Annotated in this window: 51 protein-coding genes; 26 read left to right on the top strand and 25 right to left on the bottom strand. The window is 70.8% G+C overall.

What is annotated here, in order from left to right; genetic code table 11:
• Positions 1 to 19 precede the first annotated feature (19 nt).
• From ACIBHX_RS10555 to ACIBHX_RS10570, 4 genes are read left to right on the top strand one after another with little or no spacing between them, the layout of a single operon-like run.
• Positions 20 to 1,069 carry an ABC transporter ATP-binding protein gene (locus tag ACIBHX_RS10555; RefSeq protein WP_397066240.1) on the top strand — a complete coding sequence of 350 codons (1,050 nt, stop codon included), beginning with the start codon at positions 20 to 22 and terminating at the stop codon, positions 1,067 to 1,069.
• On the top strand, positions 1,063 to 2,259 hold the full coding sequence (locus ACIBHX_RS10560; RefSeq protein WP_397066242.1) for an ABC transporter substrate-binding protein: 1,197 nt from the start codon (positions 1,063 to 1,065) through the stop codon (positions 2,257 to 2,259). The genes ACIBHX_RS10555 and ACIBHX_RS10560 overlap by 7 nt, the downstream gene beginning before the upstream one ends.
• A gap of 4 nt (positions 2,260 to 2,263) precedes the next feature.
• Positions 2,264 to 3,121, top strand: a complete 858-nt coding sequence (locus ACIBHX_RS10565) for an ABC transporter permease (RefSeq protein WP_397066244.1) — start codon at positions 2,264 to 2,266, stop codon at positions 3,119 to 3,121.
• The gene (locus tag ACIBHX_RS10570; protein WP_397066245.1) at positions 3,118 to 3,915 is read left to right on the top strand and encodes an ABC transporter permease; all 798 of its coding nucleotides are present in this window, start codon (positions 3,118 to 3,120) and stop codon (positions 3,913 to 3,915) included. Before ACIBHX_RS10565 ends, ACIBHX_RS10570 begins: the two co-directional genes overlap by 4 nt.
• A 52-nt stretch (positions 3,916 to 3,967) precedes the next feature.
• Here the strand turns inward: ACIBHX_RS10570 and ACIBHX_RS10575 are convergent, their stop codons facing one another.
• Positions 3,968 to 4,312, bottom strand: a complete 345-nt coding sequence (locus ACIBHX_RS10575) for an STAS domain-containing protein (protein WP_397066247.1) — start codon at positions 4,310 to 4,312, stop codon at positions 3,968 to 3,970.
• 133 nt (positions 4,313 to 4,445) lie between these two features.
• Here ACIBHX_RS10575 and ACIBHX_RS10580 point away from each other — a divergent pair, with 133 nt between their 5' ends.
• Together ACIBHX_RS10580 and ACIBHX_RS10585 are read left to right on the top strand one after the other, a co-directional pair.
• Positions 4,446 to 5,240, top strand: a complete 795-nt coding sequence (locus ACIBHX_RS10580; protein ID WP_397066249.1) for an MEDS domain-containing protein — start codon at positions 4,446 to 4,448, stop codon at positions 5,238 to 5,240.
• Entirely contained in the window at positions 5,233 to 5,619 is a 387-nt protein-coding gene (locus tag ACIBHX_RS10585) for an ATP-binding protein (protein WP_397066251.1), read from the top strand. The genes ACIBHX_RS10580 and ACIBHX_RS10585 overlap by 8 nt, the downstream gene beginning before the upstream one ends.
• A gap of 91 nt (positions 5,620 to 5,710) precedes the next feature.
• On the opposite strand, the gene ACIBHX_RS10590 is transcribed toward ACIBHX_RS10585, so the two are convergent.
• Together ACIBHX_RS10590 and ACIBHX_RS10595 are read right to left on the bottom strand one after the other, a co-directional pair.
• Positions 5,711 to 7,426, bottom strand: a complete 1,716-nt coding sequence (locus ACIBHX_RS10590; RefSeq protein WP_397067048.1) for an ABC transporter ATP-binding protein — start codon at positions 7,424 to 7,426, stop codon at positions 5,711 to 5,713.
• A 56-nt stretch (positions 7,427 to 7,482) separates the two neighbouring features.
• Positions 7,483 to 9,252, bottom strand: coding sequence for an ABC transporter ATP-binding protein (locus ACIBHX_RS10595; protein ID WP_397067050.1), 1,770 nt, complete (start codon positions 9,250 to 9,252; stop codon positions 7,483 to 7,485).
• Positions 9,253 to 9,369: 117 nt separating this feature from the next.
• On the opposite strand from ACIBHX_RS10595, the gene ACIBHX_RS10600 reads away from it, so the two are divergent.
• Positions 9,370 to 9,999, top strand: a complete 630-nt coding sequence (locus ACIBHX_RS10600; protein WP_397066253.1) for a TIGR03085 family metal-binding protein — start codon at positions 9,370 to 9,372, stop codon at positions 9,997 to 9,999.
• Here ACIBHX_RS10600 and ACIBHX_RS10605 read toward each other — a convergent pair.
• Complete coding sequence (locus tag ACIBHX_RS10605; RefSeq protein WP_397067052.1) at positions 9,973 to 10,605, bottom strand: MerR family transcriptional regulator; 633 nt, start codon at positions 10,603 to 10,605, stop codon at positions 9,973 to 9,975. The two genes, ACIBHX_RS10600 and ACIBHX_RS10605, sit on opposite strands and share 27 nt — an antisense overlap.
• A gap of 122 nt (positions 10,606 to 10,727) precedes the next feature.
• Between ACIBHX_RS10605 and ACIBHX_RS10610 the strand changes: the two genes are divergently transcribed.
• The 4 genes from ACIBHX_RS10610 (at position 10,728) to ACIBHX_RS10625 (ending at position 13,742) form a co-directional block, all read left to right on the top strand.
• Complete coding sequence (locus tag ACIBHX_RS10610; protein WP_397066255.1) at positions 10,728 to 11,609, top strand: hypothetical protein; 882 nt, start codon at positions 10,728 to 10,730, stop codon at positions 11,607 to 11,609.
• A complete protein-coding gene (locus ACIBHX_RS10615; protein ID WP_397066256.1) occupies positions 11,606 to 12,076 on the top strand; it encodes an ABA4-like family protein in 471 nt (156 codons plus the stop codon). Before ACIBHX_RS10610 ends, ACIBHX_RS10615 begins: the two co-directional genes overlap by 4 nt.
• Positions 12,077 to 12,180: 104 nt before the next feature.
• Complete coding sequence (locus tag ACIBHX_RS10620; protein ID WP_397066258.1) at positions 12,181 to 12,342, top strand: hypothetical protein; 162 nt, start codon at positions 12,181 to 12,183, stop codon at positions 12,340 to 12,342.
• Between the two features lie 38 nt (positions 12,343 to 12,380).
• The gene (locus ACIBHX_RS10625; RefSeq protein WP_397066260.1) at positions 12,381 to 13,742 is read left to right on the top strand and encodes a glutamine synthetase family protein; all 1,362 of its coding nucleotides are present in this window, start codon (positions 12,381 to 12,383) and stop codon (positions 13,740 to 13,742) included.
• Here ACIBHX_RS10625 and ACIBHX_RS10630 read toward each other — a convergent pair.
• The 10 genes from ACIBHX_RS10630 to hisD are packed head-to-tail and all read right to left on the bottom strand — an operon-like array spanning position 13,739 to position 20,114.
• Complete coding sequence (locus tag ACIBHX_RS10630) at positions 13,739 to 14,047, bottom strand: nuclear transport factor 2 family protein (RefSeq protein ID WP_397066262.1); 309 nt, start codon at positions 14,045 to 14,047, stop codon at positions 13,739 to 13,741. The two genes, ACIBHX_RS10625 and ACIBHX_RS10630, sit on opposite strands and share 4 nt — an antisense overlap.
• A gap of 8 nt (positions 14,048 to 14,055) precedes the next feature.
• Positions 14,056 to 14,820 (bottom strand): imidazole glycerol phosphate synthase subunit HisF, encoded by a 765-nt coding sequence (hisF, locus tag ACIBHX_RS10635; protein WP_397066263.1) that lies wholly within the window; start codon positions 14,818 to 14,820, stop codon positions 14,056 to 14,058.
• Positions 14,817 to 15,203, bottom strand: a complete 387-nt coding sequence (locus ACIBHX_RS10640) for a Rid family hydrolase (RefSeq protein ID WP_397066265.1) — start codon at positions 15,201 to 15,203, stop codon at positions 14,817 to 14,819. Before ACIBHX_RS10640 ends, hisF begins: the two co-directional genes overlap by 4 nt.
• 18 nt (positions 15,204 to 15,221) lie before the next feature.
• A complete protein-coding gene (gene priA, locus ACIBHX_RS10645) occupies positions 15,222 to 15,953 on the bottom strand; it encodes a bifunctional 1-(5-phosphoribosyl)-5-((5-phosphoribosylamino)methylideneamino)imidazole-4-carboxamide isomerase/phosphoribosylanthranilate isomerase PriA (protein WP_397066267.1) in 732 nt (243 codons plus the stop codon).
• The gene (locus ACIBHX_RS10650) at positions 15,953 to 16,282 is read right to left on the bottom strand and encodes a hypothetical protein (protein WP_397066269.1); all 330 of its coding nucleotides are present in this window, start codon (positions 16,280 to 16,282) and stop codon (positions 15,953 to 15,955) included. The genes priA and ACIBHX_RS10650 overlap by 1 nt, the downstream gene beginning before the upstream one ends.
• Positions 16,283 to 16,330: 48 nt before the next feature.
• Positions 16,331 to 16,963, bottom strand: coding sequence for an imidazole glycerol phosphate synthase subunit HisH (gene hisH / locus ACIBHX_RS10655; protein ID WP_397066271.1), 633 nt, complete (start codon positions 16,961 to 16,963; stop codon positions 16,331 to 16,333).
• A 7-nt stretch (positions 16,964 to 16,970) separates the two neighbouring features.
• Positions 16,971 to 17,126 carry a hypothetical protein gene (locus ACIBHX_RS10660; protein ID WP_397066273.1) on the bottom strand — a complete coding sequence of 52 codons (156 nt, stop codon included), beginning with the start codon at positions 17,124 to 17,126 and terminating at the stop codon, positions 16,971 to 16,973.
• Positions 17,123 to 17,716: an imidazoleglycerol-phosphate dehydratase HisB gene (hisB, locus tag ACIBHX_RS10665; RefSeq protein WP_397066275.1), complete on the bottom strand. Its 594-nt coding sequence runs from the start codon at positions 17,714 to 17,716 to the stop codon at positions 17,123 to 17,125. The genes ACIBHX_RS10660 and hisB overlap by 4 nt, the downstream gene beginning before the upstream one ends.
• Positions 17,704 to 18,783, bottom strand: coding sequence for a histidinol-phosphate transaminase (locus ACIBHX_RS10670; protein WP_397066276.1), 1,080 nt, complete (start codon positions 18,781 to 18,783; stop codon positions 17,704 to 17,706). Before ACIBHX_RS10670 ends, hisB begins: the two co-directional genes overlap by 13 nt.
• Positions 18,780 to 20,114: a histidinol dehydrogenase gene (gene hisD, locus ACIBHX_RS10675; RefSeq protein WP_397066278.1), complete on the bottom strand. Its 1,335-nt coding sequence runs from the start codon at positions 20,112 to 20,114 to the stop codon at positions 18,780 to 18,782. Before hisD ends, ACIBHX_RS10670 begins: the two co-directional genes overlap by 4 nt.
• A 66-nt stretch (positions 20,115 to 20,180) precedes the next feature.
• Between hisD and ACIBHX_RS10680 the strand changes: the two genes are divergently transcribed.
• Positions 20,181 to 21,023 (top strand): serine hydrolase, encoded by an 843-nt coding sequence (locus ACIBHX_RS10680; RefSeq protein WP_397066280.1) that lies wholly within the window; start codon positions 20,181 to 20,183, stop codon positions 21,021 to 21,023.
• 20 nt (positions 21,024 to 21,043) lie between these two features.
• Positions 21,044 to 21,940 carry an epimerase gene (locus tag ACIBHX_RS10685; RefSeq protein WP_397066282.1) on the top strand — a complete coding sequence of 299 codons (897 nt, stop codon included), beginning with the start codon at positions 21,044 to 21,046 and terminating at the stop codon, positions 21,938 to 21,940.
• On the opposite strand, the gene ACIBHX_RS10690 is transcribed toward ACIBHX_RS10685, so the two are convergent.
• Positions 21,941 to 24,370 (bottom strand): right-handed parallel beta-helix repeat-containing protein, encoded by a 2,430-nt coding sequence (locus ACIBHX_RS10690; RefSeq protein ID WP_397066284.1) that lies wholly within the window; start codon positions 24,368 to 24,370, stop codon positions 21,941 to 21,943.
• Between the two features lie 123 nt (positions 24,371 to 24,493).
• On the opposite strand from ACIBHX_RS10690, the gene ACIBHX_RS10695 reads away from it, so the two are divergent.
• Entirely contained in the window at positions 24,494 to 24,874 is a 381-nt protein-coding gene (locus ACIBHX_RS10695) for a DUF488 domain-containing protein (protein WP_397066286.1), read from the top strand.
• Here the strand turns inward: ACIBHX_RS10695 and ACIBHX_RS10700 are convergent.
• Positions 24,825 to 25,190, bottom strand: coding sequence for a PASTA domain-containing protein (locus tag ACIBHX_RS10700; protein ID WP_397066288.1), 366 nt, complete (start codon positions 25,188 to 25,190; stop codon positions 24,825 to 24,827). The two genes, ACIBHX_RS10695 and ACIBHX_RS10700, sit on opposite strands and share 50 nt — an antisense overlap.
• A gap of 78 nt (positions 25,191 to 25,268) precedes the next feature.
• Here ACIBHX_RS10700 and ACIBHX_RS10705 point away from each other — a divergent pair, with 78 nt between their 5' ends.
• On the top strand, positions 25,269 to 25,655 hold the full coding sequence (locus tag ACIBHX_RS10705) for a YchJ family protein (RefSeq protein WP_397066290.1): 387 nt from the start codon (positions 25,269 to 25,271) through the stop codon (positions 25,653 to 25,655).
• Between the two features lie 57 nt (positions 25,656 to 25,712).
• On the opposite strand, the gene ACIBHX_RS10710 is transcribed toward ACIBHX_RS10705, so the two are convergent.
• The gene (locus ACIBHX_RS10710; RefSeq protein ID WP_397066292.1) at positions 25,713 to 26,834 is read right to left on the bottom strand and encodes an MFS transporter; all 1,122 of its coding nucleotides are present in this window, start codon (positions 26,832 to 26,834) and stop codon (positions 25,713 to 25,715) included.
• Positions 26,835 to 26,889: 55 nt separating this feature from the next.
• Here ACIBHX_RS10710 and ACIBHX_RS10715 point away from each other — a divergent pair, with 55 nt between their 5' ends.
• The 6 genes from ACIBHX_RS10715 to ACIBHX_RS10740 all read left to right on the top strand — a co-directional run bounded on the left by ACIBHX_RS10715 (position 26,890) and on the right by ACIBHX_RS10740 (position 32,694).
• Positions 26,890 to 27,612: an AraC family transcriptional regulator gene (locus ACIBHX_RS10715; RefSeq protein ID WP_397066294.1), complete on the top strand. Its 723-nt coding sequence runs from the start codon at positions 26,890 to 26,892 to the stop codon at positions 27,610 to 27,612.
• A gap of 3 nt (positions 27,613 to 27,615) precedes the next feature.
• Positions 27,616 to 28,101 carry a Cys-tRNA(Pro) deacylase gene (ybaK, locus tag ACIBHX_RS10720; protein WP_397066295.1) on the top strand — a complete coding sequence of 162 codons (486 nt, stop codon included), beginning with the start codon at positions 27,616 to 27,618 and terminating at the stop codon, positions 28,099 to 28,101.
• A gap of 98 nt (positions 28,102 to 28,199) precedes the next feature.
• The gene (locus ACIBHX_RS10725; protein WP_397066297.1) at positions 28,200 to 29,435 is read left to right on the top strand and encodes an MFS transporter; all 1,236 of its coding nucleotides are present in this window, start codon (positions 28,200 to 28,202) and stop codon (positions 29,433 to 29,435) included.
• Positions 29,432 to 30,874: an amidohydrolase family protein gene (locus ACIBHX_RS10730; RefSeq protein ID WP_397066299.1), complete on the top strand. Its 1,443-nt coding sequence runs from the start codon at positions 29,432 to 29,434 to the stop codon at positions 30,872 to 30,874. The genes ACIBHX_RS10725 and ACIBHX_RS10730 overlap by 4 nt, the downstream gene beginning before the upstream one ends.
• A 147-nt stretch (positions 30,875 to 31,021) precedes the next feature.
• Complete coding sequence (locus ACIBHX_RS10735) at positions 31,022 to 31,327, top strand: TetR/AcrR family transcriptional regulator C-terminal domain-containing protein (RefSeq protein WP_397066301.1); 306 nt, start codon at positions 31,022 to 31,024, stop codon at positions 31,325 to 31,327.
• A complete protein-coding gene (locus ACIBHX_RS10740; protein WP_397066303.1) occupies positions 31,324 to 32,694 on the top strand; it encodes an amidase in 1,371 nt (456 codons plus the stop codon). Before ACIBHX_RS10735 ends, ACIBHX_RS10740 begins: the two co-directional genes overlap by 4 nt.
• A gap of 255 nt (positions 32,695 to 32,949) precedes the next feature.
• On the opposite strand, the gene ACIBHX_RS10745 is transcribed toward ACIBHX_RS10740, so the two are convergent.
• Positions 32,950 to 33,465: a hypothetical protein gene (locus ACIBHX_RS10745; protein WP_397066305.1), complete on the bottom strand. Its 516-nt coding sequence runs from the start codon at positions 33,463 to 33,465 to the stop codon at positions 32,950 to 32,952.
• A gap of 63 nt (positions 33,466 to 33,528) precedes the next feature.
• On the opposite strand from ACIBHX_RS10745, the gene murA reads away from it, so the two are divergent.
• The 3 genes from murA to ACIBHX_RS10760 all read left to right on the top strand — a co-directional run bounded on the left by murA (position 33,529) and on the right by ACIBHX_RS10760 (position 40,124).
• Complete coding sequence (murA, locus tag ACIBHX_RS10750) at positions 33,529 to 34,839, top strand: UDP-N-acetylglucosamine 1-carboxyvinyltransferase (protein ID WP_397066307.1); 1,311 nt, start codon at positions 33,529 to 33,531, stop codon at positions 34,837 to 34,839.
• A gap of 57 nt (positions 34,840 to 34,896) precedes the next feature.
• Positions 34,897 to 37,095 (top strand): transglycosylase domain-containing protein, encoded by a 2,199-nt coding sequence (locus ACIBHX_RS10755; RefSeq protein WP_397066309.1) that lies wholly within the window; start codon positions 34,897 to 34,899, stop codon positions 37,093 to 37,095.
• A 227-nt stretch (positions 37,096 to 37,322) separates the two neighbouring features.
• Positions 37,323 to 40,124: an ATP-binding protein gene (locus tag ACIBHX_RS10760; RefSeq protein WP_397067054.1), complete on the top strand. Its 2,802-nt coding sequence runs from the start codon at positions 37,323 to 37,325 to the stop codon at positions 40,122 to 40,124.
• Here the strand turns inward: ACIBHX_RS10760 and ACIBHX_RS10765 are convergent.
• The 7 genes from ACIBHX_RS10765 to dnaE all read right to left on the bottom strand — a co-directional run bounded on the left by ACIBHX_RS10765 (position 40,121) and on the right by dnaE (position 52,320).
• Positions 40,121 to 42,655 (bottom strand): M4 family metallopeptidase, encoded by a 2,535-nt coding sequence (locus ACIBHX_RS10765; protein WP_397066311.1) that lies wholly within the window; start codon positions 42,653 to 42,655, stop codon positions 40,121 to 40,123. The genes ACIBHX_RS10760 and ACIBHX_RS10765 overlap by 4 nt on opposite strands.
• 96 nt (positions 42,656 to 42,751) lie before the next feature.
• Positions 42,752 to 43,687, bottom strand: coding sequence for a hypothetical protein (locus ACIBHX_RS10770; RefSeq protein ID WP_397066312.1), 936 nt, complete (start codon positions 43,685 to 43,687; stop codon positions 42,752 to 42,754).
• The gene (locus tag ACIBHX_RS10775) at positions 43,684 to 44,856 is read right to left on the bottom strand and encodes an MFS transporter (RefSeq protein WP_397066314.1); all 1,173 of its coding nucleotides are present in this window, start codon (positions 44,854 to 44,856) and stop codon (positions 43,684 to 43,686) included. Before ACIBHX_RS10775 ends, ACIBHX_RS10770 begins: the two co-directional genes overlap by 4 nt.
• Positions 44,857 to 46,212: an alkaline phosphatase PhoX gene (locus tag ACIBHX_RS10780; protein WP_397066315.1), complete on the bottom strand. Its 1,356-nt coding sequence runs from the start codon at positions 46,210 to 46,212 to the stop codon at positions 44,857 to 44,859. It abuts the gene before it with no gap.
• A gap of 10 nt (positions 46,213 to 46,222) precedes the next feature.
• Complete coding sequence (locus ACIBHX_RS10785) at positions 46,223 to 47,545, bottom strand: discoidin domain-containing protein (protein ID WP_397066317.1); 1,323 nt, start codon at positions 47,543 to 47,545, stop codon at positions 46,223 to 46,225.
• 295 nt (positions 47,546 to 47,840) lie between these two features.
• On the bottom strand, positions 47,841 to 48,650 hold the full coding sequence (locus ACIBHX_RS10790) for an alpha/beta fold hydrolase (protein ID WP_397066318.1): 810 nt from the start codon (positions 48,648 to 48,650) through the stop codon (positions 47,841 to 47,843).
• Between the two features lie 142 nt (positions 48,651 to 48,792).
• Positions 48,793 to 52,320, bottom strand: a complete 3,528-nt coding sequence (dnaE, locus tag ACIBHX_RS10795) for a DNA polymerase III subunit alpha (RefSeq protein ID WP_397066320.1) — start codon at positions 52,318 to 52,320, stop codon at positions 48,793 to 48,795.
• A gap of 165 nt (positions 52,321 to 52,485) precedes the next feature.
• On the opposite strand from dnaE, the gene ACIBHX_RS10800 reads away from it, so the two are divergent.
• Together ACIBHX_RS10800 and ACIBHX_RS10805 are read left to right on the top strand one after the other, a co-directional pair.
• Positions 52,486 to 55,077 (top strand): ATP-binding protein, encoded by a 2,592-nt coding sequence (locus ACIBHX_RS10800; RefSeq protein WP_397066321.1) that lies wholly within the window; start codon positions 52,486 to 52,488, stop codon positions 55,075 to 55,077.
• Complete coding sequence (locus tag ACIBHX_RS10805) at positions 55,074 to 56,213, top strand: hypothetical protein (protein ID WP_397066323.1); 1,140 nt, start codon at positions 55,074 to 55,076, stop codon at positions 56,211 to 56,213. Before ACIBHX_RS10800 ends, ACIBHX_RS10805 begins: the two co-directional genes overlap by 4 nt.
• The last annotated feature ends 110 nt before the right edge of the window (positions 56,214 to 56,323 follow it).

A 56,323-nucleotide genomic window follows, 5' to 3' on the forward strand; every position in this document is an offset into this window, starting at 1 on the left:
AGGATCTATCGTTCCGTGCATGCGCGCCAAGCAAGCGGCCGTACAGCTCAGCGGCCTGCGCAAGTCCTTCGGCCCGGTCGAGGCCGTGGCCGGGGTCGACCTGGAAATCGCCGACGGCGAGTTCTTCGCGATGCTCGGCCCCTCGGGCTCCGGGAAGACGACCGTGTTGCGGCTGATCGCCGGGTTCGAGACGCCCTCCGCCGGCACGGTCAGCCTCGGCGGCGTGGACGTGACGGGCCTGGCACCCTTCCAGCGCGATGTGAACACGGTTTTCCAGGACTACGCGCTGTTCCCGCACATGAACGTGCTCGCCAACGTGGAGTACGGCCTGCGGGTCAAGGGCGTGGCCCGGCGGGAGCGCCGGGACCGGGCGCGCGAGGCGCTGGCCAGCGTCCGGCTGGAGGGGTTCGAAGCGCGCCGCCCCGCGCAGCTGTCGGGCGGGCAGCGCCAGCGGGTGGCGCTGGCCAGGGCGCTGGTCAACCGGCCCCGCGTGCTGCTGCTCGACGAGCCTTTGGGCGCGCTCGACCTGAAGCTGCGCGAGGAGATGCAGGTCGAGCTCAAGTCGATCCAGCGTGAGGTGGGTATCACCTTCATATTCGTCACCCACGACCAGGAGGAGGCGCTGACCATGAGCGACCGGGTCGCCGTGATGGAAGGTGGCCGGATCGCGCAGGTCGGCACCCCGGCGGAGATCTACGAACGGCCTGCCACGCCGTTCGTCGCGGGATTCGTCGGCACGTCGAACCTCATCTCCGGCGACGCGGCCAAGACCATACTGGGGAAAGAGGGCACGTTCAGCGTGCGCCCGGAGAAACTGCGACTGGCCGCCGACGGCGACGCCGTGTCGGCCGGGGAGCACAGCGCCGCCGGGACCGTGGCCGAGGTCGTGTACATGGGCCCGGCCACCAGGTTCGTGGTCGACCTGGACGCGGGCGGGCGCCTCGTCGCGCTCCAACAGAACCTGCAGGTCTCCTCGATGGACGTCACCGAACTGCGGGGGCAGCGAGTACGCCTGATCTGGGACCGGCGCCACGAGTTCGCCATAGCACCACAGGAGGGCCCATGTTGAGGAAAATCGCCTCGCTAGGCGCGATGCTCGCGCTGGCGACGGCATGCGGCTCAGGATCCGGCGGCGGTACGGCTCCCGCCCAGAGTCCGGGCGCCTTCACGCCGCCCAAACTGGAGGCGCTCAAGGCGCTCGGAAAGGGCGAAGGCCAGGTCAACCTGGTGGCCTGGGCCGGATACACCGAGGACGGCTCGAACGATCCCAAGGTCGACTGGGTGCACCCGTTCGAGCAGGCAACCGGGTGCAAGGTGAACGTCAAGACGGCAGGGACCTCCGACGAGATGCTCAACCTGATGAAGACCGGCGAGTACGACGCCGTGTCGGCCTCGGGTGACGCATCGCTGCGCCTGGTCGCCTCCGGCACGGTCGCGCCGGTCAACACCGCGCTCGTCCCGAACTACGCCGACGTCTTCCCCGGGCTGAAGAACCGCCCGTGGAACTCCGTCAACGGCGTCGCCTACGGCGTGCCGCACGGGCGCGGGGCCAACCTGCTGATGTGGCGTACCGACCAGGTCAAGCCGGATCCGGACTCGTGGGGCGTGGTGTTCGACCCGGCCTCGCCGTACAAGGGAAAGGTCACCGCGTACGACTCGCCCATCTACCTGGCGGACGCGGCGCTGTACCTGAAGGCGACCAAGCCGGAGCTGGGCATCAAGAACCCGTACGCGCTGGACGACAAGCAGTTCCAGGCGGCGGTGTCCCTGCTGAAGGACCAGCGGAAGATCATCGGCGAGTACTGGTCCGACTACACCAAGGAGGTCCAGGCGTTCAAGAGCGGCGACAGCGTGGTCGGCACCACCTGGCAGGTCATCGCGAACCTGGCCCAGGCCGACAAGGCCCCGGTCAAGGCCGAGTTGCCGCGCGAGGGGGCGACCGGCTGGTCGGACACCTGGATGGTGGCCGCCAAGGCCGCCCATCCGAACTGCGCCTACAAGTGGCTCGACTGGATCATCTCGCCCAAGGTGAACGCCCAGGTCGCGGAGTGGTTCGGCGAGGCTCCGGCCAATGCCAAGGCCTGCAAGGAGACCTCCGACCCGAACTTCTGCAAGACCTTCCACGCGACGGACGAGGGGTACTTCTCCAAGGTCTGGTACTGGACGACGCCCATCTCCAAGTGCCTGGACGGGCGCACGGACGTGGCCTGCAAGGACTACTCCGAGTGGACGCGCGCCTGGACCGAGATCAAGGGCTGACGCCGTGAGCGTCGCACAGGCTGAGCCGGTGCGGCGGCGCATCGCCGCGACGCTGCACCGGCGGGCCCGCCTGCGGCTCGCGCTGCTGCTGTCGGTGCCGATGCTGTGGCTCGGGCTGGCCTACCTGGGGGCGCTGGGTGCCCTGTTCCTGTCGGCGTTCTGGACGACGGACGTCTTCACGGGGAACGTGATCAAACAACTGACAGCTGACAACTTCCGAGAACTGTTAACTGTCGACGTCTATCGCACAGTCGCCATCCGTTCCGTGCTGGTCGCCGTCGCGGTGACGGTGATCGACCTCGTGGTGGCCTTCCCGATGGCCTTCGCGATGGCCAAGCTCGCCACGCCGCGGGCCCAGCGCTGGCTGGTGATCGCGGTGCTCACGCCGCTGTGGGCGTCGTACCTGGTCAAGGCGTACGCGTGGCGGGTGATGCTGTCGTCCGACGGCATCCTGGGCTGGGGGTACGGGATCGGCGCCACGATCCTGACGCTGTCGTACCTGTGGCTGCCGTACATGATCCTGCCGGTCTACGCCGGGCTCGAGCGGCTGCCCGACTCGCTGCTCGACGCGGCGGGCGACCTGGGGGCGCGGGGCTGGCGGACCTTCACCACGGTGATCTGGCCGCTGGCGTTCCCGGCGGTGGTGGCGGGCTCGGTGTTCACGTTCTCGCTGTCGCTCGGCGACTACATCGCCGTCAAGATCGTCGGAGGGGGGACCCAGCTCATCGGCAACGTCGTCTACGACAACGTGGGCGCGGCCAACAACCTGCCCTTCGCCGCCGCGGTGGCCACGGTCCCCGTCCTCATCATGCTCGTCTACCTGACCGCCATCCGGCGCACGGGCGCACTGGAGAACCTATGATCCTGTCGCGCGTGGCGCGCGCCGTGCTCTGGAGCGCCCTGGGTCTCGGGTTGGCCCTGGTGTACGTGCCGCTCGTCATCGTGGTGCTCAACTCCTTCAACGCCGACCGCACCTTCGCCTGGCCGCCCCAAGGCCTGACGATCCGCTGGTGGCAGGCCGCCTGGAATTCCAGCGGCGTGCGTGACGCCCTGGTGACGTCCATCCAGGCGGCGCTCGGCGCCACGGCCATCGCACTGGTCCTGGGCACCATGGTCGCCTTCGCCGTCCAGCGCTACCGCTTCTTCGGCAGGGACGCGGTGTCGCTGCTGATCGTGCTGCCCATCGCGCTGCCGGGCATCGTCACCGGCATCGCGCTCAACAACGCCTTCCGCACGATCCTGGAGCCCTTCGGCCTCTCGCTCGGCCTGTTCACGGTGATCATCGGGCATGCCACGTTCTGCGTCGTCACGGTCTTCAACAACGTGCTGGCCCGGCTGCGCCGCCTGGGCGGCTCGGCCGAGGAGGCCTCCGCGGACCTCGGCGCGGACACGTTCACCACGTTCCGCCTCGTGACGTTCCCGCTGCTGCGCTCGTCACTGCTCGCGGGCGCGCTGCTGGCGTTCGCGCTCTCGTTCGACGAGATCATCGTCACCACGTTCACGGCCGGAGCGGGCGTCCGGACGCTCCCCATCTGGATCTTCGAGAACCTCTTCCGCCCCAACCAGGCCCCCGTCGTCAACGTCGTCGCCGCCGCCCTCATCGTCGCCTCCGTCATCCCCGTCTACCTCGCCCAGCGCCTCTCCTCCTCCTTCTGACGGCTCTCCTCCCTCGTACGAGCGCCGTACGGCTGGCACGACAACGGCGAGCTCAGGTGAGGGCTTGGGAGAGGGTTTCGTAGATGGAGAAGAGGGGCGCCAGGTTGGTGCGGCGGAGCCGGCGGAGGACCTGGCCGTCGGGGGCGACGAGGACCAGGGCGTCGTCGTCGTCCATGACGTGGGCGCGCAGGCGGACCAGGGCGCCGAGACCCGTCGTGTCGATGAAGGTGAGGTCGCTGAGATCCACGACGAGGCGCCGACACTCCGGCGAACGGGCCGCGACCGCCTCGTCGAGACATCGGCGCATCGTGGTGACGTTGTCGGCGTCCACTTCGCCGGAAAGGCTGACGATCAGCTGCGTGCCGTGCCGGTGCCGCGTCATCTCCAGGACATCCACACTGAAGCTCCTCCCCGCCCGTGAACCTACACCTGTAGGCATTACATTACCGTGAGTTTTGCGGAGAACGCGGTGCGTAATGGCATCTGGCGGAGTACGTTCGGGGCACCTACCGAAGGGGGGTGGCCAGGTGATGCTCGATCTCGACCTCGGGGATCACGTCTGCCTGCCGTACGGTGACCAGCGCGAGCGCATCGACGCCACCCGCGACTTCGCCGGGAACGGCCTGCGCAGGCGGGCCAAGGTGATGATCATCACGCACACCGACACCCCCGAGGCGACCCGGGCGTGGCTGGGGTTCGCCGAGGCCGAGGCGGCGGGGCGGTTGGAGATCCTGGCCAGCGCCGACACCCACTTCGTCGACGGCCGGCTGGACCCCGGGCGGGTGCTCGGCGGGCTGGCCGCGGCCGGCGAGCGGGCGAGGAAGCACGGGCACGCCGGTCTCTACCTGCTGGTCGACGCCTCGTGGGGCTTACCGGACGCCGCCGGCCAGGTCAGGCTCGAGGCCGCGACGAACGCGCTGTTCGCGCAGGGCTGGCTGGCGGCCGTGTGCCAGTACGACCGGACGCTGTTCTGCGGGGCTGACCTGGACCGCGCCGCGTCCGCCCACCCGATCTCGCCCGACCAGGCGATGCTGCGCTTCACCGGCACCTGCCTGCCGGCGGGGCTGCGGATCTCCGGGGAGGTCGACCTCTCCAACCGGGCCGCGTTCGCCTCGATCCTGGCCACGCTGGAGGGCGAGGCCGCGCAGGTCGTCATCGACGCCACCGGACTGGACTACATGGACGCGGGCGCCGCCCGGCTGCTGGCGGCCACGGCCGTGGCCAGGGGCGAGCGCGGCACCGTGATCACCTGCCAGGAGGCGGTCGCCCGCCTGCTCCACCTGGTACGAGCGGACGAGGTCATCACCGTGCGCGATCATGACTAGCCCGGCCCTCTGCGCGACGTTCGGCCACGGCCGCATCACGCCGATGCGCCGGTCGGTCACCGAGTACGCCGCCCGGCACGGCCTGTCGGGGCGCCGCCTGGAGGACTTCGTGCTCGCGGTCAACGAGATCGCCACCAACGCGGTCCTGCACGGCGGCGGGTGCGGGCGGCTCAGGCTGTGGTCGCAGGGCGGCAGGCTCTGGTGCGAGGTCACCGACGACGGCCCCGGTCTGCCGCCCGGCTGGCTCGGCGCCTCCCGCCGTCCCTCGTGTCACCAGGACGGCGGGCGCGGGCTCTGGCTGGCCCGGCTCCTGTGCCGGCACCTCGTCATCGTCTCCAGCCCGCGCGGCACCCACATCACCTTCACCTCCCCCGACTAGCCCGTACGGCAAGCCGCGCGAGCCATGGATCAGCGTCGGCCGGGCAGGTCCTCTACCGGGGTCGACCCCCATACGCGGCTTCCTGGGAGGGTCAGGCGGAGTGGGCGGCGGAGATCCAGGAGGCGTAGAGGGTGGCGTAGACGCCGGGTTCCTGGACGAGGTCGGCGTGGGGGCCGCGTTGGACGAGCCGGCCGTCGTCGAAGACGAGGACCTCGTCGGCGTTCTCCGCGGTCGACAGGCGGTGGGCGATCGAGACCGCCGTGCGGCCACGGGTGACGCCTTCCAGGGCGCGTGCCAGGCGGACCTCCGTGGCGGGGTCGACTGCGGAGGTGGCCTCGTCCAGGAGGAGGAGGTCGGGGTCCGCGAGGTAGGCGCGGGCGAGGGCGACGAGCTGCCGCTCGCCGGCCGACAGTGACTCGCCGCGCTGCCCGACGGGCGTGTCCAGGCCGGCAGGCAGACCCTCGAGCCAGTCCGCGAGGCCGAGCTCGGTGAGCGCGAGCTCCACCTCGGCCCGGGTGGCGGACGGCTTGCCGTACCTGACGTTGTCGGCGAGCGTGCCGTCGAAGAGGAACCCGTCCTGCGGCACCATCACGATTCGTTCCCGCAGCGAGGAGAAGCGCACGTCGCGCAGGTCGTGCCCGTCGATCGTGACGCTCCCCGAGACCGGGTCCATGAGCCGGGTGAGCAGCTTGGCGAAGGTCGTCTTGCCGGAGCCCGTCTCCCCGACGATCGCGATGCGGGACCGCGGCGGGATGCGGAGGGTGACGCCGTGCAGGACGGGCTCGCCGCCGGGATAGGCGAAGTGGACGTCCTCGAAGCCGACCGAGATGGGGCCGCGCGGCAGCTCGACGCCGGCCGGGCCGGGGTCGGCCACGTCGGCGGGCGTTTCGATGACGCCGAGGATGCGCCGCCAGCCGGCGACCGCGTTCTGTGCCTCGTTGAGCACCTCGGTGGCGGTCTGCATGGGCGAGACGAACAGCGTGACCAGGAAGAGGAAGGCCACCAGCTCGCCCGCCGAGATGTCGCCCGACAGGCCGAGCCGCACGCCGAGCACCACGATGCCGGCGATGGCCAGCGCGGCGACCAGTTCGGTGATGGGGAAGACGAACCCGACGATCGTCTGCGCCCTGACCTGGGCGGTCCTGTTGGAGTCGACGGCCTGGTCGATGCGTTCGGAGGTGCGGCGCTCGGAGGCGTAGGCGCGGATGACGGCGGCGCCTACGACCGACTCGCTGACCGCGGCCAGCATGTCGCCGGTGCGCTCGCGGACGGCGGTGTAGGCGCGCGACAGCCACCGCTGGAAGCGCGGCAGCGCGATCGCCAGCGGGATGAAGCAGACCCAGACCAGCAGCGTGAGCTGCCAGGAGTAGACGAGCATGAGCACGCTGGCGACGAACAGCTGCCCGAACGCCACGATGATCATCAGCCCGCCCCACTGCATGAACGTGCTGATCTGGTCGATGTCGTTGGTGACGCGGGAGACCAGCGCGCCGCGGCGCTCGCTGTTCTGGGTGAGCACCGACAGGTCGTGCACGTGGCGGAAGCCGCGCACCCGCAGCGTCGCCAGCGACGACTCGGTCGCCCGGTAGAGCCGGACGTTCATCACGTAGCCGCACAGGGCGGTGATGACCACGGCGACCGCGCACAGCACCACGGCTCGCGTGATGTACGGAAGGTCGGGCACGCCGGACTTGAGCCCGGTGTCGATCGTCTGCTGCACCGCGACGGGGACGATGATCTTGCCGACGGTGGCGACCACCGCGAGCAGCAGCGTGCCGTAGAGCCCCTTGCGGAACTCGGGCGTCATCGACAGCCCGCGCCTGATCGTGGCCAGCGCGGAGCGCTCGGTGTTCTGGGCGATGCTCACGCCGTGACCTCCTCTTCGGCCTCGATCGCGGCCTGCTCGGCCTCTTCGCGTTCGTAGGCGGTGACCAGATTGCGGTAGCCCTCGCAGCGATCGAGCAGCTCCTCGTGGGTTCCCCGGTCGGCGACGCGGCCGCGCTCCAGGAAGACGACCTCGTCGGCGAGCGCGATCGTGGCCATCCGGTAGGCGACGACCACCACGCTGGCGGCCGAGTCCTGCAGCCCGTGCAGGATCCTGGCCTCGACCTGCGGGTCCACGCTGGAGGTCGCGTCGTCGAGAATCAGCAGCCGGGGCTTGCGGACCAGCGCGCGGGCCAGCGCCAGCCGCTGCCGCTGCCCGCCGGACAGGGTGGCGCCGCGCTCGCCCACCCGGGTGTCGAGCCCGTTGGCGAGCCGCCCGACGAATCCCCCGGCCTGGGCCAGCCGCAGCGCCGCCCACACCTCCTCGTCGGAGACCTGCAGGTCGAGCGCGACGTTGCCGCGCACGCTGTCGTCGAACAGGAACGTCTGCTGCAGCACCAGCGCCGCCGACCCGGCCACCTCACCGTAGGCGAGCTCGCGCAGGTCCATCCCGTCAAGCAGGACGGCCCCGGACAGCGGGTCGACGAGCCGCACGAGCAGCTGCACCAGCGTGGACTTGCCCGACCCGGTGGGCCCGACCAGGGCGACGGTACGGCCTGGCCGTACCTCGAACCCGACGTCGTGGAGCACCTCGGCCTCACCGTAGGCGTAGGAGACGCCGGAGACCTCCAGGGCGGCGGGTTCCGCGGAGGCCGCCGTGACGGAGCCGTACGACATCGAGCCCGAGGCGTCGAGCACGGCCTGCACCCGCGTCCAGCCGACCACGCTGCGCGGCAGCTCGGCCAGCACCCAGCCGAGCGCCCTGATCGGGAAGGCCAGCAGGGTGAACAGGTAGGCGACCTGGATCAGCTCGCCGGAGTCGATCGAGCGGGTCGACAGCCGCAGCCCGCCCACGGCCAGCACGATCAGCACGCCGAGCGTGGGCAGCGCCTCCAGCAGCGGGTCGAACAGCCCGCGCACGCGCCCGACGGCGATGTTGGCGTCGCGCAGCTCGTGCGCGCGCCGCTGGAAGCGCTCGGTCTCCTCGCCTTCGCGGCCGAGCGTCTTGACGACCAGCGCGCCGTCGAAGCTCTCGTGCGCGATCTCGCTGACCTCGGCGCGCAGTTGCTGCGCCCTGGTCGCCAGCGGGCTGAGCCTGCGCTGATAGATCAGGTTCAGTACGGCTATCGCCGGAAAGATCAGGAAGCCCACCAGCGCGAGCACGGGGTCGGTCAGCACCATCCCGATGGCGGCGGTGAACAGCATGACGATCACGCCCACGGCCATCGGCAACGGCGCGAGCGGCGCCCAGGCGGCCTCGGCGTCGGCGCTGGCGTTGGACAGCAATTGGCCCGTCGGGTGCTGGTGATGCCACGACAGGGGCAGGCGCAGGTACTGCTTGGTCACGTCACGGCGGGAGCGGGCCTGCATGCGGTACTGCAGCACGCCGGCGAAGATCCGCCGCCCTCCCACGCCGAACGCCTTCAGCAGCGCCGTGCCCATGATCAGCAGGACGGCTGTCCACAGCGCGCCCGTGCCCGTCTCCCCCTTGCCGAAGGCGGGCAGCACCACGTTCTGCGTGGCCCAGCCGAGTGCCCAGGCGGAGGCGACGGTCATGCCGCCGTAGAGTCCGCTGGCCAGCACGGCCACGGCGAACACCGCTTTCTCTGTGCGGATGGCCACCCCAAGGACGCCGAGTCCTTGACGCATCACGGCCGAGGTGACCTTGCTCGCCACGCGCGGGGATTCCCTTCAAGATTGGACATTTCTCACTAAGTGACTATCACGCCCGATCACCCGCTTATTCCCCTTCGCTAGGCTGATCTCGTGACGTACGCCCGTGAAGAGCGCTCCGCGCTGTGCGACCTGTTCGACCGGCTCGGCCCTGACGCGCCGACGCTCTGCACGGGCTGGAGCACCTATGACCTGGCCGCTCACCTGGTGCTACGCGAGCGCAGGCTGGACGCGGCGGCCGGTATCGCGCTCAAGCCGCTGGCCGGCTACACCGCCTCCGTCCAGCAGGGGCTGAAGGCCAAGCACCCCTACCCGGAGCTCGTCGGCATGGTCCGCTCCCCCGGCGGGCCGTACGGGGTGCTGCCCTTCCTCGACGACGCGGTCAACACGCTGGAGTACGTCGTCCACCACGAGGACGTGCGCCGCGCCCAGAGCGGCTGGCAGCCCCGCGAGCTGCCGGCCAGGCTCCAGGACCTGATCTGGAAGCGGGTCTCGGCGATGGGCAGGCTGACGCTGCGCCGCTCGCCGGTGGGCGTGGTGCTGCACCGGCGAGGCGGCGGCGTGGCGCTCGGCGGCCCGTCGGGCGGGCCCAAGGTGGAGGTCTCCGGCGAGCCCGCCGAGCTTCTCCTGTTCTGCTTCGGCCGCCAGGACCACGCCAAGGTGGACCTGTCGGGCGACGAGGAGCAGGTGGCGCGGCTACGGAGCGCGGTCCTCGGCATATAGCGGCGCCGCCACGCTGGCCTGGGCCATCCGGCGCAGCGCGGCGATGAGCGTGTCGCCCACAGCGGTGCCGATCACCACGATCTCCACGGCCCGCTCCCGGTCGGAGGGGTCGCCCAGCACCCGCATGTCCGTCTCGGCGATGCGCTCGGCCGCCTCGGCGTAACCGTCGAGGGCGTCGATCATGTCCTGCCGCCCGATCTCGTCCAGCGTGGCCAGCAGGCCGACGACCGTGCGGTAGGCGCTGCTGGGCACCGCGCCCTTCCAGCCGCGCCTGGCGACCATCTCCGCGACGGCCCGCTCGGCTTCGGTCACGTGCGGGCCGGGCCGTACGTCCCTGCGCTGGGTGACGGTGCTCTGGGCCTCGCCCATCAGGTGGTACAGGCTCATCTCGGGGTTGTCGAGATGGCCCACCAGTTCCCTGATGACCGCGATGGACAGGTCGCCGTACTCGGCCAGGGCGCGCACGAGCTTGAGCCTGCGCACGTGCCCGTCGTCGTAGTCGGCCTGGTTGCGGCCTGTCGGCCGGCCTGGAGCGACGAGCCCCTCCCGCATGTAGTACTTGATCGTCGGGATCGGGATGCCCGTCTCCTCGCTCAGCTCCGCCATCCGCACGTTTTCACTTCCTTCTCTTGCCGTACGTGGATAGCTTAGCTATAGATAGTAATAAGTAGCACTATCCATTATCCACCCAACCGGAGGCCGCCGTGCTGAGATGGCACCGCCCGCTCATGCTCTTCGCAGGAACCATGGCCGCCTGCGCCCTCGTCTTCCTCGTGCTGTTCTTCGCCGACGGCCGGCAGCTCGATGGCCTGCCGTTATGGGCCAAGCCGCTGAAGTTCTCGATCTCCTTGGCCCTCTACTCCTTCACCTGGGCCTGGCTGCTGTCACTGCGGCACAGGGCGCGCAGGACAAGCTGGTGGACGGGCACGGCGCTGGCCGCGGCCGGTCTCGGCGAGATCGCGATCATCGCCTTCCAGGCGGCCCGCGGCCACCGCAGCCACTTCAACCAGTCCACCGACTTCGACGGCAACCTGTGGAAGCTGATGGGCATCACCATCGGCGTGCTGATGATCGCCAACATCGTCGGCGCGATCCTCGTGGCGCTGGAGCGCCAGGCCGACCGGGTCTCCACCTGGACCGTCAGGATCGGCCTGCTCATCTCCACGATCGGCCTCGCCGCGGGGGCCCTCATGCTGGGCCCCAAGCCCGGACAGAACCTCGACATCGCGGTCGGCGCGCACACGGTCGGCCTGCCCGACGGCGGCCCGGGCCTGCCGCTGCTCGGGTGGAGCAGCGCCGGCGGCGACCTGCGCATCCCCCACTTCGTCGGCATGCACGCGCTGCAACTGCTCCCGCTGCTCGGCCTCGCCCTGGCCGCGTTGGGCCGGCGCGTCCCCGCGCTGGCCGACGAGACGGTACGGCTGCGCCTGGTCGGCGTCGCGGGCGGGCTGTACGCCGGGATCGTGGCGCTGACCCTGTGGCAGGCCGAGCGCGGCCAGCCGCTGATCCACCCGGACGCGGCCACCCTGGCCACGGCCGCTCTCCTCGTGGTCGCGGCACTGGTGGCCGCGGCCGTCTCCCTCGGAAAGAAGAAGGTCACTGTCCCGTGAGCACATCATCCTGGTTCAGCCTCAGTTTCTACCTGGCCGCGCCCTTCTGGGCGCTGATGATCCTGGCGCCCACCTGGAAGGTGACGCGCAGGATCGCCGGCTCGCCGCTGATCGTGCTGCCGGCGCTGGCGGTCAACCTGGTGCTGCTGGTGCCGCTGTTCGCCGACTTCTGGCCGGTGGTGAGCCGGCCGTCGCTGACAGGGCTGCAGCACCTGGTGGCGAGCCCGGAGGCGCTGACGGCGCTGTGGGCCCAGATCATCGCCTGGGACCTGTTCCTGGGCCGGTGGATCTACCTCGACAGCCGCGAGCGCGGCGTCCATCCCCTGCTCATGGCTCCGATCATGGTGCTGACCATCCTGCTGTCGCCGCTGGGGTTCCCGCTGTACCTCGCGATCCGGCTCGCCTATCGCCAGAATCCCGGCGTGGCAGGGGCTACAGCCAGACCTGTTGGCCGTACCATGGCTTAGGAAAGACGCCCCCCGGTTAAGATCAAGAACATCTTCATAGAAGATGCCAGTGATCGCCCAGATCCGGGTATATACGGCTGGGAACGGACTGCAGGAGGCCCCCCATGCAGGTCAAGAAGGTGATCACCTACGTTCTCGTGGCGTTCGTGGTCTTCTACCTGTTCACCCGGCCGGCCCAGGCCGCAGCCGCGGTCAACGGCGTGTTCAATGGAATAGTGCAAGGCGCCAACCAGTTGGCCGTCTTCTTTACGAATGTACTGACCTGATGCTTCCGTAGGCTGCCGGATCGTGTTACGCAGACAGAGTGAGAGATCGCCCTGGCGTCCCCAAGATCCATCAGCCTGACCCCAACGTCCGGCGCATCCTCGAGCGCGCCGAGCTCGAGGGCATCGAGCTGATCCGCTTTCTGTACGCCGACCACGGTGGCGTGATCCGTGGCAAGGCGGCATCCCGGTCGAGGCTGGCCGAGCGGCTCGGCACCGGGATCGGGCACACGGTGGCCATGATGGCGATGAACATGCTCGACCAGCTCCAGGATGTCGAGCACATGGGCCCCGTCGGCGAGGTGCGGATCGTGCCCGATCCGGCGACGTACGTCCCTCTCCCGCACGCGCCCGGCGCCGCGGCGATGCTGTCGGATCTGCGCCTCCAGGACGGCACTCCGTGGGAGGCCTGCCCGCGCACGTTCCTCAAGGACGCCGTGAGCGCGCTGGCTGCCGAGGGCTACACCCTGATGGCGGCCTTCGAACCGGAGTTCACGCTGGGGCGCCGGCTGCCCGACCCGGCCGGCGGCCCCGACCGGCTGGTGCCGCTCGACGACTCCCTGTGCTACGCCAACACCGGATTCGACATCGCGCACGACTACACGATCAAGTTGATCCGCACGCTGGAGACGATGGGCCTGCGCGTCGAGCACTACCACCCCGAGCTCGGCCCCGGCCAGCAGGAGCTTTCTGTACGGCACGCCCCGGCGTTGCGCGCCGCCGACAACCACGTGCTCTACCGCGAGGCCGTGCGCGGCGTGGCCATGCGGATGTCGATGTGGGCGTCGCTGGCCCCCAAGCCGCTGGCCGACCAGGCAGGCAACGGCGCCCACCTGCACCTGTCGCTGTGGAACGACACGCGCAACCTGTTCGAGGAGGGCAGCCAGGTCCGCGACTGGTTCATCGGCGGGCTGCTCGCCCACCTGCCCGCACTGACCGCGCTGACCTGCGGCAGCGTCAACAGCTTCCGCCGCCTGGCGCCACGCATGTGGTCCAGCGCCTACGCCGTCTACGGTCCCGACAACAGGGAGGCGGCGGTGCGGATCTGCTCCCCGCTGGGCGAGACCGGCGAGCCGAACCTGGAGCTGAAGCCGTCGGACTCCTCGGCCAACCCCTACCTGTCGCTGGGCGCGGTCATCCACGCCGGGCTCGACGGCATCCGGCGCAAGCTCGACCCCGGCGAGGCGGTCGACGTCGACCCCGACACGCGACCCGGCAGGTACCCGGCGCTGCCGGGCTCGCTCGAGCAGGCGCTGGACGCCCTGGAGGCCGACGAAATGCTGATGGAGGCCCTGGGCCCGCTGCGGCGCACCGCGTACCTGGCGGTCAAGCGCTCGGAGGCGGCGTCCTTCGCCGCGAAGGACGTCTCCTACGAGCTGTTCCACCACATGCGGGTGTTCTAGGCCTGCCCCGTCTCGAACCGGGTGATCTTCCCGTTGCCGACCTCGAAGCGCCAGCGGGTCTTCATCTCGCCCCAGGTGTCGTTGCGGAAGCGCACCATCATGCCGAGCCCGTCCTGGCCCTGGGTCTCGATGGCGAAGCGGCCGTTGACGTCGAAGATCTCCTTGTCGATCCACTCGCCGAGGTCGCGCTCGGAACCGTCGTCGGACATCGTGGCATCCGGTGTCAGGGTCGCGACGAACGCGGCCCTGTCACCGTTGTTGATCGCGTCGATCGCCTCGGCGACCACCGGGTTGTTCGAGTTCATGCCGCGGTTCATACCCGGACAGGTTGACCCGCGGCCCGCAGAACGTCCTTGACCTCGGAGATCTTCAAGGTCCCGAAGTGGAACACCGAGGCGGCCAGCACCGCGTCGGCGCCCGCCTCGATGGCCGGCGGGAAGTGCTCGAGCCGCCCGGCGCCGCCGCTGGCGATGACCGGCACCCGCACCGCGGCGCGGACCGCGCGGATCATCTCCAGGTCGTAGCCGTCCAGCGTGCCGTCGCCGTCCATCGAGTTGAGCAGGATCTCCCCCACGCCCAGCTCCTCGCCGCGGGCCGCCCACTCCACGGCGTCGATGCCGGTGCCGCGGCGCCCACCGTGCGTGGTCACCTCGAACCCGGAGGCCGTGCCGGGGGCGCGCCTGGCGTCCACCGACAGCACCACGCACTGCGCGCCGAACCTGCGCGAGGCCTCGGTCAGCAGCTCGGGCCTGGTGATGGCCGCGGTGTTCAGCGACACCTTGTCGGCGCCCGCGCGCAGCAGCCGGTTGACGTCCTCCACCGAGCGCACGCCGCCGCCCACCGTGAGCGGGATGAAGACCTGCTCGGCGGTCCTGCGGACCACGTCGAGCATGGTCTCGCGCTCGCCGGAGGAGGCGGTGATGTCCAGGAAGGTCAGCTCGTCGGCGCCCTCCTGGTCGTAGCGTCTGGCCAGCTCGACCGGGTCGCCCGCGTCCCGCAGGTTCTCGAAGTTCACGCCCTTGACCACGCGCCCGGCGTCCACGTCCAGGCACGGGATCACACGCACCGCCACCGTCATGACCGCTGCGCCTCGATCTCGATCTCCACCAGCATCCTCAGATCCACGAGCCCGGCCACCCGGACTCCCGTACAGGCCGGCCGTACCTTGCCGAACACCTCGGCGATGGCCTGGCCGACCAGGTCGAAGTGGCGGTGCTCCACCACGTAGTAGCGGACCATGACCACGTCCTCGATGGTCAGCCCCGCCGCCTCGACCGCGTCCACGGCGATGCCCATCGCGGTCATGCTCTGCCGGTACGGGTCGCCGTCGTGCTGCACCTCGCCGTCCACGGTCGCCGTGCAGCCGGAGACGATCACCCGGTCGCCGGCGATGACCGCCCTGGCGTAACCGTACTTCTCCTCCCAGACGCCGCCGGAGAACACCCGGGTACCCGTGCTCATACTGCCCATGACGCCCCCTCACATGACCTGAGCGCGAACCGCGGCGAGGGCGTTCGCCAGCGTGAAGGCCTGGGCGTAGAGGGCCCGTCCCACGATGGCTCCCTCGACCCCCTCGGGCACCAGCGAGGCCAGCGCGACCAGGTCCTCCAGGGAGGACACGCCACCGCTGGCGATGACGGGCCTGTCGGTGCGGGCGCAGATCTGCTTGTACAGCTCCACGTTCGGCCCGCCGAGCAACCCGTCGCGGGTGATGTCGGTGACGACGTAGCGGGGGCAGCCGTCGGCCTCCAGCCGGTCGAGCACCTCCCACAGGTCGCCGCTCTCCTCGGTCCAGCCGCGGGCGGCCAGCGTCGTGCCGCGCACGTCCAGGCCGACGGCGATCCTGTCGCCGTGCTCGGCGATGATCTTCCGGCACCAGTCCGGGTTCTCCAGCGCGGCGGTGCCGATGTTCACCCGGCGGCAGCCCGTGGCCAGCGCACGGGCCAGCGACTCGTCGTCGCGGATGCCGCCCGACAGCTCGACGTTCACCTCGAGCCGGCCGACCACCTCGGCGATCAGGTCGTGGTTGGTGCCGCGGCCGAAGGCCGCGTCCAGGTCGACCACATGGACCCACTCGGCTCCCTGCTCCTGCCAGGCCAGCGCGGCCGCCAGGGGCGAGCCGTAACCGGTCTCGGTGCCTGCCTCTCCCTGGACCAGGCGGACGGCTTGGCCGTCGACCACGTCCACGGCGGGCAACAGAACGAGCGACATCAGGTCCTCCGGTCAAAAGCCAGGGTCATCACAACAGGAATCAGAAGCAGCGACAGCACGAGCACGCCGAAGCTGGTCCACCACGAGCCCCACACCAGCCAGGTCAGCGCCTGGGCCAGCAGGAACGCCGCCGCCATCACGACGTTCTGCGCGCGCCGGCGGCGTGCCAGGACGCCGCCCTGCCTGGCCACCCTGACCGGGCGCGGCGTCAGCCTCCTGAGCAGGGCGCGGCGGCGGCCCCTGCGCGCCTGGCGCTCCTCGCTCCGCCGGATCGCGCGGGCGCGCTCCGCCTCACGAACGGCGCGGCGGCGCGCCCGCTCCTTGCTCATGGGTCGCTCACCCTTCCTCATTCGCTACGCGGAAGGCTCGCTCCCGGCTCACGGGACGGTCTTGAGCCAGTTTTCGAGGAGTACGGCTCCCGCGTCGCCGGACTTCTCGGGGTGGAACTGGGTGGCCTTGAGCGGACCGTTCTCGACGGCGGCCACGAACGGCACGCCGTGTTCGGCCCAGGTCACCAGCGGCTCCCTGAACCCGTCGCCCGGGTGCAGCTCCCATTCCCGCACGCCGTAGGAGTGCACGAAGTAGAAACGCGTGCCGGCATCGAGCCCGGCGAACAGCTCCGACTCGGCGGGCGCCTTGACCGTGTTCCAGCCCATGTGCGGCAGCACCGGCGCCTCCAGCCGCTCGACCGTGCCCGGCCACTCGCCGCAGCCCTCGGTCTCCACGCCGTGCTCGACGCCCCTGGCGAACAGGATCTGCATACCCACGCAGATGCCCAGGACCGGGCGGCCGCCCGCGAGCCTGCGGGCGATGATCCGCTCGCCGAACACCCCGCTGAGGCCCGCCATGCAGGCGGCGAACGCGCCCACACCCGGCACCACCAGGCCGTCGCAGTCGAGCGCGGCGTCGAAGTCGGAGGTCACCGTCACGTCGGCGCCCACGCGCGCCAGAGCCCGCTCGGCCGAGCGCAGGTTGCCCGAGCCGTAGTCGAGCACCACGACACGCTTCATCGGTCGCTCACCACCAGAGCACCCCCGCAGTGATCGCCATGACGGCGCCGAGCCCGCAGATGACGGCGCCGATCTTCAGGCCCTGCTTGAGCAGGGAGTAGACGCCACCGAACAGGAAGAGCCCGATGAACACCATCACGATGGCGATGACGTTCTCGGTCATAGGACACCCTTGGTGCTCGGCACGCCCGAGGCGCGGGGATCCAGCTCGGAGGCCTCGCGCAGCGCCCGGGCCAGGGCCTTGAACTGCGCCTCCACGATGTGGTGCGCGTTGCGGCCGTAGGGGACGTGGACGTGCAGGCAGATGGCGGCCTGGGCGACGAACGACTCCAGGATGTGGCGGGTCATCGTCGTGTCGTACTCGGGCCCGATCATCGGCGCCATGCCCTCGGGCTCGGCGTGCACCAGGTACGGCCTGCCGGACAGGTCGACGGTGACCTGGGCGAGCGACTCGTCCAGCGGGCACGACGCGCTACCGAACCGCCGGATGCCGGACTTGTCGCCCAGAGCCTCGCGGAAGGCGCCGCCCAGCGCCAGCGCGGTGTCCTCGATGGTGTGGTGGGAGTCGATGTGCAGGTCGCCCTCGGTCTTGACCGTCAGGTCGAACAGCCCGTGCTTGCCCAGCTGGGCCAGCATGTGGTCGTAGAAGCCCACCCCGGTGGCCACGTCGACCTTGCCGGTGCCGTCGAGGTCGACCTCGACCAGGACGGACGTCTCCTTGGTTGTGCGCTCGACGCGACCTACGCGACCCACAGAACTCCCTCCAGCGCAGCGCGGAACGCCGCCATCTCCTCGCCGGTGCCGATCGACACTCGCAGCCATTCTGGCGGGCCGACCTCGCGGATCAGCACGCCCCGCGCCAGCAGACCCTCCCAGACCGCCCTGCGGTCAGGAAAGCGCCCGAACAACACGAAATTGGCGTCCGAGTCGGCCACCGTCAACCCCTTGGCCCGCAACCAGTCCACCGTCTCGTCCCGTTCGCGGCGCAGCGCGTCGACGGTGCCGAGCAGATCGTCGCGATGCCTGAGCGCCACCCGCGCCGCCGCCTGGGTCAACGCCGACAGGTGGTACGGCAGGCGGACCAGCTGCAGCGCCTGGACCACCGCCGGGTGGGCGGCCAGGTAGCCCAGGCGGGTGCCGGCCATGGCGAACGCCTTGGACATCGTGCGCGTCACGATCAGCCGCGGGTGGTCGGGCAGCAGCGTCAGCGCGGACGGCGTGCCGGTCCTGGCGAACTCGGCGTAGGCCTCGTCCACCACGACCACGCCGGGGGCGGCAGCCAGGATCCGTCCGATGGTCTCCAGCGGCTGGGCGGTCCCGGTCGGGTTGTTCGGCGAGGCGACGAAGACGACGTCGGGCCGGTGCTCCTCGATGGCGGCCACCGCCTTGCCCGGGTCGAGGGAGAAGTCCTCCTCGCGGGTGGCCTCGATCCACTCGGTGCTGGTGCCGCTGGTGATGATGGGGTGCATCGAGTACGACGGCTCGAACCCGATCGCGGTCCTGCCGTGGCCGCCGAAGGCCTGCAGGATCTGCTGGAGCACCTCGTTGGAGCCGTTGGCCGCCCACACGTGCTCGGTGGTGAGCCCGTGTCCGAGGTAGCCGGCCAGGTCACGGCGCAGCTCGACGGCGTCCCTGTCGGGGTAGCGGTTGAGCTCGCCCGCGGCGGCGCGGACCGCCTCGGCCAGGTCGTCGACCAGGCGCTGGGAGGGCGGGTAGGGGTTCTCGTTGGTGTTGAGGCGGACCGGCACGTCGATCTGCGGCGCGCCGTACGGCGTCTTGCCCTTGAGGTCCTCGCGGATGGGCAGGTCGTCCAGGTTCACTGCGGTATCTCCCAGCCGCTGAGCTCATTGAGTTCGCCTTCGGCAAAACGCGCACGGATGGCCGCGCCATGGGCCGGCAGATCCTCGGCGTCGGCCAGCACGGACACGTGCGCGGCAGCCTCGGCCAGCGCCTCGCGGGTGTAGTCGACGACGTGGATGCCGCGCAGGAACGACTGCACGGACAGGCCGCTGGAGTGGCAGGCGCAGCCGCCGGTGGGCAGCACGTGGTTGGAGCCCGCCAGGTAGTCGCCCAGCGAGACCGGGGCGTAGGGGCCGACGAAGATGGCGCCCGCGTTTCGGATTTTTCCGGCTATTTCTACGGCGTTGGCCGTCTGGATCTCCAGGTGTTCCGCGGCGTAGGCGTCGACCACCTTGATGCCGTCGTCGATGGAGTCGACCAGCACGATGCCGGACTGGCGCCCGGACAGGGCCTCGGTGATGCGCTCGGAGTGCTTGGTGGCGGCCACCTGGGCGGGCAGCTCGCGCTCGACCGCGTCGGCCAGCTCCACGCTGTCGGTGACCAGCACCGCGGCCGCGATCACGTCGTGCTCGGCCTGGCTGATCAGGTCGGCCGCCACGTGCACGGGGTCGGCGGTGCTGTCGGCCAGGATCGCGATCTCGGTGGGTCCCGCCTCGGAGTCGATGCCGATCCGGCCCTTGAGCAGCCGCTTGGCCGCCGCGACCCAGATGTTGCCCGGCCCGGTGACCATGGTGGCAGGGGCGCACTCCTCGGTGCCGTAGGCGAACATCGCCACGGCCTGGGCGCCGCCCACGGCGTACACCTCGTCGACGTCCAGCAGCGCGCAGGCCGCCAGGATCGTGGGGTGCGGCAGCCCGCCGAACTCCCTCTGCGCGGGGCTGGTCACGGCCAGCGACTCGACGCCGGCCTCCTGGGCGGGCACGACGTTCATGACCACGCTCGACGGGTAGACGGCGCGGCCGCCGGGCACGTACAGGCCGACCCGGTCGACCGGCACCCACCGCTCGGTCACGGTGCCGCCGGGGACGACGCTCGTCGTGGTGTCGGTGCGCCGCTGGTCGCGGTGGACCAGCCGGGCGCGCCTGATCGACTCCTCCAGCGCGGCCCTGACTTTCTGGTCCAAGTTTTGCAGCGCTTTTTGGATCTCTTGCACCGGGACGCGGGTGCGGGCGATCTCGACACCGTCGAACCTGGCGGTCAGCTCCCGTACGGCTGCCGCCCCACGATGGCGCACGTCCTCGCAGATGGGCCGCACCTTCTCCAGGGCGGCCTCGACATCCAGGTCGGCGCGGGGCAGCACGTCGCGCAGGTTCGCCGGAAGGGAACCGCGCATGTCGATACGGGAAATCACCTCCCCAGTTTACGGAGTGCGGCCACCGGATCCCGATCCGTCCACGATGCGGGACAACATGGACACATGCCGGATTTCATGATCCAGGGGTGCGAGGTACGACTATGCGTGCTGGACATCGACGGCCCGGGGCTGGTGGAGCAGGGGGCCGACGAGCCGGTGCTGGCGGCGTCGGTGTTCAAGGTGCTGGTGGCGCTGGAGGCGTTCAGGCTGATGCCCGGCGGGCGTGAGCGGGTGCTCGTCAGGCCCGGGGATCGCACGGCAGGTCCGACCGGGTTCTCGACGTTCGAGGACGAGGTCGAGGTGTCGGTGCGGGACCTGGTCAGGATGATGCTGACGGTCTCCGACAACGCGGCGACCGACGTGCTGATCGAGCGCATCGGGCTCGGCGGGCTGCGCGACGCGCTCGACCGGCTCGGGATGTACGGCACAGCCGTGCCGTACACGCTGCGGGGGATGCTCGACTCGATCGGGGCCGGGGCGGGGTTCGGCGACTGGGCGGGCCTGGCGGCGGCCGACGGCGTGGGCATGGAGGTCGTCTGGGAGTCGGCGGCCATGCGGACCGAGCACGGGATCAGGACGACGGCACGGGACATGGCCCGGCTGCTGCGGATGATCTGGCGCGACGAGGCGGGCCCGGCGGAGGCGTGCGCGCGGGTGCGGGCGCTGATGGCGCAGCAGGTGACGCGGCACCGGCTGGCCATGGGGTTCGGGCGGGACGCGCGGGTGTCGGCCAAGAGCGGCAGCCTGTTCGGCGTCGTCAGGAACGAGGTGGGCGTGGTGGAGCTGCCTGGTGGGCGGCGGTATGCGGCGGCAGTGTTCACTTCGGCGCGTGAGCCGTACGCGGATGAGAACGCGATCAACAGCGCGATCGGGGAGGCCGCTGCCCTGGCCGTCGGAGTGATTTGAGCGAGTGCTTAAATGGTTGGGTGAAAGTGGTGCTCGCCGGGGGTTCCGGCGCATTAGGGCGGAGGATCGCGGCCGATCTGGCGGGCCGCGGCGACGACATCGTGGTGCTGACTCGGACTATCAGGCCGGGCTCGCCCTGGCGGCAGGTCGCGTGGGACGGCGTCACGGCGGGCGCGTGGGCGGGCGAGCTCGACGGCGCCGTGCTGGTGAACCTGGCGGGCGAGCTGGTCGACCGCCCTCCGACGGCGGCGAACATCGCGCTGCTCACCCGCTCCAGGGTGGAGCCCACGCGGGCGCTGGCCCTGGCCGCGGAAGGCCACCCGCCCGCCGTGTGGCTGCAGATGAGCACGCTGGCCGTCTACGGCGACGGCGGCGAGGCCGTCATCGCCGAAGGGCATCCGGTGGCGGAAGGACCGCCTCAGATGGCCGGCGTCGCCCGCCCGTGGGAGGCGGCCGCCGAGGGCGCCACGTGCGGGCGCCAGGTCGTGCTGCGGACCGCCGTCGTGTTCGACCCCGGCACCCCCGCACTCGACCGGCTCTCCGGACTGGTGCGCTGGGGGCTGGGCGGGCGGATCGCCTCGGGCCGCCAGTGGGTGAGCTGGCTGCACATCGCCGACCTGCTGGCGATCGTACGGCGGGCGGTCGACGACCCCGGGTTGTCCGGCGTCGTGCACGCTACCAGCCCGAACCCGGTGCGCAACGCCGAGCTGATGGCCACGTTGCGCGGGATCATGCGCAGGCCCGCAGCGCTGCCCACGCCCGCCCCGCTGGCCAGGCTCGGCGCCCTCGTGCTGCGCACGGACGCCGAGCTGGCGCTGACCGGGCGGCGCTGCGTGCCGCGGCGGCTGCTCGACAGCGGGTTCGCGTTCCGCTTCCCTGAGCTGGGACCCGCGCTCAGGGACTGCCTGCCGTACTGACTAGTGGAACTCGTAGGCGCCGCGGTCGTCGTAGCTGCGGGGGCCTGTGCCTGTGTTGGCGGTGGCGGGGTCGTCGTAGCGGGCGTTGCCCTCCAGGTCCGTGGCCAGGGCTCCGGTGGCCCCCGAGTCGGCGGAGTCGATCGCGGGCGAGCCCGCCTGGAGGTGGAGGTTCGCGGTGAGCAGCGGGTTGGCCTGCAGGCCGTGCGCCTCCTGGCCGGTGGCGGTGCGCATGGCGGCCAGCGTGGTGTAGGTGGTGCCCCAGGCGTACATCTTGCCGCTGGTCGACAGGTAGACCAGGTTGTTGTCGGCCGTGGTGGTGGACGGCGCCGAGTCCCACACGCCGATGTTGCCGGCGCGGCGGTTGCAGGAGATGCCGTTGTAGGCGGGGTAGACCGCGTTGTCGACGGCCACGTTGTTCCTGATCGTGTAGTTGGAGGAGGTGCCCTCCACGTTGATGCCGGTCGTGCAGTTGCGGTAGGCGGTGTTGCCGACCAGGGTGCCGCCGGGCACGTTGAGGTTGTCGATGCCGTGGTCGCCGTTGTTGTAGGCGACGTTGTTGACGGCCAGGGCGTTGCTGGCGCCGGTGTAGAACTGGATGCCGGAGTCCTCGTTGTCGTAGACCACGTTGCCGATCACCGAGACGTCCGCGCCGCGCACGTCGATGCCGTTGGCCGAGCGCTCGTACTGGCGGGCGTTCTGGTAGGCGGTGTTGCCCCGCACGGTGATGTGGGCGGCCGACGAGGTGAGGTAGATGCCGGCGTCGGTGTTGTGGTGGGCGACATTTCCGGAAATGACGGAATCCGTGGTCGATGAGACATAGATGCCGCGGGCCGTCTGGCCCGAGACGGGCTGCCCGGCGTTGGTGACCGTGTTGCCGTCGATCGTGATGTGGTCGCTGCCGGTCAGATAGATGCCGTACTTGGCGTTGCCGGTGACGGTGAAGCCCTTGATCGTGACGTAGGACTCGCCGGAGACCTTGAAGCCGTAATCCCCTCCGGTGACGGTTACCGAGGCCGCTGGCGCGACCGACACCGTGATGGGCTTGGCCGCGGTGCCCGAGCGCGACACGTCGACCGACTCGGTGTAGGTGCCCGAGGAGACCAGCACGGTCTGGCCGGGTGCCACCAGGTGGACCCCGGCGGTGATCGAGCACATGGGCTGGATCGCGGTGCCGCCGCCGGCGTCGGAGCAACTGGGGTTGTTCTTGTCCACGTAGATCGTGGTGGGCGGCGGGATCACGGGCGGGGTGCCGATCGTCACCTGGTCGATGACGTCGCCCAGGGTGCAGGTGATGTCGTCCTTGCTGGAGGGCGGGCCGCAGATCTCCTCGACCAGCAGTCCGGTCGGGCCGACGTCCACGCGCAGGTGGCCGTAGTGCAGCGCCCGGTAGGCCGTGTCGGGGCTCGCCGGGGTGGTCCAGGGGACCAGGCCGCCGCCGCCGTTGCCGACGGTGACGTGGGTGACGCCGTGGATCGGGTTGAAGCGCTCGTAGTTGTGCGAGTGGCCGTCGATGTTGAGCACGTACTTGGAGTACGTCGCGCCGAAGGAGTCCAGGATGCCGGCCAGGTTGGCGTCACCGGGGTGCGATCCTGTCGAGTAGGGGGGCCGGTGGCCGTAGGTGACGATGAAGTTGATCGACGGGTCGGCCTGCGCCGCGGAGAACAGGGCGTCGGCCTTGGCTCCCCAGTCGGTCCAGGTGGCCGAGGTGTACGGCTCCGGGTAGGCGATGAAGCGCACGCCGCCCGTGTCGAACCAGCCCCAGTCGTTGCCGCAGCACCCGAGGGCGGGCGCGCCGGGCGAGGTCTGCGCGTTGGGCATGAGCAGCCTGCCCTTGTAGTTGCGCAGGTCGTCCTTGGCTGGGTTCTCGTATTCGTGGTTGCCCCAGGCCGGCATGTAGGCGGCGGTCCTGCTCCACGCCATCACGTCGTTGAAGTGCTGGTCGACCGAGGCCTGCGTGGTGGCCTCGGCGTAGGTGAGGTCACCGGCCATGAGCACGAAGGCCGGGTCGTCGCTGGCCATCTGCGCCTGGATCGCGGCCATCGCGCCGAAGTCCAGCGAGTTGCCCATGTCCGCGCCGGCGTCGAAGCGGAAGGCTCCGCTCGGCGGGCTGCGGAACACCAGGTCGGGTCCGCCGCCGATGGAGTAGTGGTACGACGTGTCGGGCGTCAGCCCGGTCAGCGTCGCCTGCCAGAACGGCCCGGCCGAGGAGACCGGGGTCACGGCGGGCGCCACCGCGGTCACCGTCGTGCCGTAGCTCGTGCTGGTGCCGTAGTCGATGGTGGTCGCCGTGCCGCGCCAGTCGAAGACCACCGAGGTGGGACCGGCGTAGGTGAAATGGATCTCGTCCGCGGTCCCGGTGGCGGCGGCGGGCTTCGCCACGGCCAAGGTGATGAGCAGTCCGCATAACACGGCGAAGCTTGCCTTTTTCATGGAGCGATGATTTGCCTTCGCCGGGGAGCGTTCCACCCCCGCGGGGCGTAGGACGACTACGCACAAGTGATGACCCGTCGCGCTCCGCAACTGGAATCCGTCATGACCAGTTATCGTCGGAGTATGGACGTGTGCATCCAACGCGTGTACGACCACGAGCCCCGCGAAGGCGCCGTGTTCCTGGTCGACCGGCTCTGGCCGCGCGGCGTGCGCAAGGACGACCTGGAGCTGGACGGGTGGCTGAAGGACGCCGCGCCCTCCACTGAGCTGCGGCGATGGTTCGGCCATCAGCCGGAGCGCTTCGCCGAGTTCGCCCGGCGGTACCGGGCCGAGCTCGACGCCCATCCGGAGGCGCTCCAGCCGATCAGGGACGCGGCCGCGCACGGGCCTGTGACGCTGCTGTACGCGGCCAAGGACCCCGTCCACAACCAGGCGGTAGTCCTGCGCGACTACCTCACGGGCACGGGTGGTTCGGCCGGGTACCGATCCGCAGGTCGACGCTAGTCCCCTGCGGGAACAGGATGAGGTTGGGCGCGCTCACGGTCTCTCGCGGGTTCTGCGAGGCGACGGTGTTGATGTTGTTGCAGATGTTGTCCACGAAGAAGCTCACCCGGCCGACCTGGAAGCCGACCGAGGAGAGCTCCGACCTGGCCTGCGACAGGCTGTCGCCGGACAGATCCGGCATCTGGCAGAACTGGACGCCGTTGTTGACCGTGCAGAACGGGCTGGTCGCCGACGCGGGCTGCGTGCCGACCAGCAGCGCGGCGGCCAGCGTGCCGGCTCCGACGAGCGCGGTCCCTAAAGCTTTGCGACTTGGCATGGTGTCGATTCCCTTCTTGGGACTGTGTGGGGCTACACCAGGGAGGCGTTCCACCGCCGTTCCACGACAATGGAACGCATGTCCCACTCCACGTGCCCGTGCGGCCTGGCCGCCGCCTACGACGACTGCTGCGGGCGTTATCACGCGGGCAAGGCCGCGCCGACCGCCGAGGCGCTGATGCGCTCGCGCTACACCGCCTTCGCCCGCGGCGACGAGGCCTACCTGCTGCGCACCTGGCATCCGCGTACCCGGCCTGCCCGCGTCGGCTTCGAGCGCGGGATGCGCTGGACGGGCCTGGAGATCGAGGAGACCACGGGCGGCAGCCCGGTCCACGCCGAGGGAACCGTCACGTTCCGCGCCCGCTACACCCATCGCGGCCAGGCCGGCGAACTGCACGAGCGCAGCCGCTTCACCCGCGTCGAGGGCGCCTGGGTCTACGTAGACGGCGACGTCACCAGCCCATGAACGCACCGTCGAGCTAGCAGCGAACCCGGAGGATCCGGCCGATTCTGCACGGTCTCTTCACGAGGTCTCCACGGCGGGTTCGCGGAGGGTGCGGGAGAGGAGCCAGGACAGGGTGGCGAAGGCGACCAGCGTGCCGAGGGCCAGGCGCAGGGTGGTGGCCTCGGCCAGGGCGCCGATCAGCGGGCTCGCGAGACCGCCGGCGCTGACCGCCAGGCCGAGGGTGACGCCGCTGGCCGTACCGATGCGGTTGGGGAGGAAGTCCTGGCCGAGCGTGACGTGCAGCGAGAACGGGGCGTACAGGGCCATCGACGACAGGGCGATGAACAGGTACGCCGACCAGCCGGGGGCCAGGGGGACGCCGGCGATCGCGACGATACTGGCCAGGTAGGCGGCGCGCATCGTGCGGATGCGGCCGAAGCGGGCGGCGAGGCGGCCGCCGATCACCGTGCCCACGGCGCCGCCGCCGAACAGGACGAACAGGGCGAGCCCGCCCGCCAGGCCGCCGCCCATGTACAGCGCGACGAAGGCGCTCAGCCCCACGTAGGCGATCGAGCGCGACACGATGACCAGCGTGAGCCGGAGGAACGCGGGCCAGTCGTCCCTGCCCGGCACCGTCACGGCCGCCGGACCGCCGCCCCCGCCGGCGCGCACCGACCGGATCACCAGCACCGTTACCAGCGCCCCGAGCAGCGCAGGCACCACCAGGTACGGCGAGCCCCCCACCCCCGCGACCGACAGCAGGGGCGTCACCAGCAGGGGCGCGGTGGCGAAGCCGAGGGTCCCGCCGAGGGAGAACCAGCTCATCCGCACGTGGCTGCCCTCACTGGCGATCCTGGCCAGCCGGGCCGACTCCGGATGGTAGGCGGCCACGCCGAGCCCCGACAGGGCCACGGCCAGCCAGGTCGTGACGTAGGCGGAGCCGACCCCGCTCAGCGCGACCCCGAGCCCGGCGGTGGTCATGCTGACCGGGATCAGCCACGGCATCCGCCACCGGTCCGTGAGCGCGCCGAACACCGGCTGCACGATGGACGACAGCAGCGTGGCCGCGAGCACGATCCCCGAGGCGGCGACGTAGCCGTACCCGCGCTCGGCCACGAGGAAGGGCACGAGCGCGGGCACGGCGCCCTGGTAGAGGTCGACGCTGGCATGTCCGAAGGCGAGCACGGCGATCCTGTTCACGCCCCTCAGCCTGGCCAGTCAGGCCGATGGCACGCTTCCGATAAAATGCCAACATATGTCGGAAATCCGCCACACGCCGGAAGCGCCGACCGGGATCCGGATGCTGGCTTCCGGAGCCGGGATCGACGCGCACCGCCACGACAACCACCAGATCGCCTACGCCCGGCGCGGCGTCGTGTCGATCACGACGGACGCCGGCAGCTGGGTGGCCGCCGCGAACCGGGCGATCTGGATCCCCGCGGGCACCGTGCACGAGCACCGCGCCTACGGCGACACGGACCTGCGGCTGATCGGCCTGACCGGCAACCCGCTGAACCTCCGCAGGCCCGCGGTCCTGGCCGTGGCGCCGCTTTTGCGCGAGCTGATCGTCAGCTACACCGAGGAGCCTGAGGAGCGGGTCATGGCGGTCCTGCTCGACCAGCTGCGCCGCTCCCCCGAGCAGCCGCTGCACCTGCCCACCCCGCGCGACTCCCGACTGGCGGCCATCTGCCGCCTCCTGCACGACGACCCGGCCAGTTCGAAGACCCTGCCGGAGCTGGCCAGGCAGGCGGGCGTCAGCGACCGCACGCTGAGCAGGCTGTTCAGGAGGGAGCTCGGGATGAGCTTCCCGCAGTGGCGCACCCAGCTCAGGCTGCACCACGCCCTCATCCTGCTGGCCGAGGGCACGGCCGTGACGACCGTGGCGCACCGCTGCGGATGGGCCTCTGCCAGCGCGTTCATCGACGTCTTCCGCAGGGCGCTGGGTGACACGCCGGGCCGGGCGTTTACTAGGCTCTAGATCATGAGCAAGGCGAAAGGCGGTACCCCGGCCACGGTGGCGCTGACGAAGGCGAAGGCGGAATTCACCCTCCACCCCTACGACCACGACCCCGGCGCGCAGGCCTACGGGGAAGAGGCGGCCGACGCGCTCGGCGTGCCGTACGACAGGATCTTCAAGACGCTCGTGGCGGAGGTGGAGAGCGGGCTGGCGGTGGCCGTCGTGCCGGTGTCGGGCAAGCTCGACCTGAAGGCGCTGGCGGCGGCGCTGAAGAGCAAGCGGGCGGCGATGGCCGACGCGGCCAAGGTGGAGCGCGTGACGGGTTACGTGCTGGGCGGCATCAGCCCGCTCGGGCAGCGCAAGCAGCTGCCCACCGTGGTGGACGCCTCGGCGCTGGACTTCGAGACGATCTACTTCTCCGCCGGCAAGCGCGGCCTGCAGATCGAGACCGCACCCACCAACCTCATCACACTGACCAGGGCGGTGACCGCCGACATCGGCAAGGCCTAGCCGCGGGCCCGAATTCGTCCGCAGGCACCAGCGGAGCCGGGTAGTTTGTCGGCCAGACCAAAGCCCTGGCGCTGAGTCGCCGCAACAATACGTCAGGTATGGGACTCGCGACGCAAATCACCCCCTCCGATGTCCGCCGAACAGCCACCCTGACCGTCGGCCTGCTCATGGGCGTATGGGTCATCGACTACGTCGACCGCGTGATGGTGGCCGTCGCCCTGCCGTTCATCGGGCAGGAGTTCACGCTCACCAAGACCGAGCAGGGCTGGCTCATCACCGTCTTCTCGCTGGTGTACCTGCTGTGCCAGATCCCCGGCGGGCTGCTGGCCGACCGGTTCGGCTCGCGGCGGCTGCTGGTGACCTCGCTGGCGCTGTGGTCGGTGTTCACCGCGCTGACCGGGCTGGCCTGGGGGCTGGCCGCGCTGCTGGTGATCAGGGCGCTGTTCGGGGTGGGGCAGGGGATCTTCCCCGGCGCGTCGTTCAAGGCGATGGCGGAACGGACCACGCCAGAGCGGCGGGCCACGGCGGCGGGTGCGATGCTGGCCTCCAACCAGCTGGGCGCGGGACTGGCGCCGCTGGTGGTCGCGCCGCTGCTGCTGGCCGTGGGATGGCGGCACACGTTCTGGGTGACGGCCGCGGTGGGCGTGCTGATCGGCCTGCTGCTGTGGGCGCTGCTGCCCAAGCCGCTGCCGGTCGAGCTGAGCGAGCCCGTCCAGGTCAAGCAGGCGCCCCCGCTGGCCGCCGTGCTGAAGGCGCCCGCGGTGTGGAAGTTCGCGGCGCTGTTCTGCGCGACGAACATGCTGGCCTACGGGATGATGACCTGGGTGCCGAGCTACCTGCTCGAGGCCAAGGGCATCTCGCTGTTGAAGACCGGCGTGTTCTCCGCCCTGCCGAGCCTGGTGATGACGGTGACCACGATCCTGGGCGGCTACCTGTTCGACCGCTACTTCAGCCAGCGGGCCCGGCTGTATGTGGTCCCGCTGCTGCTGTGCACCGCCGCCCTGCTGGTGCCGATGCTGATGGCCGACACCGCCGAGGGCTTCACGCTGTTCCAGACGCTGGCGATGGCGGTCGCGGGCCTGTCCACGATGGGCATCCTGGGCATGCCGGTACGGGCGCTGCCGCCCGCCGTGATCGGCTCGGGCATGGGCGTGGTCAACGTGGGCGGCCAGATCGCCGGGGTGATCACGCCGGTGCTGATGGGGTGGCTCGTCGACCGCTTCTCCTACACGGCCGCGTTCGGGCTGCTGATCGGCACCACCGTGCTCGGCGCGCTGATCGCCGTGGTGGTGCCGCAACGAGCCGAGCAGTTCACCTTCAAGGAGGCTTCGTGACCTACGACCTGGTGCTCGCCAACGGGCGGGTGATCGACCCGGAGACCGGCCTGGACGCCGTCCGCGACGTCGGCATCACCGGCGGCGTGATCCGCGCGGTGTCCGACGTGCCGCTGGAGGGCACCGAGCGGCTGGACGTGGGCGGGCTGGTGGTCGCGCCCGGCTTCATCGACCTGCACAGCCACAGCGCCGACCTGGCCGGGCACCGGCTGCAGGCCCTCGACGGCGTGACGACGGTGCTGGAGCTGGAGGCCGGCGCGTACCCGGTCGCGCGCGCCTACCGGCAGGCCGAGCTGGAGGGCAGGCCGCTCAACTACGGCTTCTCCACCTCCTGGGCCGCCGCCCGCATGTCGGTGCTCGCCGGAGTGGATCCGGCGGCCAGCCTGGAGGTGCTGCTCGCCAACATCGGCCGCGCCGAGTGGCAGCAGCCGGGCAACGCCGAGGCGACCGCGCGGATCGTGGCCATGCTGGAGAAGGACCTGGCCGACGGCGCGCTCGGCATCGGCATCCTGGTCGGCTACGCGCCGCTGGCCGACCCCGCCGAGTACCTGGCCGTGGCCGCGCTGGCCGCCCGCGCCGGCCAGCCCACCTACACCCACGCCCGCGAGCTGGTCGAGCAGGACCCGAACACTCCGATCGACGGCGCCGAGGAGATCGTCAGGGCCGCCGCGGAGACGGGCGCCCACATGCACTACTGCCACGTCAACTCCACCTCGGTCCGGCACGTCGACCGCGTGCTCGGCCTGGTGGAGCGCGTCCGCGCGGAGGGCTCCAAGGTCACCACCGAGGCCTACCCGTACGGCGCGGGCATGACGGGCGTGGGCGCCGCGTTCCTGGCGCCGGAGCTGCTGCACCGGCGCGGTCTGTCGCCGCACTCGATCGGCCTGCTGTCGGGCGGCCGCTTCGCCGACGACGCCGAGCTGCGGGCGGCCCGCGAGCGGGAGCCCGGTTCCGCCGCCTTCGTGCACCTGCTCGACGAGGAGGATCCGGCGCAGTTCGCCTTCATCCAGAAGGCGCTGGCCTTCGAGGACGCCGCCGTCGCCACGGACGCGGTGCCGCTCATCCGCACGCCGGACCCCGCCGCCTGGCCGCTGCCCGCCGACGCCGCCTCGCACCCGCGTACGGCCGGCACCTACGGGCGCGTGTTCCGGCAGCTCGTCAGGGAGCAGGCGCTGCTGAGCCTGCCCGAGGCGATCCGGCGCTGCTCCTACGTTCCCGCCCGGGTGGTGCCCGCGCTGCACCGCAAGGGCCGGGTGCAGGCGGGGATGGACGCCGACCTGACCGTCCTGGACCCGGAGACCGTCGCCGACCGCGCCAGTTACGCCGCGACCGTCGCCCCCTCGGAGGGCTTCGTCCACGTCGTGGTGAACGGCCGGTTCGTGGTCAGGAACGGCGCCCTCCTGCCCGAGTCCATGCCCGGCCGCCCCGTGCGGGCCTGACCCCCTGCTCCGGTACGGCCGACCCCGCCTGACCCCCTGATCCGGTATGGCCGGCCCCGCCTGATCCCCTGATCCGGTACGGCTTGATGCTGCGCCACCCGTGGTCGGCGGCGCTGTCGGCGGGACCTGCTTGCCGAGGTGTCGGCGGTGGCCACCTACGTGCGCGGCACCGTCGCGGGCGAGCTGGGCGAGCGGGAGGCGGCCCGCCGCTCCGGCATGACGATGGACGACTGGATGGCCGAACAGAGCCCCTACGGCCAGGTCATCCGCGACAGCGGCCGCTATCCGACGTTCACCTGGATCATGGACGAGGCCAGGATCCCGCACCTGCCCGACCGCCTCGAGCGGCTGTTCGCGCTGGGGCTGGAGCAGGTGCTCGACGGCCTGGCCGCCTCTCTCGGCAACCCTCGCCGTAGTGGCGGGCAACCGCATGGGGCAGGATCGAAACCGTGAGCGAACTGCACTACCTGAGCGCCACCGAGATGGCCCGCCTGGTCAGGAACCGGCAGGTCAGCGCCGTGGAGCTGCTCCAGGCGCACCTGGACCGCATCGAACGGGTCAACCCGAAGGTGAACGCCGTCGTGACGCTGGCGGCCGAGCAGGCCATGGACGCGGCCAAGGCCGCCGACGCCGCCGAGCCGGCCGGGCCGCTGCACGGCGTGCCGATCGCGCACAAGGACCTCGTCGACACCGCCGGCATCCGCACCACGTACGGCTCGCCGCTGTTCACCGACAACGTCCCGGCCGTGGACGACCTCCTGGTCCGCCGGATCAGGGCGGCGGGTGCGATCACGATCGGCAAGACGAACACGCCGGAGTTCGGCACCGGCTCGCACACGGTGAACGAGGTGTTCGGCGCCACCCTCAACCCCTACGACCTGACCAGGTCGGCGGGCGGCAGCAGCGGGGGCGCGGCGGCGGCGCTGGCCTGCGGCCTGGTGCCGCTGGCCGACGGCTCCGACATGGGCGGCTCGCTGCGCAACCCGGCCTCGTTCTGCAACGTGGTGGGCCTGCGCCCGACGCCCGGCCGGGTGCCGGATCCCTCTGACACGGCCGCCTGGTACACGCTGGCGGTGCCGGGGCCGATGGCGCGGACGGTCGAGGACGTGGAGCTGCTGCTGTCGGTCATGGCGGGGTTCGACCCCCGCTCGCCGTACGCGATCAAGGAGCCGTTCACCCCGGATCCAGAGGAGTCCGTGGCGGGGCTGCGCGTCGCGTGGAGCCCGGACCTCGGCGGGCTGCCGGTGGATCCGGAGACGGCGGCGGTGACGGCGACCGCGCCGGGCGTGTTCGAACGGCTGGGGGCCCGCGTCGAGCAGGTGGATCTCGACCTGTCGGACGCCGAGGACGCCTTCCGTGTCTACCGGGCCTGGTACTACGCGCTGTCGTTCGCGGGCATGGAGGGGCTCGGGGCGAACACGCGGTGGAACGTGGAGCGCGGGCTCGAGGTCACGGGGGCCGACCTGGCCAGGGCCGAGCGCCTGCGCAGCGGCCTCTACCAGCGGATGGCCGCCTTCTTCGACACCTACGACGTGCTGATCGCGCCGGTCAGCCAGGTCCCGCCGTTCCCGGTCGAGCATCCGTACGTGGGCGAGATCAACGGGATCCCGATGCCCGACTACCTGGCCTGGATGCGATCGGCGTACTGGATCAGCGTCCTGCACGCGCCCGCCGCCTCGGTGCCCGCCGGTTTCACGCCCTCTGGCCTGCCGGTCGGCGTCCAGATCGTCGGCCGCCCCTTCGACGACGCCAAGGTCCTGCGCGCCGCGAAATCCTTCGAAGCAGCCACCGGCCACGCCACCCACCACCCACCCCTCTAAACCCCAAGATCAAACCCAAAAAGCGTCGGGGGGAGACCAAGGTCAAACTCGAAGGGCGACGGGCGAGCTCAAACCCCAGAGCGACAGGAGGGCCCACAGGGCCACGAGCGCGCTCACATTCACCGAGCGATGAGCGAGCTGAGGTCCAGGGAGTGATGGACCGACGCGCACGCGAGGAGCGACTGGTCAGCGCAGGAAGCGATGGGCGCTGCGGCCGCGAGGAGCGGCGGGTCGGCGAAGACGTCAGGGGTTGGGTCAGAGTGGGGGTTGGCCGCCGTACGGCTGGCGTAGGGGGGACTCGCGGTAGCCGTGCATGCCCTCGAGCAGCCCGAACATGGCCACCCCGATCAGCGGCCAGGCCACCATCACCCCCGAGGCCTTCAGCGAGAGCGCGCCGGCGACCACCTTGGTGCCAGGCGCGGCGGCCGCCACGGTGACGGCGCCCAGCGTGAACGTCGAGCCGGTCCACCGCACCAGGAAGGAGCCGAGCACCCCACCCGCGCACAGGGCCAGCAGCATCGCCACCGGAGTGCGGCGCCCGACCAGCCAGCCCGCCGCCCCGCAGACCAGCCCGAGACCCGCCGTGATCACCGCGAACCAGCCGTCGGCGGCGATGAGCGCCTGCGTGGCCGGGTCGGCCAGCACCCGTCCCTCACCGGTCAGCTGGTACGGCGCGCGCGGCGACACCCATGACCAGAGCAACCCCGCCGGAACGGCCAGGGCGGCGAGAACGAGGACAGTAACGGCGAAAGCGCGTACTTCCCTCGCCACGCGACTCCCCCTCACATGTGTGTCCGAATCAGCTCGATGGTATCGCCCGGTTAGGCTCGCTTCGTGATTCAAGAAGAGGTCTGGCTGATCGAACCCTCGGGGCCGCTGCGGGGGGACGTCGAAGTACGCGGTTCCAAGAACGCCGTTTCCAAGCACATGGTCGCCGCCATGCTGGGCAGCGGGGAGAGCACCATCGCCAACGCCCCCGAGGTGGGCGAGGTGGGCATCACGGCGGCGATGCTGGAAGCGCTGGGCATCCACGTGGAGATCAACGGCGCGGAGATCCGGATCGAGCCGGGACCCGAGATCCGCCCCCGGGTGCCGGACGCGTTCACCGGGCTGAACCGCATCCCCATCCTCATGCTGGGCCCGCTGCTGCACCTGGCGGGCGAGGCGTTCGTGCCGCTGGTGGGCGGCGACCCGATCGGGCGGCGGCCCATCGACTTCCACGTCGAGGCGCTGCGCGCGATGGGCGCCGAGGTCGAGGTGGGCGACGGCGGCGTGTACGCCAAGGCCAAGCGGCTCAACGGCACCCGGATCGAGCTGCCGTACCCGAGCGTCGGGGCGACCGAGACGATCCTGATGTCCGCGGTGCTGGCCGAGGGCAAGACCGTGATCAAGAACGCCGCCATGGAGCCCGAGGTGGTCGAGCTGGCGCTGTTCCTGCAGCGGATGGGCGGCAGGATCGAGCTTTCCCCCGACCGCAGGATCGTCATCGAGGGCGTCGGCCACCTGCGCGGCGCCTCCACGTGGCTGGCGGGCGACCGCATCGAGGCGTTCTCCTATCTGGCCGCGGGCCTGGTCACCGGCGGCGAGGTACGGGTGCACGGCTGCGCGCAGGACCGCCTGGTCACCGCGATCACCACGCTGGCCAGGATGGGCGCCCAGTTCGACATCAACGACGAGTACGTCTGCGCGACGGCGCCGCCGGCGGGCCTTCGCGCCGCGGCGGTGTCGACCGACACGCACCCGGGGTTCATGACCGACTGGCAGACGCCGCTGATGGTGCTGTTCACGCAGAGCCAGGGCATGTCGGTGCTGCACGAGACCGTCTTCGAGAACCGGCTGGTGTACGTGCCCGCCCTGCAGACGATGGGCTGCGAGATCGAGGTGTTCGACCAGTGCCTGGGCGGGCCCGCCTGCCGGTATCACGACACCAACGCCAAGCACTCGGCCGTGGTGCGCGGGGTGTCGAAGCTGCGGGGTGCCGACGTGACGCTGCCCGACATCCGGGCCGGGTTCTCCGGCGTGCTGGCGGCGGCGGTGGCCGACGGGGTGTCGACGCTGCGCGGGGTGCACCACATCGAGCGCGGCTATCACCGCCCGTACGAGCAGTTCGCCTCGCTTGGTCTGAACATCCGCAGGCAACGGTAAAGAGTCGGAACCCGGCGTTTGCCCATGATCAGCCGGTCGCAGATCATCTGAGTGACTGTGCGCAAATCCATCGCCGGACTGGGTGTGGCCGGCGCGGTGAGCGGCATGCTGGCGGCCGCGCTGGTCGTGCCGGCTGTGGGCGGGGTGGGGATCGCCGCGAGGGACGTCGCCAACTCCTTCGTGGACCTGCCCCCGCCCCCGCACGAGGAGCCGCTCTCCCAGGTGACCCGGCTGCTGGACCGGCACGGCAAGCAGTTCGCCCAGTTCTACACCGCCAACCGGACCGAGGTGCCGCTCTCGCGGGTGGCGCCGGTGATGCGCCAGGCGATCGTGGCCATCGAGGACGCCCGCTTCTACGAGCACGGCGGCATGGACGTCAAGGGGACGCTGCGGGCGCTGCTGACCAACACCCAGGCGGGCGGCATCCGGCAGGGCGGCTCCTCGCTCACTCAGCAGCTGGTCAAGAACATCCTGGTGGAGAACGCGCGCACGGACGCCGAGCGGGTCCAGGCGCGGGCGCAGAGCATCGGCCGCAAGATCACCGAGCTGCGGTACGCGCTGGCCATGGAGGACAAGTACACCAAGGACCAGATCCTCGAGCGCTACCTGAACATCGCCTACTTCGGCGCGGGCGCGCACGGCGTCGAGGCGGCCGCCCATCGCTTCTTCTCCACCTCGTCGGCGGACCTGACGCTGGCCCAGGCCGCCACCCTGGCCGGCGCCGTACGCGCGCCGAACCTCACCGACCCCTCGATCGGCAGGAAGCAGCAGGCGCGGCTGAAGCTGCGGCGCGACACCGTGCTCGACCGGATGGCCGGCCTGAACATGATCACCCAGGCGCAGGCGGCCGAGGCCAAGCGCACCAAGCTGGACATCACCCTGCACCCTGAGCCCGGCGGGTGCGAGGAGAGCGACTACCCGTTCTTCTGCGTCTACGTGCGCCAGGAGTTGCTCAGCAACCCGGTCTTCGGGGCCACCGCGGCGGAGCGGAGGCGTCGCCTGGCCACCGGCGGCCTGGTCATCCGCACCAGCCTGGACCCACGCGACCAGCACGCCGCCGCGCGGGCGCTGCGCGGCCACGTCAACCCGCAGGACACCGAGGCGGGCTCGGAGGCCATGGTCGAGCCCGGCACGGGGCGGATCAGGGCGATCTCCGTCAGCAAGAAGTACGGCAGCAACCCGGGCGGGCGCAGGAACGGCTCGCGCACCACGATCAATCTGGCCGCCGACGAGGCGCACGGCGGCGGCATGGGGCTCCAGGCGGGCTCGACGTTCAAGGTGTTCACCCTGGCCACCGCCCTGCAGCAGGGGTGGCGCTTCAACCAGGGCTTCGAGACGCCGGGCTCGCTGGTGCCCGCGCAGGGTTACCGCGACTGCTCGGGCAAACCCGTCAACGACCCGCGGGCGCGCGTGCTCAACGCCAGCGGTGAGGGCACCGGCGGCCCGCACAGCCTGGAGACCGGCACCTGGAAGTCGGTCAACATCTTCTACATGATGCTGGAGCGAAAGGTCGGCCTGTGCAACGTGGTCAACACCGCCAGGTCGCTCGGCGTCACCCGCGCCGACGGCGGGCCGCTGCGCGAGGTGCCCACGTTCACGCTCGGCGTCAACGAGATGGACCCGGTCACGGTGGCCGCGGCCTTCGCCGCGTTCGGCGCCAGGGGCCGATACTGCCACCCGCTGGCGATCGTGAAGATCACCGACTCCGAGGGGCAGACGACCCGGGTGCCGCCGGCCTGCGACCAGGCCGTGGAGCGGGAGGTCGCGGACGCGGAGAACTACATCCTGTCGGGGGTGTTCACCAAGGGGACCATGCACGGTCAGAGCATCGGCCGCCCGGCCGCCGGCAAGACCGGCACGAACAACGGCTACACCTCGGCCTGGTTCGCCGGCTACACACCGGACCTGGCGGCGGCGGTCAGCGTCGGCGACATCCGCGGCTCCTACCGCCACCCGCTGGAGAACGTGGAGATCGGCGGCGAGTACTACGGCTCCGTGCAGGGCGCCTCGCTACCCGGTCCGATCTGGATCTCGTCGATGGAGTCGGCGCTGAGCGACACACCCCCGACAAGGTTCGCGCCGCCCAACATGGCCCGCTTCGGCGGCGGCTTCACGCCGGGGCTCAAGGAGGCCCTGGCCAAGGAGAAGAAGAAGGAGAAAGAGAAGGCGGGCCGCGGCCGGCGGGCCCTGTTCCCCGGCACCCACCGCCGCCACTTCGGCTGGGACGTCAACCCCCGCCCCCGCCCCCGCCAGTAGATCATCGATCCTGTACGGCGAGCCGCCCCACCGGCCGCCCGCCGCACTCCGGCCGGGGGCCCGCGACCGGCGAGTCCGGCGAGTCGGTGCCGCGCACCCGCCGTCACGGCGCACGGGAACGTGGCGGCGTAGAGCCTTGACAAGATTTCTGACACGACATCGCAACCGGGGAGTTATGTTCCGGGATTGAACCGTGGGCCCCAGGTGGATAACGTCCGGTCGTGGGAATGGTCGGTCGTGCGGAGCCGTTGCGGACGCTCCTGGAAGCGATGCGCCACCCTCCGGCGGTGGCGCTGGTCGAAGGCGAGGCGGGCATCGGCAAGACGACGCTGGTGCACGCCGCGGCCGAACAGGCCAGCCGTACGCTGCTGGTGGGCTACTGCCATCCGCTGCGCGAGCCCTTCCCCTACGGGCCGGTCTTCGAGGCCATGCGCGACCTGCGGGGCGTACTGCCCGGCCCGGAGGAGCTCAGCCCGGTGACGGGAGCGCTCCACGGCCACCTGCCCGAGCTGACGCCGCTGCTGCCCCCCGCGCCCGCGCCGCTGCCCGACCCGGCCGCCGAGCGCCACCGCCTGTTCCGCGCGGTGCACGACCTGCTGGCCGCCGCGGGACCGGCGGTGCTGGTGATCGAGGACCTGCACTGGGCCGACGACGGCACCCAGGACCTGCTGGGCTTCCTGCGCAGGCGCCCGCCGGACGGGCTGGCGCTGGTGCTGACCTACCGCAGGCAGGAACTGCCTGCCGCCGGCCTGCCGCTGGGCGCCGCCTACCGCGGCTCGCCCGCGGCCTCCAGCGTGCTGATCGCGCTGGAGCCGCTGGCCAGGCCCGACGTGGGCGCGCTGGCCGCGGCCCTGCTCGGCCGGCCCGACCTGCCGCCCACCTTCGCGGCCCGGTTACACGAGCGCACCGGCGGCATCCCCTTCCTGGTGGAGGAGGTGGTCCGTTCCCTGGGCGACGACCGGCGGCCCGAGGCTCTCGAGCGGGCCGGGGTGCCGCTGCTGCTGCGCGAGTCGATGTCCGAGCAGCTGGCCAGGCTCTCCCCCGCCGCGCTGGCCGCCGTCCGCGCCGCCGCCGTGCTCCGGCTGCCGGTGGGCGAGCAGCTGCTGTCCGCGGTGGCGGGCGACGCCTGCGGGCTGGGCGAGGCGCTCCGGCTCGGCGTGCTGCACGAGTATCCCGACAGCAGGTACGGCCTGCGCCACGCGCTGGCGCAGGAGGCCGTCTACGACACGATCCCCGGCCCCGACCGCAGGCTCGGTCACGAGCGGGCCATGGCCGCGCTGGCCGCGCTGGACCCGCCGCCGCTGGTCCAGCTCACCTTCCACGCCCGCAGGTCGGGCGACAGGCAGGCGTGGCTGAGCTACGGCGGCGCGGCGGCCCGCCAGGCCGCGGCGCTGGGCGACACGCCGCTGGCGGTCGAGGTGCTCGAGGGCATGATCTCCGATCCCGACCTGCCCGGCTCGAAGCGGGCGGCGCTGGTGCTGACGCTGGCCAGGCTGGCCATGGCGAGCCTGGCCTACCCGCGGGTGATCCGGCTGCTGCGGCACCTGGTCTCCGACGAGCGGCTGGGCAGGGACCTGCGCGGCGAGGCGCGGCTGTCGCTGGGGCTGATCCTGTTCGGTCAGGGCGGCGACGTGGCCGCGGGCCGTCCCGCGATCCTGGCCGCGGTGGAGGAGCTGGGCGACCGGCCCGCGCTCGCGGCCCGCGGGCTGGCCGCGCTGGCCATGCCCGGCTGGGGTCTCGAGCCGCTGGCCGTACACGAGCAGTGGATGGAACGGGCGGAGGAGCTGATCGCGGCGGCCGACGACGCCGAGATCTCGGCGGCCGTCATGGGCAACCGGGCGACGCTGGCCATGTCCGTCGGCTCGCCGGAGACGGCGAAGCTGGCGGCCGTGCTGCCCGCCACCGACCCGTCCACGGCCGTGCGCAGGCAGGTGGCCAGGGCCTACTGCAACCTGTACGACCTGGCGGTGACGCTGGGCCAGTACGAGCTCGCCGACGACTACGGCAGGCGCGGGCGGGTGCTGGCCGAGGAGACGGGCGCGCTGTTCCCCGCCTACCTGGCGCGCGGCGTGGCGCTGCGGATGGACTGGATGACCGGCCACTGGGAGGGCCTGGCGGCGCGGGCGGTCGCCGCGGTCGAGGACGGCGCGGAGAGCCCGGTCGGCTCGCTGGAGGCGCACTACGTGCTCGGCCGGCTGGCGCTGGCCGCCGGCGAGTGGGCCGAGGCCGAATCCCACCTGCGGGCCGCCGGGAGTCCCGACACGGGCTACCTGCCTCTCGTGCTCGCCGCCTGGGGCGGGCTGGTCGAGCTGCACCTGGCCAGGGGTGAGGTGGCGCCGGCCGCGCGGGAGAGCGAGCTGGCGGCCGGGCGGCTGGCCGCCAAGGGTGTGTGGGTGTGGGGCGACCAGCTGGTGCCCGCGGCGGTGACCGCGCTGCTGCGGGCGGGACACGCCCGCGAGGCGGGTGCGCTGGTCCGGCGCTTCGCCGACGGGCTGACAGACAGGGTCGCGCCGGCCGCCGCGGCCGCGCTCGAGCTGGCCGAGGGGGCGCTGGAGCTGTCGGCGGGCAGGGCGCAGGCGGCGGCCGAGCGCTTCGCGGCGGCGCGCGCCGCCTTCACCGCCATGCCCCAGCCCTATGCCGCCGCCCGCGCGGGCGAGGCCGCCGCGGACGCGCTGCTCGCGCTTGACGACCGCACGGCTGCCGCCGCCGCCTTGGCCGAGGCCGCCGAACGCTTCGCCGCGCTCGGCGCCACCAGGGACGCGGCCCGCTGCCGGCACGCGCTGCGCGAGTACGGCGTGGCCACCCCCGTCAACCGGCGCCGCGGCGAGGGCCTGCTGTCGGCCCGCGAGCGGGAGGTCGCCAGGCTCGTCGCGCTCGGCAGGACGAACAGGGAGATCGCCGAGGTGCTGTTCCTGTCGCGCCGTACGGTCGAGACCCATGTCGCCACCCTGCTGCGCAAGCTCGGCGTCCGCTCGCGGACCGAGATCGTGGTCCCGCCCGAGGGGCCGGGCGGGACCACGGGTGCCTAGACGGTGATGCTCCACCAGTCCAGAGTTCCTGTGTCCTGCGCGTAGTAGTCCTCGATGTAGAGGGTCCACGTGCCGGCGGCCTGCTGGCTGACCGGCACCGACCAGTTCCTGGTGCCGAAGACCGTGCAGGACGTGCCACCCGGCGAGCGCAGGTGGTACCACCTGCCGTTCGGGCCCTGGAGCCAGATGTCCAGGTCCTCGATGCACGTGTGGTTGCTGGTGGCCGTGACCTTCACCGGCGACTGCGCGGTCCCGCTCGCGGTGGAGGTGACCGAGCTGGTGATGTACTCGTAGTCGTCGATGAAGTAGTCGGTGTCGTTGCGGAAGGTGCGGCCGGGGTTCTGCCCCTGCACCGTCAGCGCGAACACCGTGGTGTGGGCGCCCGTCTCACCCGCGCCTCTGATCGTCACCTGGTAGCTGCCCGCCGGAGTCGAGCTCGTGGTGCTGATCGTCAGCGTCGAGTTGTTGCCGCTGGTCACGCTGGCCGGGTTGAACGAGGCGGTGCCCCCGGTCGGCAGCCCGGATGCGGTCAGGTTGACCGTCTGGGCCGTGCCCTGCGTGGTCTGCGTGGAGACGGTCGTGGTGATCGCCTGGCCCGTCTGGACGGTGCCGGAGGACGGGTTCACCGCGATGGAGAAGTCCCGGGTGGGCGGGGTGCTGCCTACCGTCAGCTGGTAGGTGGCGGTGTGGGAGCCGGACGCGCCGGTGCCCGTGACGGTGATCGTGGAGGTGCCCGCGGGCGTCGAGGCGCTGGTGCTGATCGTCAGCGTCGAGCTGTTGCCGCTGGTCACGCTCGCCGGGTTGAAGGACGCCGTCGCCCCGCTCGGCAGCCCTGAGGCGGTGAGGTTCACCGTCTGCGGGTTGCCCGCGGTGGTCTGGGTGCCGACCGTGGTGGTGGCCGACTGACCCGGGTTCACCGAGCCGGAGGTCGGGTTGGTGGAGATCGAGAAGTCCTGCGTGGGAGAGGTGCAGGTGGGCTCGCCCGACTGGACCGGGACGCTCACCGCGTTCCACGCCGCCTTGGTGGCCGCGCACTCGGCGCTGTTGGCGCCGTAGAGCTCGACCGCGGCGGCCAGCGAGGCCGACCTGACGTTGGCGTAACGCCAGGACGAGGTCTTGCGCTGCATCGCGCCCAGGTAGATCTTGCCGGCCTTCTGGATGCTGATTCCGGTGACAGAGGAAGGGCCGCCGGAGCAGATCGGGCTGTTCGGCTTGCCGCCGCCGGGCGAGGAGCCCTCGGCCAGCAGGTAGAACCAGTGGTTGAGCGGGCCGGCCGCCGCGTGCACCTCGGTGCTGGGGATCGAGGAGGAGTAGCAGTTGGGGTCGCCCACCTGCGACGGGTTGTACATGTACCGGATCGGGCCGTCCCCGACCAGGTTGACCTCCTCGCCGACCGTGTAGTCCGGCGGGTCGTTGGGGTTGTTGGCGTAGGCCTCGGTCAGGGCGCCGTAGATGTCGCCGGTGCCCTCGTTGATGCCGCCGTTCTCGTTGCCGGATCCCGCGCCGCCTGGCGTGGTCTGGAAGATGGCGTGGCCGAACTCGTGGCCGACCACGTCGATGGGCGTGGCCTGGCGCTGGTTGTCCTGGGAGTGGCCGAAGTTGGTCTTGCTGCCGTCCCAGTAGGCGTTGACGTCGCTCAGCCCGACCTCGGCGGGGAAGCCGCGGCCCGCGCCGTCGATCCCGTTACGCCCGAGCCAGTCGCGGAGCATGTCCCACTCTTTTTGCACGCTGTAGAGCGCGTCCACGCAGGCCGTCTCCAGGTCGGTGCCGGAGTTGTTGCCCCAGACGTCGTCGGGTCCGGTGTACGGCGAGCCGTTCTGCCCGCCACACTGGATGCCCGGCCTGGAGGTGTCCACCATGCGGTAGGTGGAGCCCGACTGGCTGGTGGAGATGTTGGAGCTCGGGTAGTAGTAGCCGTTGCCGGTGCCCTCGCGCACCTCGTCGTAGGAGTCGGCCACCTTGCCCGTGCGGGCGTCGACGAACACGTGCTGCTTGCTCGGCTTGCCCTCGGCGACGCCGGTGACGACGCTCTCCCAGGCCAGCTTGGGCTGCGCGCCCCAGGCCAGAACGACCAGGCGCGGGGCCTCGGCGGTGTCGACCCGCTGGAAGCGGCCGCTCGCCGTCTTGGTAGCGCTGTCGGCGCCCACCTTGGGCTGGATGCCGAGGCTGGAGTTCGTCTCCTTGGAGGCGGCGGTGGTGTCGCGCACATTGCCCTGGGAGTCGGTGACGACGACCGCGTCGCCGCCGACCACCGGCAGGCCCTTGAAGGTGCGCTCGTAGGCGACGTAGAACATGCCGCTGGCGCCGCCCGTCACGGCTCGGCGCCAGTAGGTCTCGTCGGGTCCCTTGCGTAACTTGTCCAGCCCGCTGGAGACGGCCTGGTCGGCCGCGGCCACGGCGCGGCTCTCCGGGTCGGCGGCCAGGCTCTTGTGCGGGTTCGCGCCAGGGGGTGCGGCGGCGGCCGGTGGGCCCACCAGGGCGGCCGTGACGGCCAGTCCGGCGGCTGCCGCGAGAACGGATCTGCGTCTCACGCCAGGTCCTTTCGTGCTGGGGGATGGCGGCTTGACACTAGATCCGGACTCGTTGAAAGAACATCCGTATCGATATCGGTATACGTACGGAAATATCTAGTGAACAGCGGCGGGCGAGGAGGCGTCCCTGGCGACCAGTTCGGGTTTCCCCGTGCCGTCCGCCGGGACCTTCCAGAGGTCGCCGTCCTTGCCGTACATGACGGTGCTTGCGTCGAGCCAGGCGACCTGGTCGTCGACGCTGGCGGTCTCGGCCAGCGGGGTCTCCTTCATCGAGCGCAGGTCGAGCGCGTGCAGGCGCCACGGTCCCGGTTCGACCCGTTTCTTGAAGACCAGGCGGGTGCCGTCGGGCGACAGGGACGGGCATTCGGCGTTCTGCCGCAGCGTCCTGGCCTTCCACCCGGCGAAGTCGCCCTCGACCAAGTAGGTCCTGCCTTTGGTTGACATGGTGGCGTAGAAGCGGTTGTCGTCTCCGGCGAACGTGACGCCCCAGTAGTTGACGTCGGGCGAGTGGTAGCGCTTGCCGTCCAGGTAGAGCGGGATGTCCTCGATGTTGGTGATCGCGTAGCCGGTGCGGATGTCGACGATGCCGGTCCAGGTGGAGAATCCGCCGCTGCTGTAGGAGTCGCCGGTGACGAAGACCGTCCACGACGCCATCCGGCCGCTGGCCGACACCCTCGCCCTGCTGGGGACCCCGGCCAGCTTGACCCGGCGGGTCTCGCGCAGCCTCCGGTCGAGGACGATCGCGTCGGTCTTCGGCAGCGCACCCGGCTGGGTGACCAGGCACAGCGTCGTCCCCGCCGCCGTGTAGAAGCGGTCGCACGACGTCCCGCTCACCGCGGGTGCGGCCCCCGGGTCGGCCAGGGGGACGGCCGCGATCCGCCCGCCGCTGCGGAACAGCAGCCGCCCGGGCGCCCCGGCGTCGAACCCGGGCACGGCCGTGACCGTCTTCCTGGAGGCCGCCCACGTGGTGTAGGCCAGCGCTCCCCCGCCCAGCAGGACGACGGCCACGATCAGCACGATCAGTCGTTTCATCGGCGCAGCCCCCGCCAGGCCACCACGATCGACACCGCCAGGCCCGCCGCCATCACCGCCAGGCCCGGGCCCGCCTCCAGCGCGGTCCACAGGGCCCCGAACAGGATCGACGACAGCATGCGGGCCGTGGCCTGGCCCGTCTGCAGCAGCGCGAGCCCGCTGGTCCGCACCCCTTCCGGCAGCAGCGGCCCGGCCAGCGCCATCAGCACCCCGTCGGTCGCCGCGTAGAACACGCCGTGCAGCGCCAGCACGGGGACCAGCCAGCCGGGTCCCATCAGCAGCAGGTAGGCGGCCAGCAGCGCGACGTGGCCGCCGGTGAACACCGCCGCCCTGCCGTACCGGTCGGCGAGTTTGCCGAAGGGGACGGCGAGCAGCAGGTACGCGCCCGCGGTGCCGAGCGGTAGCAGCGGGAACAGCTGCGGCGGGAGCGCGAGCCGCTTCTGCAGCAGCAGGTAGACGAACGAGTCGCTGACCGTGACCAGTCCGAGCGTCACCGCGACCAGGCAGATGCGGCGGAAGGCGGCCTGGCGCAGCACCGCCGCCCGCAGCGAGACGCCCGCCGTCACAGGGCCCCGGCGGTCGCGCACGTACAGCGCAAGCAGCAGCACGCCGAGCACCGCCACGCAGAAGCTGACCACGAACACCGCGTCGTAGGCTCCGGCGGTGACCGACAGCACCCCGAAGGCGGCCAGCGGGCCGAGGAACGCGCCGACCGTGTCCATCGCCCGATGCACGCCGAACGCCCCGCCGAGCCGGTCGGCGGGGGCGCTCAGCGTGATCAGCGCGTCCCTGGGCGCGGTCCGCAGCCCTTTGCCCGTCCTGTCGGCCGCGATCACGGCGCCGAGCAGCGGCACCGAAGACGTCGCCAGCAGGCCGAGCTTGCACACCGCCGACAGCCCGTAGCCGAGCCCGGCCACCAGCTTGCGCCGCCTGAACCGGTCGGCGGCGTGCCCTCCGGCCACCCGTACCAGCGCCGTCACGCCGAAGTACAGGCCGTCGAGCACCCCGAACTGCAGCAGGCTCAGCCCCAGCGTGCCGACCAGGTACAGCGGCAGCACCGCGGTGATCATCTCCGACGACACGTCGGTGACCAGGCTGACCGCCCCGAGCGCGAGCACGTTGGCCGGGACGGAGCGGACCAGCCGCGATTCGCGGATGGAGATGTACATCTATCTCCAGCCGGTGATGTCGAGCAGCACGCCGTAGCCGGTGCCGCTCCACTGGACGACGACGTAGAAGTGCCTGCCGGAGGCGTCGAATTCGCCGCCGGTCGGGCTGCCGTCGTTCAGCGTGGCGATGCGGACGCACCCGTCGGACTGCAGGTCGTCGTCGGGGCCGTCGGGCCTGCACGACCACAGGTCGTTGCCGTGGAAGCCCTGCAGGTCGCTGTCGGTGTCGCCGTCCTCGTGCACGATCCAGTTGCCGCGGCCCGGCTGGTAGGCGATGTTGTCGGGCATGTTGAGCGCCGGGCCGCCCAGGATGAACGGCTGCACCTGCGGGACTCCGGCCGTGGGCTGGTCCACGGCGCCGTCGGTGAGGCAGATCGTGTCGCCCCACATCTGCGCCTCGTCCTCGTTGCCCGTTTCGTCCGAGCAGATCCTGACCTTGCCCTCGGCCAGGGCCTTGCGGTCCAGGTCCATGTCCTCGGGGCGGTAGTAGCCGGTCAGGTGCTGCGTGGCGGTGGCCCTGGTGAGGTCGGGGTCGGACCTGTCCTCGACGGGGATCCAGGAGCCCTGGCCCCATTGGGTGCCCTGGCCGTAGTCCCTGCCGCCCTCGTGCTTGCCGATCCGCAGGCCGTACAGCCTGCCGTGGGTGAGCGGCGAGTTTCCGAGGTCCGAAATTTCACCATTCGGCGCTTGGTCGGGGACGAACTTGAAGAACGCGCCGCCCGGGTTGCCTTTCTCCGGGCGGCTCTCGTCGGTGTAGTAGACGACGCCGCTGGGCAGCGCCACCATGCCCTCCCACGACAGGCGGCCCAGGAGCGGCCTGGCGGTCAGGTTGCCGGCGCCGGTGCCGCCGTGGAAGCGGCCGGTCTTGCGGTCGAGCGTGACGCCGGTGGTGTGCAGCGGGTCGATCAGCTCGTACAGGCGGCCGCCCTGCCTGCCGCCGCCGTTCTCCTCGCCGAAGACGATCGTTCCCCAGGCGGTGCGGCGGACCGGGTCGCACGACTCGGTGCCGGTGAGGATCGTCTCGGCCTTGCCGGTCTTCAGGTTGACGCGCAGCAGCCCGGGGTGGTCCTTCTGCCATTCGTTGCAGCTGATGCGCCACTGCGGGTTCTCGTCCGACGGCCAGAACGCGCCCTGGTCCAGGTAGAGCGGCAGCCGGTCGTTGATCACCCTGACCTTGAGGCTGTCGGCCACCTTGATCAGGCTTTCCGGGTGCTTGAGTGCCTCCTCCTTAGCGACGGGCTTTTGCGACGATTTATCGAGATATCCCGTGATGCCGTAGGGATTGTCCGCGTTTGCGGCTTGCACGCCGCAGCCGGCCGTTCCGGCCAGCAGCACGGCGATGAGGATCTTGCGCATGTACGTGCTCTCAGTGGCAGGTGTAGGTGGGGCTGGTGTCCTTGACCTGACCGTCGACGCCGATCAGCTGCCAGCCGTACGTGCTGTCGGTGAAGGTCAGCTTCAGCACCCCGAAGGTGTCGGTCAGCCGCTTCTGGCTGTTCGGCTGCACGTTCTCGATCTTGTACGGCGAGGCGCCGCCCATCCCGCCCACCACCTCGACCAGGCCGTTGGGGTCGGCCTGAGCACTGGCGTTCTGCGGAGCGAAGCGCTCGTAGATGTGGTCGTGCCCGGTGAGCACCAGGTCGGCGTGGGCGTCCTGGAGCGCCTGCCAGGCGGGCCTGCTGGCCGGGTTGTTGCCGTGCTCGCCGGAGCTGAACAGCGGGTGGTGCCAGTAGGCGGCGACGCAGCCCTTGGTGGTGGCCGCCAGGTCCGCCTTCAGCCAGGTGAGCTGGGCCGACTGGTCGAAGGAGTTGGAGTCCAGCGCGATGAAGTGCCAGTTGCCCTGGTCGTAGCTGTAGTAGCTCTTGCCCTGCGGGAACGCGATGCTGCCGAAGTAGGACTTGTAGCCGGCCTCGAAGCCCGCCGGGTCGTAGCTCTCGTGGTTGCCGGGGGCCGGGTGGGTCTTGGCCTTGAAGGCGCCCCAGGTCTTGGCGTAGTAGTTCTGGAAGTCCGACAGGCGGGCGTCGTCGTACTGGTTGTCGCCCATCGTGATGACGAACTGCGGGTTCATGTTCTGGACCAGGGCGGCGGTCTTCGGGTGCATGCAGCCGCTGTCACTCGCGGTGCACTGCTCGGCGATGTCACCCGCCGCGGCCACGGTGAAGCCGACGCCAGGGGTGGGCGTGGTCGGCGGGTCCGTCGGGGTGGTGGTGCCGCCGAACACCTGCATCTCGTAGAGGGAGTAGCCGTAGCTCGTGCCCCGCTTGCTCCCATACATACGGACATATCGCCCGGTGCCGGAAATTTGGAGATCGTCGGCGCCGCCGTCGCCCGCGGTGGTCGAGTAGATGGTGGTCCAGGTGGAGGCGTCGTCGCTGGTCTGGATCTTGTACGACTTGCCGTACGCGTCTTCCCAGAACAGCTTGACGTGCGTGATCTGCTGTGACGAGCCGAGGTCGACCCGCAGCCACTCGGGGTCGTGACCTTCCTGCGAGGCCCATCGTGTGCCGGTGGTGTCGCCGTCGAACGCCTTCGCGGCGGCGTAGGAGGAGGACTCCTTGGAGGAGGAGGTGGCCGGTTTGCCCTGGGACAGCAGGGTCTCGGCGGCGCCAGCCGAGGTGGCGACGGCGACCACGAGCAGGGAGGCGACCAGGGACAGGCAGGCGGCCAGGGCTAAGCGGGCTCTGGACATGACAGGACTCCAGGGGGTGAGAGATCCGGGCACGCTGGCTCGGTGCGTGGCGGCTGGAGGCCGTCGCACACCCTTACCGCGGCCGGGACAGCAGATCTCTCGCTGAGCACGTCACCCGCCGGGCTTCCACCCACGGGCCGCGCCAAGCCGCTCCACCCGGCATCGTGGCAAACCCCGCAAACCCCTGTCAAGAAAGTTAGGAACCTTTCTTAACCAACATCCCGTGTACGGCAAGCATCCCCACCGTGGCTTCGCCCCTTGCCGTCAGCGAGAAGAGCAGGAAGGGACGGGGACGCTAAGCGAGGACTCCCCGCAAGGTGGTGGCGAAGTCCTTCGGATGGTAGACGAAGCCGCCGTGGTCGCCGGGGAAGTCGATCAGGGAGGTGCCGAGGCGGTCGGCGAGGGCGGCGGCGGTGCGCTGGGCGAACTGGCCCTTGGAGGTCGCGCCGCCGGCGGGCACCACGTGGACGGGGCCCGACCGGAGTGCGTCGAGGTCGGGCTCGTAGAGGGTGATGGGCAGCAGGCCCTGGCCGAAGAAGCGTTCGCTGGTCGCCACCATCTCGGCCGTCGGCGGCTGCGGCGTGGCATCGCCGCCCTGGGGAGGCATGCCGAGGCCGGTGAAGGCGAAGAACTTCTGCCACGCGGCGCCGATGCCCTCGGCGCGGAAGGCGTCGTAGATCTCCTGGACCCCGGCACGCGCCTGGTCGGCATCGGGGAGGAGCAGGGCCACGGGCGGCTCATGGGCGACGAGGGTGCGTACGTGGCCGGGGAAGCGGGCGGCCAGCGCGAGCCCGGTGACGGCGCCGCCGCTGCTGCCGAACACGTCCGCCGGTCCCCCACCGACCGCGTCAAGCACCCGGCGGACGTCGTCGGCGACCAGGTCGGGCTCGGCGTCCTGACCGCGGTCGTCGATGGTGCTGCGGCCGAAGCCCCGGGGGTCGTACGTGACGATCGTGTGGTCGTCGGCCAGCACCGACGCGATCGGGGCGAACCCGTCGGCGCCCATCGGGTGGCCGATCAGCATCAGGAGCGGCCCCGAGCCCTGCACGTCGTAGTGCAGCCGCGCGCCCGGGACGTCCAGCGTGTAACTCGTGGATGACGACATGTCCAGCTCACCCTCCATCGGGGGTCCGCGATGCCAACGCCCCGAGGCTAACTCCCCGATCTCCGGTACGGCGGGCCACCAGGCCTGCCGTACCGCAAGAACTGCCGCACGGAAAAGCTGCCGGTCAGAAGAAAGGAGACCGCTAGCCGCCCAGGCAGGCAGGCCCGAGGAGTTGCTTCAGGTCGCCCATGAGGGCCGGGGAGGGGGTGACGCGGTAGCGGTCCTCGACGCGCATGACGGTGGTCCTCGGCCCGCTGTGCACCTGCAGGTGGACCTCGGACGTGCCAGGATGCGTGGTGAGGATCTCCTTGAGGCGGCCGACCACCGGCGGCGTGCACCGCGTCATGGGGAGGCTGACGACGAGCGGACCGCCCGCCTCCTGGGTGAGGTCGGGCGCGGTCACCTCCATCGCGATGATCTTGGCCACGTCCTCGCGCTTGTCGATGCGGCCCTTGACGAAGACGATCGCGTCCTCGGCCAGGATCGTCGAGCACAGCTGGTAGGCCGACGGGAAGATCATCACCTCGATGGAGCCTTCGAGGTCCTCCAGCTGGGTGAGCACCCAGGTGTCGCCCTTCTTGGTGACCTTGCGCTGCACGCCGGACAGGATGCCGCCGACCGTGACGATCTGCCCGTCGGTGCGGCTGTCGTCCTGCAGCGCGGCGATCGAGCAGTCGGCCCCGGCCGACAGGATGTGCTCCACGCCGAACAGCGGGTGGTCGGAGACGTACAGGCCCAGCATCTCCCGCTCGAACTGGAGCAGGGTGTTCTTGTCCCACTCGCCGACCGGGATCTGCACGTCGAAGGTCTGGTCCTCCTCGCCCTCGACGGCGCCGAACAGCGAGTCCTGCCCGATGGCCTCGTTCTTCTTGATGTCGATGATCGCGTCGACGGCCTGCTCGTGCACCATGACCAGGCCCTTGCGGACGTGACCCAGCGAGTCGAAGCCGCCGGCCTTGATCAGCGACTCGATGACGCGCTTGTTGCAGACGATGGCGGGCACCTTGCGCAGGAAGTCCTTGAAGTCGACGAAGCGACCCTTCTCCTTGCGCGCCTTGAGGATCCCGTCGACGACGTTGCCGCCCACGTTGCGGACGGCCGACAGCCCGAAGCGGATGTCGGTGCCGCGCGGGGTGAAGTCGAAGTCGGAGTCGTTGACGTCCGGCGGGTAGACCTTGATGCCCATCCGGCGGCACTCGTTCAGGTAGAGGGCCGACTTGTCCTTGTCGTCCTTCACGCTGGACAGCAGCGCGGCCATGTAGGCGGCGGGGTGGTTGGCCTTCAGGTAGGCGGTCCAGTAAGCGATCAGGCCGTAGGCGGCGGTGTGCGCCTTGTTGAAGGCGTAGTCGGAGAACGGCAGCAGGATGTCCCACAGGGCCTTGATCGACGCGGCGGAGAAGCCGTTGTCCTGCATGCCCTTCTCGTAGAACTCGTACTGCTTGTCCAGCTCGGACTTCTTCTTCTTGCCCATCGCGCGGCGCAGCAGGTCGGCACTGCCGAGCGAGAACCCGGCCACCTTCTGCGCGATGGCCATGACCTGCTCCTGATAGACGATCAGGCCGTAGGTCGTGTCGAGGATGTCCTTGAGCGGCTCCTCCAGCTCGGGGTGGATCGGCGTGATCTCCTGCTGGGCGTTCTTGCGCAGCGCGTAGTTGGTGTGGGAGTTGGCGCCCATCGGGCCGGGACGGTACAGCGCGAGGGCGGCGGAGATGTCCTCGAAGTTGTCGGGGCGCATGAGGCGCAGCAGCGAGCGCATGCCGCCGCCGTCGAGCTGGAAGACGCCGAGCGTGTCACCGCGGCTGAGCAGCTCGTAGGACTTGCGGTCGTCCAGCGGCAGCTTCAGCAGGTCGATCTTCTCGCCGGAACTGGCCTCGATCATCTTGAGGCAGTCGTCCATGATGGTGAGGTTGCGCAGGCCCAGGAAGTCCATCTTCAGCAGGCCGAGCGTCTCGCAGGTCGGGTAGTCGAACTGCGTGATGATCGCGCCGTCGGAGTCGCGGCGCATGATCGGGACGTGGTCGGTCAGCACCTCGCTGGACATGATCACGCCGGCGGCATGCACGCCGGTCTGCCTGATCAGGCCCTCCAGGCCGCGCCCGAGGTCCATCGTCGACTTGACGTCGACGTCCTCCTCGTAGAGCTTGCGCAGCTCGCCCGCCTCGTTGTAGCGGGGGTGGTCCTTGTCGAAGATGCCCGACAGCGGGATGTCCTTGCCCATCACGGCGGGCGGGAAGGCCTTGGAGAGCCGGTCGCCCAGCGCGTAGGGATAGCCCAGGACGCGGCCGGCGTCCTTGATGGCGGCCTTGGCCTTGATGGTGCCGAACGTGGCGATCATGGCGACCTTGTCGGCGCCCCACTTCTCGGTCACGTAGCGGATCACGTCGGCCCGCCTGCGCTCGTCGAAGTCGATGTCGACGTCGGGCATGGACACGCGCTCGGGGTTGAGGAACCGCTCGAAGATCAGGCCGTGGGGCAGCGGGTCGAGGTCGGTGATGCCCATCGCGTAGGCCACCAGCGAGCCCGCGGCCGAGCCTCGGCCGGGGCCGACGGGGATGCCGTTCTCCTTGGCCCACATGATGAAGTCGGCGACCACGAGGAAGTAGCTCGGGAAGCCCATCTGCTCGATGATCCCGATCTCGTACTCGCACTGCTTGCGGTGCTGCTCGTCGAAGCCCTCCGGCCAGCGGCGGTCCATGCCCTCCCAGACGACCTTGCGGAAGTAGTCCAGCTCGGTCAGGCCATCGGGGATGGGGTAGGTCGGCATCAGGTTCTTGAACTGGAAGAACCCGCTCGTGTCGACCTTCTCGGCCACCAGCAGCGTGTTGCGGCAGCCCTCGGCCCACAGGTCGGAGGAGTCGACGGCACGCATCTCGTCGGCGGTCTTGATGTAGTAGCCGGACCCGTCGAAACGGAAGCGGTCGGGGTCGGACAGCTGCTTGCCGGTCTGGATGCACAGCAGGGCGTCGTGGGAGGAGGCGTCGGACTCGTAGGTGTAGTGCGAGTCGTTGGTGACCAGCGGCGGGATGCTCAGCTCCTTGCTGATCCTGGTCAGCCCGTCGCGGACGCGGCGCTCGATGTCGAGCCCGTGGTCCATGATCTCCAGGTAGAAGTTGTCCTTGCCGAAGATCTCCTGGAACTTCGCCGCGGCCTTGAGCGCCTCGTCGTACTGCCCGAGCCGCAGCCGGGTCTGCACCTCGCCCGACGGGCAGCCGGTGGTGGCCATCAGCCCGTCGGCGTGCTCGGCGAGGATCTCGGCGTCCATGCGGGCCCACTTGCGCACGAAGCCCTCGGTGTAGGCGCGCGAGGACAGCTTCATCAGGTTGTGCAGGCCGGTCTTGTTGCGCGCCCAGATCGTCATGTGGGTGTAGTAGCCACCCGCGGAGACGTCGTCGCGCTTCTGATGCGGCTCGCCCCACAGCACCGGCTTCTTGTTGTGGCGCAGCTCCGGCGCCACGTACGCCTCGATGCCGATGATCGGCTTGATGTCGGCGGCGGTGGCCTGCCTGTAGAACTCGTAGGCGCCGTGCATGTTGCCGTGGTCGGTGATCGCGATCGCCGGCATGCCCAGGTCGCCGACCTGTTTGAACATCTGCTTCAACCGCGCCGCGCCGTCCAGCATGGAGTACTCCGTGTGGACGTGCAGATGTACGAACGAGTCAGTGGACGACATGGAGCGGCGCCTCCTCGATCTGCTGTGGGTGTAGGCAAGAGCCTAGTGGGCCGCACCGACAATGCGGGGCGGCCGACACCAACCCCGTCTGCTTTCCGGGGCGAATCCAGTCCCTCCCCGTTAGCCTGTCACCAGCGGCAATCCTTCCTTGCAGGAGGCTCCCCCATGCCGGAAATGCAACTCGACTTCGACGGCCTCATCCAGGTCGTGGCGAAGAACCTCTACGCGGAGAAGAAGGTCTTCATCCGCGAGCTGATCCAGAACGCGCACGACTCGATCAAGCGGCGCGCGCACGCGGATCCAGGAGTGGGCCAGATCGACATCGAGACGCGCCCCCAGGAGCTGGTCATCGCGGTCCGCGACAACGGCATCGGCATGGACCGCGACGACCTGGTCGACTACCTGTCGAACGTGGGCAGCTCGCTCACCAAACGCGAGGGCGCCGAGATCGAGGGCCTGATCGGCCAGTTCGGCATCGGGTTCCTGTCGGCGTTCGTGGTGGCCAGGAAGGTCGAGGTGCGCACCAGGAAGCAGGGCGCCGAGGAGGGCTGGCTCTGGGAGAACGAGGGCAGCAAGGAGTACCGCCTGGAGCCGTGCCCGGTGCCGTCGGCGGGCACGACGGTGACGGTCTTCCTGCGGGACGAGACCGACCGCGGGCTGATCCAGGAGAGCGAGGTCCGCGACCTGATCAGGAAGTACGCGGACATGCTGGCGGTGCCCATCCACCTCAACGGCGCGCCGCACGCCGAGAACCAGATGGGCATGCCGTGGGAGAAGACCGGGCTCACCCGCCAGGAGCTCCAGATCGACTGCCACACCTACGTGCAGCGCACCTTCAACGACCTGGTCCTCGAGGCGATCCCGGTCCGCCTGGAGGCGCCCGTCAGGGCCAACGGCGTGCTGTACATCAGCAAGACCCGGGTGATCGACGTCGACCAGCCGCGCACGGTCCGCGTGTTCCAGAACCGCATGTTCCTGTGCGAGAACGCATCCGACGTGCTGCCCCAGTGGGCCAGGTTCGTCAACGGCATCATCGACACGCCCGACCTGACGCCCACCGCGGCCCGTGACAACTTCATCCGCGACGACACCACCCGCATGCTCCAGGAGGCGCTGGGCGACCTGGTCATCGAGCACCTGCAGCGGCTGCGGGAGGAGGAGCCGTCCCGGTTCTCCGACATCGCCCTCTACCACCGCCTGGGCTTCGCCGCGGCCTGCTACTACTACCCCGCCTTCTTCGAGAAGTTCGCCGACCTGCTGCTCTGGCGCACCAACCTGGGCCAGGAGAAGGAGGAGCTCAAGCGCCTGGTGCCCACGCCCGAGCTGCTGCACCGGCTGCGCACGCTGCCGGAGATCCTGTCGGGGCTGCCCGAGGACGGCGGCCGCAAGCGGCTGGCCTGCTTCACCACGCTCAACACCGCCGCGCAGTACTTCGAGATCGCCAACGCCGCCGGCACCACGGTGGTCGACGCCAGCCACTTCTACGAGGAGCAGCTGCTCGAGGCCTACACGCGGCTGCCCGGCGTGGCGGTCGACCTGGTGCACGTCGACCGCCAGGAGGACAGGGACATCTTCCGCCCGCTCGAGCGGGACGACCGCGACGTGCTGCGGCTGGCCGAGACCATGTCGCTCACGCTGCGCACCCCGTTCGGCGGGAAGATCAGCGCGGAGGCCAGGCGGTTCAAGCCCGCAGAGATCCACGCGATCCTGCGCGCCGACGCCCGCACCACCGCGCAGCAGAAGGCCGACGAGGTGCGCCGCGACCCCAACGCGGCCTCCTACGTACGCGAGATCGCCGAGGAGCTGGCCAGGCTCACCGAGACCGCCTCTCCGCAGCGCCTGACGATCAACGCCGACAACCCGCTGGTGCGCAGGATGGCCCAGCAGGACCTCAACGACCCGGTCGTCAGGCAGCTGATGAACGGCCTGTACAACAGCGCGGTGATCGCCCACGGCGAGCTGATCACCTCCAGCACGCTCAGCGCCTTCCAGGCCCAGTTCCACGACCTGATGTCGCGCAGCCTGGACTTCCTCGAGGGCCAGGCCGAGCTGCGTGAGGCCCAGGCGCGGCTGCGGGTCGAGGAGGAACGCCGCAGGGCGACGACGGGCCCGCAGCCCCGCCACCGCATCGTCTTCCTGATCACCCCGTTCGCGGCCAGATACCAGCCGCTGATCGAGGCGTGCAGGCAGACGGTCGAGGAGCGCTGGGGCTGCCAGCTCATCGTCGGCGGCGACGTCCACGACGACCCGCGCCTGCTGGAGAACCTGCGCCTGCACATGGGCAAGGCGCACGCCTTCCTGGCCGAGATCACCGACGCCAACCCCAATGTGATGTACGAGCTGGGCGTCGCGCACGGCACGCACAGCGGCCGCCCGGTGGTCCTGCTGCGCGAGGGCGACGGTACGGCGGGCGACGCCGACATCCCGAGCGACCTGAAGGGCATGCTCTACATCCCCTACTCCTCCGGCGCGGGCGGTCAGCTGACCGAGCACCTGGACCGCGAGATCCGCAAGTCCACGGCGCTGCGCGAGCTCGTGGAGGGCGACGGCTGGGCCACGTACCTGTCGCCCGGCAGGCTGCAGGAGAAGATCAGGCCGCTGGCACTGACGCCCGAGGTCATCAAGCGCCTGGCCAACCGATTTCCCACGGTCGAGGACTGGCAGCAGGCGGGCGCCGACGAGGTGGCCGCCATCCTCGGCCCTGAGGAGTCGGAGTTCGCGGAGATCCTCATCGGCAAGGCCGGTAAGCCCCAGTGATCGACGACCTCGACGAGCTCGCCGCCGAGGCCGACCGGGCGGCCAGGGAGAACCGCTGGCTGGAGGCCGCCTTCCTGTACGAGCGCGCGCGGGAGCGCGAGACGGCTCCGCAGCGGGCGGCAGAGCTGGCCACGGAGGCCGCCTACGCCTGGTACCACGCCGACAGGAGCTATCGCGCGCTTGAGCTGGTGCTGGAGATCCTGCGGGGCCCGCCGGACGCGATCAACGCCTGGGTCCGCAGCGAGACGGCCAGACTGCGCTATTACGTGGCCTTCGACGATCCGCGGCCCGAGCGCCTGGCGCGGCTGCTTGAGGAGGCGTGCACGAGCGCCGACGCCCTGTACGACGGCGCCTCGTCCGACTCCGCGGGCATGCGCGCCGACGTGGCGCGGATCATGGGCGACTGGCCGGCGGCGCTGGAGCACTGCGAGGTGGCCTGGTCGCGCGGCGCGGACCGGGGGCGCATCCACCGGGCCTGGCACGCCGAGATCGCCGCCGAGACCTGCCTCGTGCTGGGCAGGACGCGGGAAGCACACCGGTGGATGACGTGCGTCGAGGATTTCGCCGACATCCACTGGATCCGGCGCTCCGCGGCCGAGCTGCGGCTGGACCTCGCGGTGGCGGAGAACCAGGCGCAGACCGCGAGGTCGGCTCTGCTGCGTGTGGACGAGCTGATCGCCACCGAGCAGGCGCCGTGGGCACGCAACCGCGTCGAGATGACAGGAGTCCGCGCCCTGCTGCTCGATCCCGGCAACGGCGATCCCGGCGATCCCTCGCACCTGGCCCGGCATCGCCTGGCACAGAGCGGCCCGTTCGAGACCACGCCCTACCGCGATCTCCTCACGGCCTACCGGCGCCGCCATGTGGAGGCGACGATCGAGCTGGCCGCGCTGCGCCACGGCGCGGGCGTGCCGCCGGTGGACGACTTCTACTACCTGCGCCCCCAGACGGCGCCCGCGCCGTCCGCGCCTCCTCCCGGCATGGCGGATCGGGTACGGCGGGCCAGGGCGGCGTCCGCGGCCGCGGTCGAGGCGGGCACCCTGGCCGACGAGCCGCTCGGGTGCACGTGGCGTGCTGATCTGGCCAGGGAGCTGCTGGGCCGTACCGAGGAGCTGGCGGCCGTCTTCGGGCTCTGACCGCGTGCCACGCCCGCCCGCGCGGCCACGGTGGCGATCGCGATCGGCTGGAAAGCCTGTAAGCGCTGACCCGCCGGGCGGTTTAGGCTCTTGGCTGCGGAATGATCGCC

This window comes from Nonomuraea sp. NPDC050536 (genome assembly GCF_044457685.1).
Lineage (GTDB): Bacteria > Actinomycetota > Actinomycetes > Streptosporangiales > Streptosporangiaceae > Nonomuraea.

Excerpts from the sequence above, each read along its gene's own strand:
- ACIBHX_RS10700 (WP_397066288.1), bottom strand. The coding sequence starts at position 25,190 with ATGCCAAGTCGCAAAGCTTTAGGGACCGCGCTCGTCGGAGCCGGCACG.
- ACIBHX_RS10630 (WP_397066262.1), bottom strand. The coding sequence starts at position 14,047 with ATGAACTCGAACAACCCGGTGGTCGCCGAGGCGATCGACGCGATCAAC.
- ACIBHX_RS10760 (WP_397067054.1), top strand. The coding sequence starts at position 37,323 with ATGGTCGGTCGTGCGGAGCCGTTGCGGACGCTCCTGGAAGCGATGCGC.
- hisH (WP_397066271.1), bottom strand. The coding sequence starts at position 16,963 with ATGAAGCGTGTCGTGGTGCTCGACTACGGCTCGGGCAACCTGCGCTCG.
- ACIBHX_RS10660 (WP_397066273.1), bottom strand. The coding sequence starts at position 17,126 with ATGACCGAGAACGTCATCGCCATCGTGATGGTGTTCATCGGGCTCTTC.
- ACIBHX_RS10785 (WP_397066317.1), bottom strand. The coding sequence starts at position 47,545 with ATGTCCAGAGCCCGCTTAGCCCTGGCCGCCTGCCTGTCCCTGGTCGCC.
- ACIBHX_RS10695 (WP_397066286.1), top strand. The coding sequence starts at position 24,494 with ATGGACGTGTGCATCCAACGCGTGTACGACCACGAGCCCCGCGAAGGC.
- ACIBHX_RS10555 (WP_397066240.1), top strand. The coding sequence starts at position 20 with ATGCGCGCCAAGCAAGCGGCCGTACAGCTCAGCGGCCTGCGCAAGTCC.
- ybaK (WP_397066295.1), top strand. The coding sequence starts at position 27,616 with ATGAGCAAGGCGAAAGGCGGTACCCCGGCCACGGTGGCGCTGACGAAG.
- ACIBHX_RS10605 (WP_397067052.1), bottom strand. The coding sequence starts at position 10,605 with ATGGCGGAGCTGAGCGAGGAGACGGGCATCCCGATCCCGACGATCAAG.
- ACIBHX_RS10780 (WP_397066315.1), bottom strand. The coding sequence starts at position 46,212 with ATGCGCAAGATCCTCATCGCCGTGCTGCTGGCCGGAACGGCCGGCTGC.
- ACIBHX_RS10585 (WP_397066251.1), top strand. The coding sequence starts at position 5,233 with ATGACTAGCCCGGCCCTCTGCGCGACGTTCGGCCACGGCCGCATCACG.
- ACIBHX_RS10725 (WP_397066297.1), top strand. The coding sequence starts at position 28,200 with ATGGGACTCGCGACGCAAATCACCCCCTCCGATGTCCGCCGAACAGCC.
- ACIBHX_RS10560 (WP_397066242.1), top strand. The coding sequence starts at position 1,063 with ATGTTGAGGAAAATCGCCTCGCTAGGCGCGATGCTCGCGCTGGCGACG.
- hisF (WP_397066263.1), bottom strand. The coding sequence starts at position 14,820 with ATGACGGTGGCGGTGCGTGTGATCCCGTGCCTGGACGTGGACGCCGGG.
- ACIBHX_RS10800 (WP_397066321.1), top strand. The coding sequence starts at position 52,486 with ATGCCGGAAATGCAACTCGACTTCGACGGCCTCATCCAGGTCGTGGCG.
- ACIBHX_RS10680 (WP_397066280.1), top strand. The coding sequence starts at position 20,181 with ATGCCGGATTTCATGATCCAGGGGTGCGAGGTACGACTATGCGTGCTG.
- ACIBHX_RS10775 (WP_397066314.1), bottom strand. The coding sequence starts at position 44,856 with ATGTACATCTCCATCCGCGAATCGCGGCTGGTCCGCTCCGTCCCGGCC.
- ACIBHX_RS10590 (WP_397067048.1), bottom strand. The coding sequence starts at position 7,426 with ATGACGCCCGAGTTCCGCAAGGGGCTCTACGGCACGCTGCTGCTCGCG.
- ACIBHX_RS10790 (WP_397066318.1), bottom strand. The coding sequence starts at position 48,650 with ATGTCGTCATCCACGAGTTACACGCTGGACGTCCCGGGCGCGCGGCTG.
- ACIBHX_RS10650 (WP_397066269.1), bottom strand. The coding sequence starts at position 16,282 with ATGAGCAAGGAGCGGGCGCGCCGCCGCGCCGTTCGTGAGGCGGAGCGC.
- ACIBHX_RS10580 (WP_397066249.1), top strand. The coding sequence starts at position 4,446 with ATGCTCGATCTCGACCTCGGGGATCACGTCTGCCTGCCGTACGGTGAC.
- priA (WP_397066267.1), bottom strand. The coding sequence starts at position 15,953 with ATGTCGCTCGTTCTGTTGCCCGCCGTGGACGTGGTCGACGGCCAAGCC.
- ACIBHX_RS10595 (WP_397067050.1), bottom strand. The coding sequence starts at position 9,252 with ATGCGTCAAGGACTCGGCGTCCTTGGGGTGGCCATCCGCACAGAGAAA.
- ACIBHX_RS10690 (WP_397066284.1), bottom strand. The coding sequence starts at position 24,370 with ATGAAAAAGGCAAGCTTCGCCGTGTTATGCGGACTGCTCATCACCTTG.
- ACIBHX_RS10570 (WP_397066245.1), top strand. The coding sequence starts at position 3,118 with ATGATCCTGTCGCGCGTGGCGCGCGCCGTGCTCTGGAGCGCCCTGGGT.
- ACIBHX_RS10610 (WP_397066255.1), top strand. The coding sequence starts at position 10,728 with ATGCTCTTCGCAGGAACCATGGCCGCCTGCGCCCTCGTCTTCCTCGTG.
- dnaE (WP_397066320.1), bottom strand. The coding sequence starts at position 52,320 with ATGTCGTCCACTGACTCGTTCGTACATCTGCACGTCCACACGGAGTAC.
- ACIBHX_RS10620 (WP_397066258.1), top strand. The coding sequence starts at position 12,181 with ATGCAGGTCAAGAAGGTGATCACCTACGTTCTCGTGGCGTTCGTGGTC.
- ACIBHX_RS10770 (WP_397066312.1), bottom strand. The coding sequence starts at position 43,687 with ATGAAACGACTGATCGTGCTGATCGTGGCCGTCGTCCTGCTGGGCGGG.
- ACIBHX_RS10715 (WP_397066294.1), top strand. The coding sequence starts at position 26,890 with ATGTCGGAAATCCGCCACACGCCGGAAGCGCCGACCGGGATCCGGATG.
- ACIBHX_RS10640 (WP_397066265.1), bottom strand. The coding sequence starts at position 15,203 with ATGAGCACGGGTACCCGGGTGTTCTCCGGCGGCGTCTGGGAGGAGAAG.
- ACIBHX_RS10705 (WP_397066290.1), top strand. The coding sequence starts at position 25,269 with ATGTCCCACTCCACGTGCCCGTGCGGCCTGGCCGCCGCCTACGACGAC.